The sequence below is a fragment of the Streptomyces sp. NPDC048338 genome, from assembly GCF_043201055.1.
Classification (GTDB): Bacteria; Actinomycetota; Actinomycetes; order Streptomycetales; family Streptomycetaceae; genus Streptomyces.
The window spans coordinates 171,297-228,967 of record NZ_JBICYQ010000007.1 but is presented as its reverse complement, the minus strand read 5'-3'; the positions used below and the strand labels follow the sequence as shown (position 1 = coordinate 228,967).

Annotated in this window: 45 protein-coding genes (2 of these 45 cut by a window edge); 34 read left to right on the top strand and 11 right to left on the bottom strand. The window is 71.5% G+C overall.

The annotated features are described in order from the left end of the window. Positions 1-99, bottom strand: partial view of a serine hydrolase gene (locus tag ACGFZF_RS18440; RefSeq protein ID WP_393555300.1) — the start only. It extends 2,163 nt beyond the left edge of the window; only the first 99 of its 2,262 coding nucleotides appear in the window; it begins with the start codon at positions 97-99; its stop codon lies beyond the left edge, outside the window. Positions 100-485: 386 nt separating this feature from the next. On the opposite strand from ACGFZF_RS18440, the gene ACGFZF_RS18435 reads away from it, so the two are divergent. From ACGFZF_RS18435 to ACGFZF_RS18425, 3 genes are all read left to right on the top strand, one after another. Then, positions 486-884 carry a hypothetical protein gene (locus ACGFZF_RS18435; protein ID WP_393555298.1) on the top strand — a complete coding sequence of 133 codons (399 nt, stop codon included), beginning with the start codon at positions 486-488 and terminating at the stop codon, positions 882-884. Between the two features lie 89 nt (positions 885-973). Further along, positions 974-1,849: a hypothetical protein gene (locus tag ACGFZF_RS18430; protein WP_393555296.1), complete on the top strand. Its 876-nt coding sequence runs from the start codon at positions 974-976 to the stop codon at positions 1,847-1,849. A 156-nt stretch (positions 1,850-2,005) separates the two neighbouring features. Then, a complete protein-coding gene (locus ACGFZF_RS18425) occupies positions 2,006-3,130 on the top strand; it encodes a phosphatidylserine/phosphatidylglycerophosphate/cardiolipin synthase family protein (RefSeq protein ID WP_393555294.1) in 1,125 nt (374 codons plus the stop codon). A 204-nt stretch (positions 3,131-3,334) separates the two neighbouring features. Here ACGFZF_RS18425 and ACGFZF_RS18420 read toward each other — a convergent pair whose 3' ends face one another. Continuing rightward, complete coding sequence (locus tag ACGFZF_RS18420; RefSeq protein WP_393555292.1) at positions 3,335-4,129, bottom strand: SDR family NAD(P)-dependent oxidoreductase; 795 nt, start codon at positions 4,127-4,129, stop codon at positions 3,335-3,337. An 867-nt stretch (positions 4,130-4,996) separates the two neighbouring features. On the opposite strand from ACGFZF_RS18420, the gene lanL reads away from it, so the two are divergent. The 5 genes from lanL to ACGFZF_RS18395 all read left to right on the top strand — a co-directional run bounded on the left by lanL (position 4,997) and on the right by ACGFZF_RS18395 (position 10,863). Further along, positions 4,997-7,735 carry a class IV lanthionine synthetase LanL gene (lanL, locus tag ACGFZF_RS18415; RefSeq protein ID WP_393555290.1) on the top strand — a complete coding sequence of 913 codons (2,739 nt, stop codon included), beginning with the start codon at positions 4,997-4,999 and terminating at the stop codon, positions 7,733-7,735. 44 nt (positions 7,736-7,779) lie between these two features. Beyond that, positions 7,780-7,935: a VenA family class IV lanthipeptide gene (locus tag ACGFZF_RS18410; RefSeq protein ID WP_187282522.1), complete on the top strand. Its 156-nt coding sequence runs from the start codon at positions 7,780-7,782 to the stop codon at positions 7,933-7,935. Positions 7,936-8,041: 106 nt separating this feature from the next. Then, on the top strand, positions 8,042-9,154 hold the full coding sequence (locus tag ACGFZF_RS18405; RefSeq protein WP_393555287.1) for an ATP-binding cassette domain-containing protein: 1,113 nt from the start codon (positions 8,042-8,044) through the stop codon (positions 9,152-9,154). Then, positions 9,151-10,038: an ABC transporter permease gene (locus ACGFZF_RS18400; protein ID WP_393555285.1), complete on the top strand. Its 888-nt coding sequence runs from the start codon at positions 9,151-9,153 to the stop codon at positions 10,036-10,038. Before ACGFZF_RS18405 ends, ACGFZF_RS18400 begins: the two co-directional genes overlap by 4 nt. A 414-nt stretch (positions 10,039-10,452) precedes the next feature. Further along, positions 10,453-10,863, top strand: a complete 411-nt coding sequence (locus ACGFZF_RS18395; RefSeq protein WP_393555283.1) for an STAS domain-containing protein — start codon at positions 10,453-10,455, stop codon at positions 10,861-10,863. Positions 10,864-10,995: 132 nt separating this feature from the next. Here the strand turns inward: ACGFZF_RS18395 and ACGFZF_RS18390 are convergent, their stop codons facing one another. Further along, positions 10,996-12,075, bottom strand: a complete 1,080-nt coding sequence (locus ACGFZF_RS18390; protein WP_393555281.1) for an endonuclease/exonuclease/phosphatase family protein — start codon at positions 12,073-12,075, stop codon at positions 10,996-10,998. 296 nt (positions 12,076-12,371) lie between these two features. Between ACGFZF_RS18390 and ACGFZF_RS18385 the strand changes: the two genes are divergently transcribed. Next, entirely contained in the window at positions 12,372-12,710 is a 339-nt protein-coding gene (locus ACGFZF_RS18385) for a thioredoxin family protein (protein WP_393555279.1), read from the top strand. Between the two features lie 202 nt (positions 12,711-12,912). After that, entirely contained in the window at positions 12,913-13,272 is a 360-nt protein-coding gene (locus ACGFZF_RS18380) for a hypothetical protein (RefSeq protein ID WP_393555277.1), read from the top strand. An 80-nt stretch (positions 13,273-13,352) separates the two neighbouring features. Here the strand turns inward: ACGFZF_RS18380 and ACGFZF_RS18375 are convergent, their stop codons facing one another. The 3 genes from ACGFZF_RS18375 to ACGFZF_RS18365 are packed head-to-tail and all read right to left on the bottom strand — an operon-like array spanning position 13,353 to position 15,710. Continuing rightward, positions 13,353-14,255, bottom strand: a complete 903-nt coding sequence (locus ACGFZF_RS18375; protein WP_393555275.1) for a sucrase ferredoxin — start codon at positions 14,253-14,255, stop codon at positions 13,353-13,355. A gap of 10 nt (positions 14,256-14,265) precedes the next feature. Continuing rightward, on the bottom strand, positions 14,266-15,471 hold the full coding sequence (locus tag ACGFZF_RS18370) for a cupin domain-containing protein (RefSeq protein WP_393555273.1): 1,206 nt from the start codon (positions 15,469-15,471) through the stop codon (positions 14,266-14,268). After that, on the bottom strand, positions 15,468-15,710 hold the full coding sequence (locus tag ACGFZF_RS18365) for a BatC protein (RefSeq protein ID WP_393555271.1): 243 nt from the start codon (positions 15,708-15,710) through the stop codon (positions 15,468-15,470). The genes ACGFZF_RS18370 and ACGFZF_RS18365 overlap by 4 nt, the downstream gene beginning before the upstream one ends. A gap of 474 nt (positions 15,711-16,184) precedes the next feature. On the opposite strand from ACGFZF_RS18365, the gene ACGFZF_RS18360 reads away from it, so the two are divergent. The 3 genes from ACGFZF_RS18360 to ACGFZF_RS18350 all read left to right on the top strand — a co-directional run bounded on the left by ACGFZF_RS18360 (position 16,185) and on the right by ACGFZF_RS18350 (position 18,882). Next, positions 16,185-16,721 carry a VOC family protein gene (locus ACGFZF_RS18360; RefSeq protein WP_393555269.1) on the top strand — a complete coding sequence of 179 codons (537 nt, stop codon included), beginning with the start codon at positions 16,185-16,187 and terminating at the stop codon, positions 16,719-16,721. Beyond that, positions 16,714-17,517 (top strand): MerR family transcriptional regulator, encoded by an 804-nt coding sequence (locus ACGFZF_RS18355; RefSeq protein ID WP_393555267.1) that lies wholly within the window; start codon positions 16,714-16,716, stop codon positions 17,515-17,517. Before ACGFZF_RS18360 ends, ACGFZF_RS18355 begins: the two co-directional genes overlap by 8 nt. Positions 17,518-17,649: 132 nt before the next feature. Continuing rightward, the gene (locus ACGFZF_RS18350) at positions 17,650-18,882 is read left to right on the top strand and encodes a PP2C family protein-serine/threonine phosphatase (RefSeq protein WP_393555265.1); all 1,233 of its coding nucleotides are present in this window, start codon (positions 17,650-17,652) and stop codon (positions 18,880-18,882) included. A 116-nt stretch (positions 18,883-18,998) separates the two neighbouring features. On the opposite strand, the gene ACGFZF_RS18345 is transcribed toward ACGFZF_RS18350, so the two are convergent. From ACGFZF_RS18345 to ACGFZF_RS18335, 3 genes are all read right to left on the bottom strand, one after another. Further along, complete coding sequence (locus ACGFZF_RS18345) at positions 18,999-20,255, bottom strand: acyltransferase (protein ID WP_393555263.1); 1,257 nt, start codon at positions 20,253-20,255, stop codon at positions 18,999-19,001. Further along, positions 20,252-22,402, bottom strand: a complete 2,151-nt coding sequence (locus tag ACGFZF_RS18340) for a bifunctional polysaccharide deacetylase/glycosyltransferase family 2 protein (protein ID WP_393555261.1) — start codon at positions 22,400-22,402, stop codon at positions 20,252-20,254. The genes ACGFZF_RS18345 and ACGFZF_RS18340 overlap by 4 nt, the downstream gene beginning before the upstream one ends. A gap of 183 nt (positions 22,403-22,585) precedes the next feature. Beyond that, positions 22,586-22,864: a hypothetical protein gene (locus ACGFZF_RS18335; RefSeq protein ID WP_393555259.1), complete on the bottom strand. Its 279-nt coding sequence runs from the start codon at positions 22,862-22,864 to the stop codon at positions 22,586-22,588. Between the two features lie 432 nt (positions 22,865-23,296). Between ACGFZF_RS18335 and ACGFZF_RS18330 the strand changes: the two genes are divergently transcribed. Then, positions 23,297-24,241 carry a glycoside hydrolase family 16 protein gene (locus ACGFZF_RS18330; protein WP_393555257.1) on the top strand — a complete coding sequence of 315 codons (945 nt, stop codon included), beginning with the start codon at positions 23,297-23,299 and terminating at the stop codon, positions 24,239-24,241. 291 nt (positions 24,242-24,532) lie between these two features. Continuing rightward, positions 24,533-25,255 (top strand): dienelactone hydrolase family protein, encoded by a 723-nt coding sequence (locus ACGFZF_RS18325; protein WP_393555255.1) that lies wholly within the window; start codon positions 24,533-24,535, stop codon positions 25,253-25,255. A 130-nt stretch (positions 25,256-25,385) separates the two neighbouring features. Here the strand turns inward: ACGFZF_RS18325 and ACGFZF_RS18320 are convergent, their stop codons facing one another. Then, a complete protein-coding gene (locus ACGFZF_RS18320) occupies positions 25,386-25,781 on the bottom strand; it encodes a hypothetical protein (protein WP_393555253.1) in 396 nt (131 codons plus the stop codon). A gap of 415 nt (positions 25,782-26,196) precedes the next feature. On the opposite strand from ACGFZF_RS18320, the gene ACGFZF_RS18315 reads away from it, so the two are divergent. After that, positions 26,197-26,352, top strand: coding sequence for a hypothetical protein (locus ACGFZF_RS18315; protein ID WP_393555251.1), 156 nt, complete (start codon positions 26,197-26,199; stop codon positions 26,350-26,352). Positions 26,353-26,670: 318 nt separating this feature from the next. Here ACGFZF_RS18315 and ACGFZF_RS18310 read toward each other — a convergent pair whose 3' ends face one another. Then, positions 26,671-26,838 carry a hypothetical protein gene (locus tag ACGFZF_RS18310; RefSeq protein WP_393555249.1) on the bottom strand — a complete coding sequence of 56 codons (168 nt, stop codon included), beginning with the start codon at positions 26,836-26,838 and terminating at the stop codon, positions 26,671-26,673. 467 nt (positions 26,839-27,305) lie between these two features. Here ACGFZF_RS18310 and ACGFZF_RS18305 point away from each other — a divergent pair, with 467 nt between their 5' ends. From ACGFZF_RS18305 to ACGFZF_RS18220, 18 genes are all read left to right on the top strand, one after another. Beyond that, positions 27,306-28,319, top strand: coding sequence for a hypothetical protein (locus ACGFZF_RS18305; protein ID WP_393555247.1), 1,014 nt, complete (start codon positions 27,306-27,308; stop codon positions 28,317-28,319). Positions 28,320-28,495: 176 nt separating this feature from the next. After that, a complete protein-coding gene (locus ACGFZF_RS18300) occupies positions 28,496-29,398 on the top strand; it encodes an aminoglycoside phosphotransferase family protein (protein WP_393555245.1) in 903 nt (300 codons plus the stop codon). 69 nt (positions 29,399-29,467) lie between these two features. After that, entirely contained in the window at positions 29,468-30,619 is a 1,152-nt protein-coding gene (locus ACGFZF_RS18295) for a 2-deoxy-scyllo-inosose synthase (protein WP_393555243.1), read from the top strand. Continuing rightward, positions 30,616-31,905 carry a DegT/DnrJ/EryC1/StrS family aminotransferase gene (locus ACGFZF_RS18290; protein ID WP_393555241.1) on the top strand — a complete coding sequence of 430 codons (1,290 nt, stop codon included), beginning with the start codon at positions 30,616-30,618 and terminating at the stop codon, positions 31,903-31,905. Before ACGFZF_RS18295 ends, ACGFZF_RS18290 begins: the two co-directional genes overlap by 4 nt. Next, positions 31,902-32,843 (top strand): phosphotransferase, encoded by a 942-nt coding sequence (locus ACGFZF_RS18285; RefSeq protein WP_393555239.1) that lies wholly within the window; start codon positions 31,902-31,904, stop codon positions 32,841-32,843. The genes ACGFZF_RS18290 and ACGFZF_RS18285 overlap by 4 nt, the downstream gene beginning before the upstream one ends. Continuing rightward, on the top strand, positions 32,840-33,634 hold the full coding sequence (locus ACGFZF_RS18280) for a hydroxypyruvate isomerase family protein (RefSeq protein ID WP_393555237.1): 795 nt from the start codon (positions 32,840-32,842) through the stop codon (positions 33,632-33,634). Before ACGFZF_RS18285 ends, ACGFZF_RS18280 begins: the two co-directional genes overlap by 4 nt. A 12-nt stretch (positions 33,635-33,646) precedes the next feature. Continuing rightward, complete coding sequence (locus ACGFZF_RS18275) at positions 33,647-35,191, top strand: GMC oxidoreductase (RefSeq protein ID WP_393555235.1); 1,545 nt, start codon at positions 33,647-33,649, stop codon at positions 35,189-35,191. Positions 35,192-35,228: 37 nt separating this feature from the next. Continuing rightward, positions 35,229-40,379 (top strand): amino acid adenylation domain-containing protein, encoded by a 5,151-nt coding sequence (locus ACGFZF_RS18270; protein WP_393555233.1) that lies wholly within the window; start codon positions 35,229-35,231, stop codon positions 40,377-40,379. A 25-nt stretch (positions 40,380-40,404) separates the two neighbouring features. Next, positions 40,405-45,867 (top strand): SDR family NAD(P)-dependent oxidoreductase, encoded by a 5,463-nt coding sequence (locus tag ACGFZF_RS18265; RefSeq protein WP_393555231.1) that lies wholly within the window; start codon positions 40,405-40,407, stop codon positions 45,865-45,867. After that, on the top strand, positions 45,867-46,676 hold the full coding sequence (locus tag ACGFZF_RS18260; protein WP_393555229.1) for an SDR family oxidoreductase: 810 nt from the start codon (positions 45,867-45,869) through the stop codon (positions 46,674-46,676). The genes ACGFZF_RS18265 and ACGFZF_RS18260 overlap by 1 nt, the downstream gene beginning before the upstream one ends. Positions 46,677-46,721: 45 nt before the next feature. Beyond that, positions 46,722-49,064: a lantibiotic dehydratase gene (locus ACGFZF_RS18255; RefSeq protein WP_393555227.1), complete on the top strand. Its 2,343-nt coding sequence runs from the start codon at positions 46,722-46,724 to the stop codon at positions 49,062-49,064. Then, a complete protein-coding gene (locus ACGFZF_RS18250; protein WP_393555225.1) occupies positions 49,061-49,882 on the top strand; it encodes an inositol monophosphatase family protein in 822 nt (273 codons plus the stop codon). Before ACGFZF_RS18255 ends, ACGFZF_RS18250 begins: the two co-directional genes overlap by 4 nt. A 100-nt stretch (positions 49,883-49,982) precedes the next feature. Then, positions 49,983-51,023, top strand: coding sequence for an inosamine-phosphate amidinotransferase 1 (locus ACGFZF_RS18245; RefSeq protein WP_393555223.1), 1,041 nt, complete (start codon positions 49,983-49,985; stop codon positions 51,021-51,023). A gap of 50 nt (positions 51,024-51,073) precedes the next feature. Continuing rightward, a complete protein-coding gene (locus ACGFZF_RS18240) occupies positions 51,074-52,945 on the top strand; it encodes an ABC transporter ATP-binding protein (protein WP_393555221.1) in 1,872 nt (623 codons plus the stop codon). Then, on the top strand, positions 52,942-54,732 hold the full coding sequence (locus tag ACGFZF_RS18235) for an ABC transporter ATP-binding protein (RefSeq protein WP_393555219.1): 1,791 nt from the start codon (positions 52,942-52,944) through the stop codon (positions 54,730-54,732). The genes ACGFZF_RS18240 and ACGFZF_RS18235 overlap by 4 nt, the downstream gene beginning before the upstream one ends. 64 nt (positions 54,733-54,796) lie before the next feature. Then, a complete protein-coding gene (locus ACGFZF_RS18230) occupies positions 54,797-56,083 on the top strand; it encodes a condensation domain-containing protein (protein ID WP_393555217.1) in 1,287 nt (428 codons plus the stop codon). A 102-nt stretch (positions 56,084-56,185) separates the two neighbouring features. After that, complete coding sequence (locus tag ACGFZF_RS18225; protein ID WP_393555215.1) at positions 56,186-57,625, top strand: 4-hydroxyphenylacetate 3-hydroxylase family protein; 1,440 nt, start codon at positions 56,186-56,188, stop codon at positions 57,623-57,625. Between the two features lie 42 nt (positions 57,626-57,667). Further along, positions 57,668-57,671: the beginning of a condensation domain-containing protein gene (locus ACGFZF_RS18220; protein ID WP_393555213.1), read on the top strand. 1,349 nt of this gene lie beyond the right edge of the window; the window shows 4 of its 1,353 coding nt (coding positions 1-4); the start codon lies at positions 57,668-57,670; the stop codon falls past the right edge of the window.

Here is a 57,671-nt window from a genome sequence, read left to right as displayed (position 1 = left end):
TGCGGGCGCCCCACCGCTGTCCGCGGCCGTCGCCGCTGCCGACTCCTTCTCGGGTTCCGGAGTCTCCGCGTCTCCACCCGTCACCGCTACCGTCGTCATCCCTGCCCAGCCTTGCTCGCCGATACATTCCGCCGGGGCCGGGGCCCCGCCACATCCCGAGACGGCTACCGAGTCGGTGATGTTCCATAGAACAGATCTTGTGACAGTCCGGTCATACAGCGCGTGCGACACGGCCGTCGCAGGTCGCGCCGACCTCCACCCCGGCCGTCTTCCACGCGTCTGCAGCAGCATCTCTCTGCGGCGGCTCGGCAACGCGGCCGGGACGGCGCCCCTGTGCGAGGCGGAATCACGAGGGGCGACGGCGAGGTCGGAGGAGCGGTCAGGATCGCGCATTTGTCCAATACGTAGGGGCGTCCACGGCAGGAGAGTGAGCGCTGCCGTCGCCCCCGTCGGGGCGGCGCTCGCTGCAAGGAAGGAATCTCCTCATGAAGAAGACGACGGCCGCGCTGGCCCTCGCCGGCGCCGTCGCGACCTCGTTGATGGCGCTCGCCCCGACCGCCTCCGCGGCGGACGGCTGCCAGCGCGACTGGCTCACCACGGGTCGTCAGGACACCTGGAGCACCGTCCAGAAGTCCGGCAGCGGCTGCCACGACGTGCAGGTGGTCGAGGCTTCCGCGCCCGGTGGTGCCGGCGGGGACTCCTACCGTGCCCGGTACGTGAACGCCTCCGGTGCCTGGACGTGGGCCTCCCGGCCGTACCAGTGGATCCCGAACGGCAGCTACCCGGTGAACAAGTACATCCTGGTCTCCGACCTCACCACCGGCCGCTGGTTCGGTGTGGCGGCGTACAACTACGTCGGCGGTGCCGTGCAGGTCGCCCACTGACACCCGGCCCCACCCTGTCGCCTGCCCGGCCGCCCGCGAGGACGGCCGGGCAGGCGCGACTCACCACGCACCATGGAGGTACGGGCACGATGCCCCGCCGCATCCCGTTCTCACGCGCGGCCGCCGGACCGGCGCCGCTCCTTCTCGCGGCCGGGGTCCTGACCGGCCTGACCGCGTGCTCGGGCGCGCCCGAGCAGCCGGCCGCCCCGGCGCCACCGCCGGTCCCCGCCGTCGCCGTCACGTCCGCGATGCCCGCGGACATCGCGGACATGGTGCTCCCGACCACCGGCGAGCAGACCCGCCTGACGCAGGGCCTCGACGCCTTCGGACGCCTGGCCGCGGACACGGCTCTCCGTGCCTGCCTGGGCGAGCGCCAGACGCCCGCCCCGCCGCACGAACCACCGGCCTTCGTCCGCTTCTCCGACATTCCCGACCTGCCGTTCATCGACCGCAACGGCTTCAACGGCGTCATCGTCCCGGGCGCGGCCGACGCCACAGGGGACCGTCCCGCCGAGGGCGCAGGGCGCGACATCCAGGACCGCTGCATGAAGGCCGGCGCCGCCGTGGACCAGAGCCTGCGCACTCTCTACGTGGGCGTGCAGGGCAGCTGGTTCCAGGAGGAGTCGTCGCTGCGCACCCACCCCCGGGTCCTGGCCGCGCTCGGGAGCTTCGGCCCGTGCCTGGCCGCTCTCGAGGTCGAAGCGCCGGACGAGAACGCCTTCTTCGCCCTCGTCGACCGGCGCATGCAAGCGGGCGACACCACCGGGGAGCGGGCCCTGGCCCGCGCGTACGCCGCCTGCATGAAGCCGGCCGAGGACGTCCGTTCCGAGCTGCGGAAGGCGCTCGGGAAACGCTTCCGCGCCGACCATCATCAGGAGATCGTCGCGCTGAACACCGCGCTGCCGGCCAGGATCCGCGCACTCGAGCGCCGCTATGCCATCCGGATCTCCTTCCCGGCCCTCTGACCGTGCGGCCACCGCCGCGTCAGGGTCGCCGGGACGGTCCCCGGCCCGCGTCCTGCGTCTTGGGGGACCCTCCGTTCCTGGTCACGGACGGCTCATGGCAGGCTCATGCCACCATTCAGCCGAGGAGGAGTCATACGCCAGCGTTTCTGGGCGACCGTGTCGGTCGCCCTCGCTCTCGTGTTCTCGGGCATCGCCCCCGCCGCCGCGGAGGACGTGCCACCCGTTGTCACCGGTGCCGTCTTCAACAACCCGAAGGGGACGGCGGCCGAGCAGAACGCCGTGAAGGACCACATCATCGCGGCGATCGACAACACCCAAGGGGGGCGCACCCTGCGGGCGGCCCTGTACGTCATGCAGGACCAGGACTTCACCGACGCCCTGGTCGCCGCGCACGGCCGCGGCGTCAACGTGCGCGTGGTCCTGGACCACAAGTCCGTCGAAGCGCCCACCCCGGCGCCCGCACAGAACCTGATCGCCGCCCTGGGGACCGACAAGTCCCAGGGCTCCTGGGTGCAGGTGTGCAGCGCGGGCGGCGCCTGCATCGCGGCGGGCGGCACCAACCCCATCAACCACAACAAGTTCTTCACATTCTCCCGCGTCGGCAGCGCGGGAGTCGCCGAGGACGTGGTCATCCAGAGCTCCGCCAACCAGACGGTGTCGGCCACCACCCGGCAGTGGAACAACGCGTACACCGTGGTCGGGAACACCGCCCTCTACACGGCGTACACCGACTACTTCAACGATCTCGCCGCCATGAGCAAGACGAGTGACTACTACCGGACCGGCGAAGCCGGTGACGCGAAGTACTACTTCTTCCCGCAGCAGAGCGGCGACGTCGTGCTCGGGTTCCTGAACAACGTCTCCTGCACCGGGAACACGACGGTCGGCACGACCTCCCACAAGACCATCGTGCGGATCTCGGCGTGGGCTCTGCACCGGAACGAGATCGCGACCAAGCTGCGCTCGCTGGCCGACCAGGACTGCTGGATCGAGATCGTCTACAAGGACTCCAACGACCTCGCGACCCTGCAGGGCCACGCACGTATCAAGCCCTACCACCTCGACGCCGGCGGCTACTTCGTCCACTCCAAGTATCTGCTCGTCGAGGGCAATTACGCGGGTCACCCGGACACGAAGTGGACGTTCACGGGCTCGCACAACCTGGACCTCTCCTCCCTCCGGGAGAACGACGAGGCGCTGATCCGTCTCGCCGGCGCGACGGCGCACGACGCCTACAAGGCGAACTTCCTCGCCATGCGTGCCGAGGCCGTCCTGCAGTGACCGGTCGCTCGGTGCCGTCCGGCGTACCGGACGGCACCGAGCCACCCCGGGCGCCCCGACGTCCCGGCCGCCGCCAGCCGGGATCGTGGGTTCGACCCCCGCCGTCGACGGGCGCCCGCTTCCGGCAGTCGGGGGGTCCGGTGCGGGCCGTGCGACCGGTATCCGCGGGGATCCGGCGCCGGCCGTACGACGCCGGCGCCTCCGCTACGGAAGGATCGAGTCGACGTAGCCGCCGTCCACCCTCAGCGCACCGCCGGTGGTGGCGGACGCCTGGTCGGAAGCGAGGTACACCACCATCGCGGCGATCTCCTCCGGCTCGATGAGCCGCTGAAGCAGCGACTGCGGACGGTGGTCGCGCATGAAGGCGCGCTGAGCCTCGTCCCAGGGCAGGGAGCGATCGACCAGCTCGTACACGAAATCCTCGACCCCGCCCGTGTGCGTGGGACCCGCGATGACCGAGTTGACTGTGACACCGGTACCCGCCGCCTGCTTGGCGAAGCCGCGCGTGACGGCCAGAAGGGCCGTCTTGGACATGCCGTAGTGGATCATCTCGGCCGGGATCACGATCGCCGAGTCGCTCGCGATGTTCTGCACACGCCCCCAGCCGCGTGCGCTCATACCGGGAAGATACTGACGGATGAGTCTCACCGCGGCCAGCACGTTCACCTCGAAGTAGCGCCGCCACTCGTCGTCGCTGATCTCCAGCGGGTCCGCCTCCCCGAAGACGCCCAGGTTGTTCACCAGGACGTCCACATGGGGCAGCACGTCGGCGGCACGCCGCGCACCCTCCTCGCCGGTGACATCGGCGACCACGGGAACCAGATCCGCGTCAGGGGCCTCGGCGCGGATGCTCGCGATGGCCCGTTCCACCCGTTCCCCGGTCCGCCCGTTGACGCCCACGCGGGCTCCCGCCCGTGCCAGGCCGGTGGCGATGGCGGCACCGATCCCCTGGGTGGAGCCGGTGACCAGTGCGGTCCGTCCTGTCAGATCGATGAGCATGGGGAGACGCCCTCCTTGCGGATCTTCTGTACGGCTGCCTCAGACCCCTGTACCCGGTCCGCGGCCGGCAGCATCAGAGAGGCCCCCTTTCGCGTAGCGGGGCGTCGGCTCCGCACGCCCGGAACGCTTCCGACGGGTCGACAAAAGGGCACCGCATGTCTCTGCCGCACCGGCCGCCTCAGAGGTTTTTGTATTCATGGGGGAACCCGTGAAGTGTAAATTCGCCACGTGACTTGAATTCGAGCGGCCGTGCGCCGTCCGTCGACTGCGAAATGCGTGCGTGGACGTGGTCGAGTGGCCGATATCGGCTCCTTTGATGTTTCCGGAAATGACTCTTCGCCGGCTGGAGTTATGGCGAAATCGAACTCTTTACCGGATGGCCGGGGGAGGGGGAGGCTGTGCGGCGGCGGTCCGCGCCGACGGTGTCCGTCGGGCCGAAGCCGTTGCTCGTGCTCGACATTCACCGACCGATCGACAACGGGGGGCCGCCTGATGGCGAAGGGGGGCGCTCGTCGTCGAGTGCAACGGGCCTGGTGGGTGAAGAGGGGGCTGTGGGGTCGGCGTGGCGCCCCGGCCGGCATCACGGCTCCTCCGGATCGCCATCACCGGGACCCGTGGGATGCGTGACGAATCAATTCGGGACGTCTGTCTTTCCCGAGTGAGGGGCGGCTATTCCATCGAACGGATGAAGTATTCGATGACCCGGCGACACAAGTGCGCCTCTCTTTGCGCCGGACTGCGCCATCCATTGCCGCAACAACACCGTGCGCTCGCTGGATCAAATGACTTCTGCCGGGCGCGCGTTGTACTTTTCTTCTCACCGAAGGCATTTCCAACCAGCGGTTCTCGCCGTTGAGAGGGACACGCATGACGAGTCACGTGACCGAAGTCGACCTCGAAAGTCTGCTCCGCCGGGCGCTACAGGGCACAGGTACGGGCACGCGTTGGACGACCGACGCGGACGAGATGTGGTGCCGCCTCACCCGCCAGTCCGGTGTACGACGCCGGCAGGGCTGGAAGCTGCACGTGTCCGCGACGGCCGCCTCCGCGCCGGCGGTCCTCGTGAAGGCTCTGGACGTGCTGCTGCGCGAGGAGTCGGCGTTCAAGTTCGTCCGGTCGCTCGAGCAGGTGGGCGCGCTCAACTCCCGTGCCACGCCACGGGGGAGTTCGGGCAAGTTCATCACCGTCTACCCGACCACCGACGACGACGCGGCCCGAATAGCGCTGGAGCTGCACAAGGGCACGGCGGGCCTCGCCGGTCCACGGATCCTGTCCGACCAGCCCTACGCTCCGCAGAGCCTGGTGCACTACCGCTACGGCGCGTTCGTCGGCCGGCGGCGGCTGTCGGACCAGGGTCTGCTGGTCTGGTTCATCGAGGACCCCGACGGCAATCCCGTGGAGGACAAGCGCACCGGTCAGTACTGTCCGCCTTCCTGGGCGGTGTGTCCCTTCCCTGCCTCGGTGCCGCTTCCGCCACGTCAGGAGAAAGCGGCGAGCAGCCCGGTGATGCTCGGCGGCCGGTTCTCGGTACGGGAGGCGATCCGGCACACGAACAAGGGCGGTGTGTACCGGGGCACGGACGTCACCACGGGCGCACCCGTGGTGATCAAGGAGGCCCGGCCGCATGTGGAGGGCGACGCGTCCGGTTCAGACGTCCGGGACTGGTTGCGGGCCGAGGCCAGGACCTTGGAGAGACTCAAGGGCACGGGCCTGGCACCGGAGCCGCTCGCGATGTTCGACATGGGCGGGCATCTGTTCCTCGCTCAGGAGGAAGTGCCGGGTGTGCCCTTGCGTACCTGGGTTGCCGAGCGTTTCCGCGACGTAGGAGGCGAACGCTACCGTGCGGACGCGCTCGCCCAGATCGGACGTCTGGTGGACCTGGTCGCGGCGGCGCACGCCCACGGCTGCGTGCTGAGGGACTTCACGCCCGGCAACGTCATGGTCCGCCCCGACGGCGAACTGCGCCTGATCGACCTGGAGCTCGCCGTCCTGGAGGACGACGCCCCCCTCCCGACGCGGGTGGGGACCCCTGGCTTCAGCGCCCCCGAGCGCCTGGTGGACGCCCCTGTCTCCCCGACGGCCGACTACTACAGCCTGGGCGCCACCGTGTGCTTCGTGCTCGGCGGGAAGGTACCGAACCTGCTGACCGAGGAACCGGACACCAGACCTGCGGAGCAGCGGTTCGCCGAGTGGCTGGGCGCCTGCGCCGGAACGCTGCGCCCGCCGGACGGCCTGCCGGAGACGATCCTCGGGCTGATGAAGGACGATCCCGCCGAGCGCTGGGACCCCGCCCGGGCGCGTGAGGCGCTGGGCGGGGCGGACCCGGCCCGGCCGGAGTGTCCCGCCGCGAGGTCGGCGGGGACGGGCGAAGCCCCTCCGGGGAGGGACGTGGCACGCCTGCCGTACCCCGCGGCCGGACCGGCGCGGACAGCCGAACCGTGCGACGCGACGCAGGCCGCGATCGACGGGATGGTGAACCATCTCGTCGACTCGATGACTCCGGCCGACGACCGGTGGTTGTGGCCGGTGTCCACCCTGGCGGGGGAGACCGACCCCTGCACCGTGCAACAGGGTGCGGCAGGTGTGCTGGCGGTCCTGACACGGTACTTCGAACTCACCGGGGACCCGCGCCTGCCGGAGCTGATCTCGACCGCGGGCCACTGGATCGCCGCGCGCACCGACACCCGTTCCATCCGTCCGGGGCTGCACTTCGGAGGCCGCGGAATCGCCTGGGCGCTGTACGACGCCGGGCGTGCCATCGCCGACCGGACACTGAAGGCGCACGCGTCGGCCCTCGCGCTGGCTCCTTCCGAGGCGACGCCGAGCCACGACATCACCCACGGCTCCGCGGGCAGTGGACTGGCCGCCGCCCATCTGTGGCACCGAACCGGTGATCCGCGCCTGGCGGAGCTGGTCGTCGACGCGGCCGACCGGCTGGCCGCCGCCGCGCGGCCGGAGCCGTCGGGCGTGAGCTGGCCCGTCCCGGCGGAAGCCGTGTCCGAGGAGGCCGGCAAACGCTATCTCGGCTTCGCGCACGGAACGTCGGGCATCGGCTGCTTCCTCCTGGCCGCGGCGGCCATCTCCGGGCAGCCGGAGCACATGGACCTGGCCGTGGCGGCGGGGGAGCAGCTGGTGGCAGGAGCCGTGATGGTCGGGCAGGCGGCCCAGTGGCCGGCCCAGGCCACGGACGTGCCGACGGCCCCGTACTGGTGCCACGGCTCGGCGGGCATCGGCTCCTTCCTGGTCCGCCTCTGGCAGCGGACGGGGGACGAGCGGTTCGGCGATCTCGCCCGCGGCGCCACGCACGCCGTCATGGAGCGAGCCTCCCGGGCCGCCCTGGCCCAGTGCCACGGACTGGCGGGCAACGGTGACTTCCTCCTCGACATGGCCGACGCCACCGGGGACCCCGCCTACCGCGCGATGGCCGAGGACCTGGCCCGCCTCATCGTCTCCGAACGCGCCCACCGCGACAGCCACGTCGTCTTCCCCAACGAGTACGGGGACGTCTCGACGAGCTGGAGCGACGGGTCCGCGGGAATCCTGGCGTTCCTCCTGCGGACCCGCCACACGGACTCCCGGCACTGGATGGTCCAGCAGCCGGGCTGAGCGACGGGGACCCCCGTCGCCACCTCTGAGAGAAGGAGAATGTCATGGAGAACCAGGCTCTCGAGCTGCTGGCCCACCTGCACGCCCTTCCGGAGACCGACCCGGTCGGCGTCGACGGAGCGCCGTTCGCGGCGACGTGTGAGTGCGTCGGCCTGCTGACGCTGCTCAACACCGTCTGTGTGGGCATCAGCTGCGCCTAGCCGAGATCCTCCGGCCGGTGGCCGCCTTCGGGCGGCCGCCGGCCGGAGCGAAGGCCCCTGCGGCCGGCAGGCATGCGTACGACACCCCGTGAAGGAGGACCCGACCATGCAGCCACATGCCGGTGACGGTGCTCGTACCCGCGTACCCCTCCTGACCGCCGCCCCCGCGGGCCCGGACACCACACAGCCCGCGGCCCCGCCGGTGCACGCGATCAGCACGCGTGGTCTGGTCAAGAGCTACCCGGGCCCGGACGGGACCACCACCCACGCCGTACGCGGCCTGGACCTGGACGTGCTCCAAGGCGAGACGTACGCCTTCCTCGGCCCCAACGGCGCGGGGAAGTCCACCACCCTCGCCCTGCTGTGCGCCCTGGCCCGCCCCACCGCCGGACAGGCCACGGTGGCCGGCGCCGACGTGCTCGCCCGGCCGGACCAGGTCCGACGACGGGTCGGGATGCTGTTCCAGCACAGCGCCCTGGACCCGGACCTGACAGCCGAACAGAACCTGCACATCCACGCACGCCTCTACGGACTCCGCCGCCGCCACGCCCGCCTGCGCACCACCGAGATGCTCGACATGGTCGGACTGACCGACCGGCGGCGTTCCCTGGTACGCACCCTGTCCGGAGGCATGCGCCGCCGCCTGGAACTCGCCCGCGGCCTGCTGCACGCGCCCCGGGTGCTGTTCCTCGACGAGCCGACCACCGGACTCGACCCGCACGCCCGCGCCCAGGTCTGGGAGCACCTGCGCGCCCTGCGCGACCAGCACGGCAGCACGCTCTTCGTCACCACCCACTACCTGGAGGAGGCGGAGAACTGCGACCGCCTCGGCATCATCGACCACGGCCGGCTCGTGGCCCAGGGCACGCCCCTCGCGCTGAAGGCCGCGATCGGGGACGACCGGGTGGCCCTGCGCACCAGCGACGACGCGGCAGCACGACAGGTCGTGGGCCGCACCGCGCCGCCGGGCCTCGCCGTCACCCTGGACACCGAAGGAGTGTCCCTGCGGGTGCCCGACGGCAGCGCCTGGATTCCCCGCCTGTGCGCGGCACTGGAAGCCCACGGCATCGCGGTGCATTCCGCGTCCGCGACCCCGCCGACACTCGACGACGTCTTCTTCCACCACACCGGCCGCAGCATCCACACCCCACGGCCCCACCCGGCACCGCCCGCCCCGGCTCCGGACGGCACCACGACGGCGACCGAGGAGTCCGCATGAGCGCACCCGCACTCCGTGCCTCAGGCGCCACCGCCCCTGACGACTTCGGCGCCTCCGGCGGCACCGGCCGTGGGCCGGCAACCCGCCTGCGCCGCGAACTGCGCGCGGTCCACGCCCTGGTCCACCGCGACCTGCTGCGCCTGTGGGCCCAGCCCACCCACACCGCCCTGATGCTGCTCCAACCGGTGCTGTACCTCTTCGTCCTCGGAGGCGGCCTGGCCGCCCTCATCCCCGACTCCTCCCTCGGAGTCGGCTACCAGACCTACCTCTTCCCCGGCATGCTGATGATGACGGTCCAGACACCGGCCGTCATGGTCGGCATCCGCCTGATCACCGACCGGCAGAGCGGCTACCTGCGCGAACTCCTGATGGCCCCGGTCAGCCGGGCCACCCTTCTCCTCGGCAGCTGCGCCGGCGGCACCATCGTCTCCACGGTCCAGGGCGCCGTCCTGCTCGGCCTCGCCGGCGTCGTCGGCCTGCCCTACGACCCGCTGCTCCTGGCCCTGCTCCTCGCCGGCATGATCCTGACCTCGTTCACCCTCACGTCCCTGTCCCTCGCCCTGGCCGTGAGCCTCAACCGGCCCGAGATCTTCCACATGCTGCTCGGTCTGGTGATGATGCCCCTGCTGTTCCTCTCCGGCGGCTTCTTCCCCCTGGAGGACCTGCCGGGCTGGGCCCACACGCTGACCGCCGTCAACCCGCTCGCCTACGGAGTGGACCTGTTGCGCCGCTGCATCGCCCTACGGGTCCCCGACCAGGCGGCCACCGCGGGCATCGAATGGTCCGGCCGGCAACCTCCCCTGCTCCTGGAAGGCACCCTCCTGCTGGCCGCCGGAACCATGGCCCTGCTCTGGGCGGCCCACCGCTTCAGCCGCCCCGAATGACCCCCGGACGCCCGCCCGGGTGCCACCCGTCACGGGTGCGACAGGACCCGGGGACGGCCGGGTTTCGCCGAGCGCGCCCCCGCGCGACGACCGACCCGCACGGTCGCGGCCGTGCGCGGGAACGGTGCACGGAGCGTCGTATCGGTGAACAGGTCGAGACGCGAGGGTCGTTCCCCGTGGCGCGCTCGGCGTGCACCCGACCGGACAGGCTGACCTGCAGATGTGACTTTGCTCCGCGAGAGGAGGAGGGTGGGGGGAGCGACCGGACCACATCCGGGTCGCTGCCGGCGACCTTCCTTCCCGCCGGCGGCGATGTCGCCCTGAAACCAGGCCACGACGCCTGACACTCGCGGAGGACAGCGAGAGCGCACTGCGGAGGGTTCTCCCATCAGTGCAGCAGCGAGGTGCATCACCGTGTCCGACTCAACGCCCCCGGCAAACGTCCCCCGCCCGCAACTCCTCCTCGTCGACGGCGCACCGGCATGGCGACCCAGCCGCGGGCGTGCCCTCGTCCGCTACGCCCCGACCGGCTGCGCCGCCACGGCCGTCCTGTGCATGAGCGGCGAGTTCGACTTCGGGACCGTCGGCTGCCTTCACGAAGCGCTCGACTCCGTGCGCTCCTCGCGGACCGAACGCATGGTCCTCGACCTGGCCGGAGTCGAGTTCGCCGACGCGGCGCTCGTCCACGAACTCACCACCGCCCACCACCTGCCGGGCCGGCTCATCCTCGTCGGCCCGCTGGCCAGGCCCGTGCGCCACGTCCTGGACCTGACCCGCACCCGGGACCTGTTCCACATCGAACTGGATCAGACCCTCGCTGCCTGACGGCGCGGGCCTCCGGGGCGGGCGGGCTGGGCAGGGCGCCGGTGAAGGGTGACCGGAGATCGGCGACCGGTCGCGACCGAGTCTGTTCCCGCAGCTGTCCCCACTCACGCAGGTCCGGCCCGGCGACGTTGGTCACCAGCTGATGCCGGCCGCGACCGGCAGATGGTCGCTGCTCGTGGCCGGCAGCACCCACGACTTCTTCGGCTCCACGCCCCTGACCAGGATCTGATCGATCCGTGCCATCGGGAAGGCCGCCGGCCAGCTGAAGCCGAAGCCGGCTCCGGCCGCCTCCTGGGCCGAGTGGAGCTGGGAGGTGAGGCGGTCGAACGCGCGGTCGTCGATGGTGCCGTTCAGGTCGCCGAGCACCACCACCCGCGTGTTCCGCTCGGCGGCCACGGCATCGGCGAGCGCGACCGCACCCACGTCGCGCGAGTCCGTCCAGAAGCCGTGCCTGGGCATCAGCCGCACCGACCCCAGGTGCGCCACGTACACCGCCAGCGGCCCGTGGTCCGTGGCCACCGTGGTGCGCAGTGCCCGGGGCGGGTCCACGGGGAGGTCCTCGGCACGCCGAGTCTCCGCCAGAGGTCCGACATTGCCTCGCAGGACGTCGACCGGCCGGGAGTCCGACAGCGGCAGCTTGCTCCACAGCCCGACCGTGCCCTGCACCGTGTGGTGCGGGTATGCCCCAGCGAGCTCCTTTCCGTACGCGACCGTGGCCTGTGGCGTCATCTCCTCGAGCGCCAGCAGGTCCGCCCCGGAGGCGGCCAGGTCTCGGGCGGTGCGGGCCGGGTCGGGGTTCTCGGCGTTGACGTTGTGGCTGACCACGATGAGGTCGCCGCCCGGCCGGGACTTGTCGAGGAGCAGTCCGCCGAAGAGGTGCAGCCACGCCACGACCGGCAGCAGGAGTGCGACCCCCGCGGCGGCGGAGCGGCGCCGCAGCGCCCCGGCGAGGAGCACCGGGACGAACAGGCCGAACCAGGGCAGGGACGTCTCCACCAGGCTGCCGAGACCGCCCCTGTCCGTGATCTCCGCGTGCATCAGCATGAGCAGGCCGAGCACCAGCGCCAGTGCCGCGACCGGCAGGCCGCGCTGCCACGGGTCCGGCTCGGCGAGGCTGCGGATCGCCCGCCGGACACGCGCCCGCCGGACAAGCGTGCGCCGGACACCCGAGTCGGTGCCCCCGCGAGCGGCGGCGCACCGCCCGGCTCGCATGCTCCGAGGGTACGAGTCGCCGTCGCCCCATGTCGTCGGCGTGGCGTCGACCCTCTCGGAGTTCGCCTGACGGTTCAGCACGATCCTGCGCGCAGGGGCCGGCGCCGGCGGTGACGGGTCGTGGTCCATGCGCTCACTGAACACGGAAGCCCGTTGCGGGGACGTATGCGATTTTCGATATGCCCGCGACACACGGAATCACGGACAGCACGCTCCGGACCAGGGGAGGCCGGTCCGCCGCACCCGTCCCGGGAGATGATGGGACGGTGAGACGGAACACGAGGTCAGGAGCTTCCATGGCGCAACGGGTCCATCAACCCCGTGAGGACGCGGAGTTCGATTTCATCCTCAGGATGAGCGGATCCCCGGTCCTGGCGTACTTCATCGGGACGTGGCCCAAGGCGATCGACCCCTGCCGGGCGATGGACCTCGTCATGGGTGGCATCGCCGACGAGTACGCGGGCCGCGTGGCGGTCGTCCGCACGGACATCACGCGCTGTCCGGCCGTGACCGAGCGATACGGGATCACCGGAGCCCTGTCCTACGTGCTGCTGACGAAGGAGGAGGCGGTGGCGCACGGCGCCGGGCCTGCGACCGACGTCGAGGTCCGGGGATTCCTGGACGGTCACCTCTGACGGGGGGGAGGCACCGAACCCGCCCGTAGGTCCTCCGGGACCACGATGCGGCAGGCGGCCTCGACGGGTGTCCCCCCGGCCGACCGGTCCCCGAGCCCGGGCGGCGATGCGCCGCCGGTGGCGGGAGCAGCGGCGACGACCGCCCTTCTCGCTCGATGGCGCGCCGCCTGAGGAGACGGGACAGCCCGTAGAATCGGCTTTCATGTCGAAGCCTGACGAGCTGCTCGTTGATGTCGCTACGCTGGTGGAGTCCGAGCAGAGCAATCAAATGTCCCTGACCGTGGTGGTCGGCGGCGCCCTCATCACCGGTCGGCTGGCCCCCGAAGCGGTGTGGAGGCAACGGGTCTCGGAGGTCCTGGCGGACTCGGTCCGACTGCGCGAGTTCTCCGCCGTCTTCACCACCCCGGCACGCGAGGACGGGCCGCCCACGCATCTGCACTTCCACATGGCCCGGATCCTCCAGGGAACGGTGGGAATCCCGGAGACGGGCGGGATGTACCGCGTCTCGATCGCCGATGTCAGCGCCTGGACCATGGGTGACTTCAGCTACTCCGATCACTGACTCCACACCCGTCGACGATGCGCCGTGACGCGGGAGGGCCCGGCCGGCCGCTCCGGCACTCCGCGGACCGGCTGCGAGCGTCACGTCGATCCGACGTGCAGCGACGCGATCTCGTAGTACGCCGCCGAGGCGGGGGAGAGCCCGCGGCAGGTCAGCCGATGGGGAGGCGTCCGGTGGCCGTGGACCTCCACCTCGAAGGTCGACAGCCCGGCGAGGCGGCCGGCGACACGGATCCGCCAGCGTCGGTCCACACGGACCGTCTCCTCGATGACGTAGTCGTGCCGGCCGGACGGACCCGCATGCCGCAGCACAGCGGACAGAGCGGCCTGCTGGGGCGGTGTGAGGTCGGTGTATCCGCGCAGGTGATCCGCGTGAATGCGGTCCGCCAGGTGCTCCTCGACCATCGTCGTCGCCGAGGGGGCGTCGAGGTTGCCGTAGTAGACGCCGTCGGGTGCGACGACGATGCTGGCGGCGAACCGGTCGCCTCCCACATGGGTGCATTCCCACACGAGGTCGGGCCAACGATCGCTCAGCGCACGTCCCACCGGACGGCCGCGGACGGCGCAGCAGGTGTCGTGCAGGCCGTGGGCGCAGACGAGGACGACGGGTGGGCGATCCCGTTCGCCGGGCGCGTCCAGGGCGTCGACGATCTGTGCCAGGTCCTTGTCGCTCTGCCAGGTGCCCCACGCCTGACGGTGGGTGCCGTCCCTCTCGTACCGCAGGACGGCCCAGCGCGGCGGACCGTCCGGCCGGCGCCGTCCTTGACGTCTGACGAGCAGGATGCGGGCCCGCACCGCCTGGGCGGCGGAGTACACCCGCGCCTTGACGCCGGGCTCCAGATCGAGGCCGTCGTACCCATTGGTCGGCCAGCCGGCCCGGTACTCGACGAGGATCCAGACCAAGCCGTACGGCGCTGTGCCCGCGAGCGGGTCGCCGCGGAGGCGAGCAGCCTCGGCGCAGAAGAAGCGCTCGTGAGCCGTCATGTCGCCCGCTTCATGTCGCGGCAGCCACCAGTACACCCGCGCGCAGGAGTCGTTCGACGAAGGGAAGGCCGAGGTCGCCGGCCCTGTGGACATTCCCGTCGAGGATTCTGCGCGCCGACGGGAGGTCGGTCTCCGGGATGTCCAGCCATCCGACGCGGGTGGTCAGGCGTACGTCGTCGAGCCGTGCTTCCAGCGCCTCGCGAAGCCGCACGGACGCATCACGGGTGAGGTCGTCCACGGCCGCGAGCTGTGCCAGCGGTCCCAAGGGCGCGGGGCGTGACTGGCTGCGGCGGGTGCGATGGAACAGGCGCGTCGGATCGGCCTCGGCCAGCGCGGCGACGAGGCGCTCGCGCACGACGGCGAGTTCGTCGTCCGGTCCGTGCACGCCCAAGGGAAGGGAGCCGCGCATCTCGGCGTCGTCACGCAGCAGGGCGAGGGCGGCCTGCGTGAGCTGTTCGGCCAGCGCGTGTCGCGTCCAGGTGTGGACGCCGAGCGTCAGATGGATCGACACGGAGCCCTGCGCTTCGGCGGCGTGCAGCCATCCCCGCGGCAGGTAGAGGACGTCGCCGGGCTCGAGCACGGTGTCCAGGCAGGGCTCTCCCCGGGCGGCCTCGGCGACCGCGGCCCGGTGATCGGTCCAGGGCTGGTCGCGCAACGGATCCGGGTGCACGGGCTCGTGGACGGTCCAGCGTTTGGTGCCGTGGATCTGCACGACGAACACGTCGTGGACGTCGTAGTGATCGTCGAACCCGCGGTTCTGCGGCGGGGTGACGTAGGCGTTGGCCTGCACGGGGTGGCCCAGTTCCGTGCCGAGTCGCGACACGAAGTCCGTGATCGGTTCCCAGGTACGCTGCAGCGCCTGCAGGACCAGGGTGTTGCCGCCGGCGAAGGCCCGCCACACAGCGGTGTCGTCGAGCTGATCCGCGACCGTCGCGCCCACTCCTGCGGCACAGGTGAACGACGACTCCGGCAGGGTGGAACCGTCCTTGGCGACGCGGAGGAACGGCGTGCGCAGCCCGCGCCGGGAGATCAGTTCGTCCACCGCGGCGGCCGAGAACAGGTCCGAGAAGTCACCGGCTCCGCGCGAGTGCAGCGGAGCCCGCCCCCAGACGTCCCGGGCGAACTCCTCGCGACCGAGGTGGATCAGACACGCTTCGAGGACACCGCCCCCGGTCTCGGACGCGGTGTCCCGGAGCGTCGTGGACGTGGTGCTCAAACGCCGCCGTCCGCACCGCCGTCGTGCTGTCCGGGGGTGCCGGCCGCGCCGCCGTCCGCGGGTCCTTCGGCTCCGCCGTCGGCAACGCCGTCGTGTTCTCCGGGGGTGCCGGCCGCGCCGCCGTCCGCGGGCCCTTCGGCTCCGCCGTCGGCACCGCCGTCGTGCTCTCCAGGTGTGCCGGCCGCGCCGCCGTCCGCCGGACCTTCCTGCTCGGTCGGGTCCTGCTCGGGGTGAGTCATGCGTTCCTCCTGGGGTCGGACGAGGGGAGATCGTCCTGCTCGGAGACCTCCAGTCCTCCTTACACGCTTGCTCACGCAGGTACGGGCGGCAACCTGAGCGCGACGCGAAGGGGGTTGGGGCGACACCCTCGCGTCGGTCGGAAGACGATCTCCCGTCCCGGCACTCACGCCGCCGGAAGCGGGTTCTCGGCTGGGCGACGGCGCTTCCGGTACGCCGCGGTCAGTACGGCCGGCAACGGGCCCCACAAGGCCGGCGGCGCATGGCAGAAGTAGTACCGGGCGGCCTCCCGGCCGGTGGCCAGGGACGGGGAGCCGGGCCGAGCCCGGTCGGACACGTGCCGCGGATCACCCCGCGGGCGGGACTCGCTCCGCCTCACGGGCGATGGACGGTGCGACCCGAGGTCGAGGACAAGGCCAAGGGCGCTGCTCCCCGGACTTGACCCTCACGTTGCGTGAGGCCGGAAGGTAGGGCGCATGAGCGACTACTACGACGCGTTCGAGATGAGTCCCGTGCCCACTCCCGGTCCGGACGCGGTTCCGCCGGAGCCGTTCGCCGGCATCTACGGAATGCCCGCGTTCGTCTCCATCCCCACGAGAGATCTGGACGTGTCGGTGGACTTCTGGATCCGCGGGCTAGGGTTCTTCGAGCTGTTCAGGATCCCCGGCACCCTCGTTCATCTGCGCCGGTGGGCCTTCCAGGACGTACTCCTCGTCTCGGCGGAGAACGTTCCGGAGCAGCCGCCGGCGATGAGCTTCAGTTTCGCGGGGGTGCTCAGCCAGGTCGATGCCCTCGTCGAAGCCTGCCGGGCGTTGGATCCGAACGCGACCGACGGTCCACGGGACACGCCCTGGAACACCCGCGATGTGGAGGTGATCACCCCCGAGAACGCACGGATCGTCTTCACGGCGGCGAAGCCATTCGACCCGGCCGGTCAGGAGGCGAGGAACCTGGAAGCCATCGGGATCACCCCTCCGGCCGGCGGTCGCGGCGACAATGAGCGGCATGCCTGAAGCCACTGACGCCCAGGGCCTGACCGTCGGGCAGGTGGCGGCGCGTCTGGACGTGACCGTCCGTGCGCTGCACCACTGGGACGAGACAGGTCTGGCGCGCCCCTCGATGCGCACGGCTGCGGGATACCGGCTCTACACCGCGAGCGACGTGGAACGCCTGCACCGCATCGTCGTCTACCGCGAACTCGGTCTCGGTCTGGACCGGATCGGCGCCGTCCTCGACGATGCGGCCGCGGATGTGCTCGGCGCCTTGCGCGCACAGCGCACTCAGGTGGCGGAACGGATCGACCGCCTCCAGCGGCTCAGCGCCGGACTGGACCGGATGATCGACGCGCACGAACGCGGCCTGCTGCTCACCGGCGAGCAGCAGGCCGCGATCTTCGGGCCCCAGTGGGATCCGAGCGGGCCCGCCGAGGCACGCCGGCGCTACGGAGACACGGCGCAATGGCGGCAGTACGCCGAACTCTCGGCCGGTCGCGGCCCGGAGGAATGGCAGGCCGTCGCGGACGCCGTCGCCGACGTCGACCGCGCACTCGGGGAGGCGATGGACGCCGGTGTCACACCCGGCAGCCCGGAGGCGAATCGACTCGTCGAGCGACACCGCGCCGTCTTCGGCTCGTACTTTCCCCTCACCCGGCAGATGCAGATCTGTCTCGGCCGCAGGTACGAAGCCGACCCCGGATTCGCCGCCCACTACGACGGCATCCGCGTCGGCCTCGCCACCTGGTTCCGTCGCGCCATCGACGCGAACGCTCACGCCCACGGCATCGATCCCGACACCGCGACCTGGCAGTAGAGGGCGGCGTCGCCTCGCACGCATGCCCGTCGACCGCCGCTCGTCATCCCGTGCCATCGGGTCGGATCGGGCCGTCCTGCCTATGGTGGGAGGAGTACAAGATCGCAGCGGTCCCGTGCAGGCAGGTGAAGCGTGCGTCCCACCGACATCGACTTCGAGGCGGTCTTTCACGCCTTGCCGGGCGCCGTCGCCCTGCTGACCGCGGACCTCGTCTTCGCCGACACCAACGAGGCCTACCTGACGCTGTCCGGCCGCACGCGTGAGCAGGTGGTGGGTCGCTATCTGTTCGACGTGTTCCCCGACAACCCCGGCGACCCGGCCGCGAGCGGCATGCGCAACCTGCACGCGTCGTTGCGGAGGGTCGTGGCCGGCGGGGAGAGCGACAGCATGGCGCTGCAGCGCTACGACGTGGAGGACCCTGACCGGCCGGGGGTGTGGGAGGAGCGGTACTGGAGTCCCATCAACGTCCCCGTGCTCGGTCCGGACGGCACGCTGGTGCTGGTGCTGCATCGGGTGGAGGAGGTGACCGAGCTCATCCGTGCCCGTGGCACCCGCGGCGGCGGTGACCGTGCCCGGGTCCTGGAAGCCGAGCTGTACACGCGCGCACGCGAACTCCAGGAGCTCAACCAGCGCCTTCGCGACGCCCACGCCCGCGAACGCGAGGTCGCGCTGCACCTCCAGCAGGCGATGCTGCCCGCGCCCGTCCCGCTCGACCACCACCGTGCCGCCGTGCGCTACCGGCCCGCCACCGGCTCCCTCAACGTGTGCGGTGACTGGTACGACGTGATCGACATGCCCGACCGCGGCCTCACCGCCGTCGCCGTCGGTGACGTCGTCGGGCACGGGCTGCACGCCGCGGGCGTCATGGGTCAGCTCCGCAGCGCCCTGTCCGCCGCCAGCAGGGTCGCGGCCGGCCCCGCGCAGGCCCTGGAAGCGCTGGACCTGTACGCCCGCTCCGTCGACGGCGCGGAGTCCACCACCGCTGTGTCCGTCTTCATCGACTGGGCCGGGCGCGCACTCACCTACAGCAGCGCCGGTCACCCGCCGCCCGCGCTCTTCCACCCGGACCGCACCGTGACGTTTCTGGACCGGGCGACCGACCCCCCGCTGGGCGCCCGCCCCGACCACCGATCGCGCCCCCAGGTCAAGACCGGATTCACCGAGGGCTCCACTCTCGTCCTCTACACCGACGGCCTCGTCGAACGCCGCGGCGAGGACATCGACAGAGGTCTCCAGCGGCTCGCCGACTCTCTCACCCGCCACCGCACCGCCGACCCCGACAACCTGGCCGACGCCCTTCTGAGAGACCTGATTCCGCCCGCCGGCATCACCGACGACACCGCCCTGGTCGTCCTCCGCCTCTGAGAGCCTGTGCCCGACGCCGAGCATGGCCACGCCGACGGCGTTCCGCACCGAGCGCCTCGGCGCTGCCCTTGCAGGGCGCGGCCGTCACCCATGCCGGGCGCGGCGCAGGAGTCCCGTCAGCCGGCGGCCCGCCGCCTGCCCCGTTGGCGGCGCGGGTACGGGAAGAGCCGTGGCGAGCGCTTGGCGGCCACGTCCTCGACCCAGCCGAAGGCCAGCACCAGCAGTCCGAGCAGCGGGATCGCCACCAGCAGCGTGAACCATGGGCTGGGCAGCAGCCACGGGAGGTTCTCGTAGAAGAAGGGGACGCGCCAGAGGGGGTCGATCAGCGGGACGGCGATCACCAGCGCGGCCTCGTGCCAGAGGTAGACGCTGACAGCGCGTGCGTTGAGCAGGCTGACCAGGCCGTTCCAGCGTTTCAGCGGCCTGGGCCACTGTTCCCAGGACGGACTGATGTGGAGCAGGATCGCGACGAAGCCGAAGGACCACAGGGCCTGGGCGATCGGCCAGGCATCGATGTCGGTCGGCTGGGTCGGATCGACCGGCCGGGTCTGCAGGTACCAGAGACCGGCCACCATGATCAGCGGCGCGACGGACGGCAGCACGTACTGCGGGATCTTCTTGAGCAGCCCCTCCTGGTGGGCCATGCCCAGGATCCAACAGGAGCCGAACATGGTGAAGTCGCCGGCGGTCTCCCAGACCCGGCCGTAGACGAACTCCTCGTCGGCGAAGAACGTGTTCAGGGCGATCGACAGCGCGAGGGGGGTGAACAGCGTCACCACCGGAAACCGTCGCAGGGCCCAGAGCATCAGCGGTGAGAGCAGGACGTACCACAGGTAGGCCCGGAGGTACCAGAGAGGGACGACGATCTGCACCGCCCAGGTGGGCCCCACCTCGTGGAAACCGGGCAGGTCGTCCGCGTACGGGGGACTGCTCAGGGGCAGGATCCAGAACGCCAGCTTGGCCCACCACCAGGTGGGGTGGCCGTCGGAGTCGGGGCCCCAGCCGTCGAGGACCTGAAGCGTGATGATGACGGCGCCGAACAGCCACAACGGCGGCAGCAGCCGGCGCAGCCGGCCGCGGATCACGCCGGGAGCGGGACGGCTGAGCGAGCGGGTCATCAGCGAGCCCGCCAGCGCGAACATCACGCCCATCGACGGGAAGACGAGGGGCAGCCAGAACCAGCCGAAGTTGTGGTACAGCACCACGCGAACCAGCGCCAGCGCACGCAGCAGGTCGAGATAGCGGTCTCGGCCGCCCTTGCGCGTGGCCGGACCCTCCCCCTCGGGCCGAGGCTCCGGCCGCAGATCGGCGGGGACCCTCAACCGGAGGGTGTCGTGGGTGCGCGGGAACTCGACGGACGCGGTCACGGTCATGCCTCCACCGGCGCTGCGACCTCGCCGGTGCGCCGGAGCTTCTGCCAGCGCAGTCGGCCACCGGTCATCGCCGTGATCGCGGACTGCAGCAGGACGATGTACATCAGCTGCCGGTAGACCAGCTGCTGGATCGGCAGGCTGATCAGGTGCCAGGGCTTCTCGCCGTCGAGCCGGAAGGCGTACCAGGACAGTGCGCCCTGGAGCAGGATGAAGCCACCCCAGCTGGTGAGGGTGATCGGGGCGTCCCCGAAGAACACGCCGTACAGCAGGAACAGGTCGACCAGCGGCGCCAGCAGCGGGGCGACCACGCCGAACAGCACGACGAGCGGCAGCCCGATCCGGCCGAAGCGCCCGGCCGGGCCGCGGGAGGTCACCGCGCCGCGGTGCTTCCACATCGCCTGCATGCTGCCGTAGCTCCAGCGGTACCGCTGGGACCAGAGCTGCTGGAGGCTGGCGGGAGCCTCGGTCCAGGCGCGGGCGCGCTCGGCGTAGACGATCCGCCAGCCGTCGCCGAGCACCGCGATGGTGATGTCGGTGTCCTCGGCGAGGGTGTCGTCGCTCATCCCGCCGACCCGCTGCAGGGCCTCCTTGCGGAAGGCGCCGACCGCGCCGGGGATGGTCGGGATGACGTTGAGCATGTCGTACATCCGGCGGTCCAGGTTGTGGCCGAGGACGTATTCGATGTGCTGCCAGGCGCCGATCAGGCTCTCGCGGTTGCCGACCTTGGCGTTGCCCGCGACCGCGCCGATGGCCGGGTCCCCGAAGGGCTGGACCAGCTCGCGCACGGTGGACGGCTCGAAGACGGTGTCGCCGTCCATCATCACGATGATGTCGTGCGAGGCGGCCGCGATGCCGGCGTTGAGGGCGCTGGACTTGCCGCCGTTGACCTTGCGGATCAGTCGGACGAACGGCAGGTCCATCTCCTCGACGATGTCCGCGGTGCCGTCCGTGGAGCCGTCGTCGATGACGATCACCTCGATCGGATGGTCGCTCGCGGTCAGGGAGTGGAGGGTGTTGGCGATGCACTCGCGCTCGTTGTAGGCGGGGACCAGTACGGTGACCCGCTCGGTGACGGGCGGCCCCCAGGCGTCCGTCCGCTTGGAGCGGCGGGCGTGGAGCGGTGCGAGCACGAGCATCAGCGCGAACCGGCCGAAGTTGAGGAAGCCGACGAGGGCCAGCAGCCCGACCAGCACCGGCAGGGTGTGCACGGCGGCCTGGGTGGCCCAGATGAATCCCTTGCCCGCCCACAGCTGGAAGCCGTGCACCGGCACGTTGGCGCCGGAGGCGCCGAGCGCCTCGGAGATGGTGGTGAAGCGGTAGCCCTGGGCCTGCAGCCTGTCGATGATCTGTACCAGCGCGGCGATGGTCTGGGTGCGGTCGCCTCCCGCGTCGTGCAGCAGGATCAGCTCGCCCGCACCGGGCCTGGACGGCATCGCCGCCTCGACGATCTCCTCGACGCCGGGACGCTTCCAGTCGTCGGTGTCGCGGTCGATGAACGCGGTGAGGTAGCCGCGCGCGCCCAGGTACTTGATGACCGGGTAGTTCCAGTCGTCCAGCGCCGAGGTGTCGGAGGAGTACGGCGGGCGGAACAACGCGCTGTGGATCCCCGCGACCCCGGCCAGCGCGAGCTGCGTCTGTGCCATCTCCCAGCTGATCCGGGCGTGGGACTGGTACACCAGATCGGGGTGGGTGAAGGTGTGCACGCCGAGTTCGTGGCCGCCCGCGACGATCTGCCGGATCAGCTCCGGGTTGCGCGTGGTCATCGCGCCGGTCACGAAGAAGTCCGCACGGATGCCGCGGGCCGCGAGCACCTCCAGGATCTTCGGGGTCCACTCCGGCGAAGGACCGTCGTCGAAGCTCAGGACCGCGGTGCGGTCCGGGATGCGGTAGCTCACGGGGTGCGCGTTGTGGGCGCCGCGCGCGTCGATGATCGGACCACCCCGGAGCAGGTTCTGCGGCACGGTCGTCTTGTCGACCGAGACGGCGATCCGGTCGTCGTGGAACGCCTCGTTCGTGGCGAGGCCACGCAGGACGAGGAGCGCGAGCAGGCAGGCCAGCAGGGACAGCGGCATGAAGAAGCGCAGCGGCGGCGCGGCCAGTCGGCGCGGCCTGAGCAGGGACTGCCGGCGGCGCTGGTGGCGGGACAATGGCGCTCCTGGAGATGGGTGGTGCGGTCGATCAGGGGTGCTTGGTCGGTCGGCCCGAAGGCGTGGCCCCGTGCGGCGCGGCGGTGGTGGGTCTCGATGCGGTGGCCGAGGTCTTCGGCCGGGGTGTCGCGGACCGCCCGGCGCCCGAGGTGAGGACGGGGGCCGGGGCGAGGGCGACGAGCGTTACGGGGTGGGTGACAGCGACTGCACGGGCGACAGCGACGGCACGGGTGGGGACGACGGGGCGGACGACCCCGAGAGTTGCGCGGGTATGCCCATCGCCGGGGCGTCCGCCTGCACACCGATCAGGCTGCTGCCCATGGCGACGGCCAGGATCGCGCCGACCACGGAGACCGGCCAGCCGAGGCCCCGCAGGAGACGGCCACGCAGCCCCGACTGGTCGACGAACACCGGTGCGGGAGCGGGCTCGGGCTCGGGCTCCTCAAAGTACGACCCGTACATGTCAGGAGATGTCTGGCGCGTCGATCCGCGGTCGACGGAGGTGATGACTGGGCGCACCGTGCGAGGCCTTTCAGTGCAGGGTACGTAGACCGCTGGATGGCAGGGCGAACGCTAGTGCACCGCCCCTTCACGAATTGAGCTCGATGTGAGGATTTGGTGCGATCCATGAAGGCGCTGTAACCGGATTGCAATGCTCCGCTACGTTTCCTGGCCCACCACGGGCAGACCTCTCCCGGGAGCTCCTCACGCCGCACCACGGTCGGGCACGGCATCGTCCACCGAGAGCCGGTGCGGCCTTTCCCGGCACCTCGACCACCTGCGCGACACCGTTCGGGCCGTCGTTAGGATGACCCCCTCGCGACCGCTCGTCGCCATCGACCCTCTTGCGAAAGAGCGTGTCCAGGTACCGCCTCTACCTCCCCAGGAGCCCGTGTGAGCCAGCCTCGCCGCACCTCTCGTCGCCGCGCGTGGACCGTGCTCACGCTGCCTGCCCTGCTGTGCGTACTCGCCGCGTGTTCCGGCGGCCCCGTGTCCGGCAAGGGGGGCGCCGGCGCCGCCCCCCGCGCCGCGGAGACCCCGTCCGGACCGCCGGGAACCCTGTTCGACAACTTCCACTACAGCGGCCCCGACGACCCCGCGCTCGCCGCCCACGGCTGGCAGGTCCGTAGCGGCGGGGGCGGCCCGGGGATCAAGGACACCTGGTCCACCGCAGGTGTCGGCTTTCCCTCCGACGCGACCGCCCAGGGGGGCAGGATCCTGCACCTGCAGTCCTCCACCGACGGCACCGTCCAGGGCACCAGGCAGGTCGAGGTGCAGAGCACCGGCACGAGCCTCTTCACCGGGACCTTCGCCGCCCGGGTCCACTTCAGCGACAAGCCCACCAGCGGTCGCGACGGCGACCACGTCGTCGAGACCTTCTTTCCGATCTCCGCCTCGGATTCCTCGACGCAGTACAGCGAACTGGACTACGAGTACCTGCCGAACGGCGGCTGGGGTTCGGTGGGCCCCCAACTCGACACCACGAGCTGGTACAAGGCCGATCCGCCGGACCGGGTGACCCACGCGCTCAAGCGGAACCTGGAGGGCTGGCACACCCTGATGGTCACCGCCATGAACGGCAAGGTCACCTACTCCCTCGACGGCGAGAAGCTGTTCACCAGCTCCGGCAAGTACGTCCCGCGCGAGGAGATGGACATCCACTTCAGCAACTGGTTCATCGACCTTCCCTTCACCGGTGGCACGCGCACCTGGGACATGAAGGTCAACTGGTTCTACTACAAGGCCGACGAGGCCGTTTCCCAGGCGGATGTCCAGCAGGCGGTGGACGGCTTCTACGGCGCCGGCACCGACTACGTCAACACCGTGCCGAAGTCCTGACCCCGGTCCGGGCTCAGCCCCCGCCGTCGCAGGGCCTCACCCCGGGAAGCCGCGACGAGGCCCCGATCGGCTTCGCGTGGTCCGGCTCCATGGCGTCCGGCCACGGAGTCCGCGCAGGAATCCGATTGTCGGGGCACGACGGCCCCTGCTACGTTTCCGGAGGCCGTGCGAGACATGAGGAGGTGGTACCCGTGAACGCAGTATCGACATGGGTGCTCCCCTCCGGGGTCACGGTCGGGCGATAGGTCGTCCGGGAGCGCCGTTCACGAGTGCTCCCGAAAGGCACGACCCATGCAGTTCACTTCCGAACAGCGCCTCGACGACGGCGTCGTCGCACGCGAATTCACCCTCGGCGAGATCCCCGGCACCCTGTGGACGCCGGAAACCGCCGCACCGGCCCCGCTGATCCTGATGGCCCACAACAACGGCCTGCCCAAGGGGGCCGCCCGGCTGGTGGCCCGGGCCCGGCACTCCGCGGCGCACGGCTACGCGGTGGCCACCATCGACGCCCGCGGGTGCGGTGACCGGCCCCGTTCCGCCGCCGAGGAGCAGGCCCGCGCCGACTTCCGGCGGGCGATGCGGGCCGGCGAGCCGGTCGACGAGATCTTCGAGTCCTTCGTCGGCCCGCTGGTCGAGAACGCGGTACCGGACTGGCGGACCACGCTGGACGCCCTCCTCTCCCTGCCCGGGATCGGCGGCCCGGTCGGATACTCGGGGTGGACGGCCCTCGGCATCCGCCTCGCCGTGGTCGAGCCGCGCATCGCGGCCGCCGGCTTCTTCGCCGGGGGTTACGTGCCCCACGCACAGCGCGAGGAGGCCCGGGAGGTCACCATTCCGCTGCTCTTCCTGCTGCAATGGGACGACGAAGGGAACCCGCGGCAGCGGGCCCTGGACCTGTTCGACGCCTTCGGCACCAAGGAGAAGACGCTGCACGCCAACCTGGGCGGGCACACCGGCACCCCGTGGTTCGAAGTGGAGGACGGGAGCCGGTTCTTCGGCCGGCACCTGAGGTGAGACCGGGCCGGGCCGACCGCAGACGCCAGGGGTGTCCTGTCGATCGGGCCGGCATCGCACCGGTAAGACGCCCCCTGGGTCCTGTCCGGGTCGCGGACGCCTCGGTGGGGAGGCTTCCGCGCGGGGCCGTTCAGCAGGGGGTGAAGAGGGTCGCGTCCGCGTCGTCGAGGATGAATCCGTTGTCGAGGCGGACGCGGAGCCTCACGCGCGGCTCGGCTTTCCGGTGAGCGTTCCAGTCGGCCTCCAGGGCGCCCACCTGCTCTTCCAGCTGCTGCCGGCTCCCGGGAGGCATGTGGGAGCCGAAGTCGTCGAGAAGGGACTTGAGCCGCAGGTATTCGCGGACCTGCCGGCTCGGTTCCAGCGCGAGTGCGTCCGCCCGTTCCACGGTGCCTTCGGAGCCCGCCGCCAGGGAGAAGGACCCGACGACGGCATCCGTCGAGGTGAACGTGCCCTCGGCAGGCTCCACCTGTCCGGCCAGCCGGAGGTCCGCCGCAAGCTTCACCCGGGAGCCCTCTTCGAGCGCCATCGATCCCTCGTCTCCTCGGTGGTTCGGGGCCAGGCCCGCGTGCTGCGCGCCCTGGTCGGGGTCGCCGACAGATGCAGGGCGGGCAGCCGGTCGATGGCTTGACCGGTCGCTACTGCCGTTTCGTCAGGTGTGACCCAGTGAACCAGCTTCTCACGCGTCGTAGAGCTGCGAAGAAGTGCCTCACGGTACCCGTCGGCCCTCGTGATCGCCGTCACAGCCGGGCGGGCAGGTTCGTCCGATACCGCATAGTTGATCTTCATTCGTGCAAGGCTCCTCTTCTGCCCATGCCTATTCATGATCCATGAATGGCCTGGCCTTCCTTCGTCCGCGTGGCAAGAATCGATGTGGGCCGAACGGCGGGGCGCTCCCGCCGGACGGACTGAACGTCAACATGCACAGACCACGGGGCAAGAACATGATCAAGATCAAGAAATGGATCCTGGCGGTGACTGCGGCCGTCGCCGCGGTCACCGCACTCAGCCTTCAGGCAGATGTGTCCGACGGGCACGGCGGCCGCACGGTGACCCACAGAACGCAGGCCGGGGCGACTTCGGACACCGGCTGGGGGTGACGGGCCCGGTCCCCGCCGCCGGGGACGGCGGGACCGGCCCGCTCCCCGGGGTGGCACCCACCCCATGAAAATGGACCTGGGGTGAAGAGCGAACACGCCAGGGGTGGGGAAGTCCGTCCGGGGCGGATGCTCGGCGGTCCGACCGGCGACGTGTTGCCGTCGACCGGCTCCGTTTCCCGTCGATCCTCCAGCCCGCCGACTCTCCAGTGGGACGCGGTATTCGGCCCGTCGTGGTCGGACGCTCGACGCGGGCCAGGAGTGCGGGGGCTGGCGCGTCCAACCGGCTCTCCTCGCTGCCGAGGATGATCTGATGGACAATCAGATCGGTTCGGGTGCGGTCTCCTTGGCCCGCCGCGCCTCGGTGACGACCGCGACGGAGAAGCCGAACACGCGCCGCGACGCCTTCGCCGAGTTCGGACACGTGGTGCCGATCGAGCTCCCGGGTGTCCCGGCGTCGAGGCCCGGCCTCGACCCCTGCATGGCCACGCCGAACTCATCCTCGCCGGAAACGGGTCGAAGGTCGCAGCGATCGTTCCGCGACCCGTGGGCGACTGCGTCGACGGAGCGGGCACGCCTGTCCAGTGGGACGGACCCCTGCTGTCTCCGGAGCATGGCACGGTCCCCGGTCGCACCGTCGGCGAAGCGGACGGGCGAGAACCGGTCCGCGAGGACCGCCGAAGTCGCCGTGCAGGCAGGGAAGTCCTGTCATCCATCAGACCGAACGCTTCCGGACTGCGCACGCCGGAAGACCTCACCCGCCAACTCCTCGACCGGGGAGCCTTCGTGATCGTCCGTCCGCGGCGCGGGCGATGTCATCAGAGGGCCACGTCTCGACCGCGCAGAGGCCGACTCGTGCGACGACAAGCCCTGCGCCGACGGCGTGTTCCGAACGGTGGGTGCCCCTGAGTCGCTGTCAGACAGAAAGGTTCCGCACGCCCATGGAGCCCCAGAAAGTGATCCATTCCGATGTACCGACCCCACCGAGCGAAACCTCGGAAGAGCAGCTCGGCAAGGCGACAGCGGCTCTCACCCGCGCCCCCGTCGTGCAGGTCGCTCTTGATTCCCTGGTCCTGGGGCACTCCCCGCGCCAGGTCGCGCAGGACATCAGTCACGTACAGGTCCTCGCGGACGTCCCGGAACAGCTACCGCCCGTGATCGTCCACCGCGCGACCATGAGGGTGATCGACGGTGTCCACCGTGTGCACGCCACCCGCCTGCTCGGCCGCGGCGACATCGCGGTCAAGTTCTTCGAGGGAGACGCGGACGACGCCTTCCTCCTGGCGGTGCGCCTCAACGTCCGGCACGGTATGCCGCTCTCGCTGGCGGAGCGACGTGCCGCCGCGGAACGGATCATCACGACCCATCCGTCGTGGTCGGACCGATCCGTGGCGAGCGTGGCCGGGCTGAGTGCGAAGACTGTCGCCGCGATGCGCCGGCGTTCGACAGAGGAGACTCCGCAGTCGAACATCCGGGTCGGTCGGGACGGCCGTGTCCGGCCGCTCAGTGCGGCCTCGGGACGGCTGAAGGCCAGCCAGATCCTGACCTCGCGTCCGGACGTCACCTTGCGCGAGGTGGCCGCGGAGGCGGGCATCTCCATCGGAACCGCCCACGACGTGCGCGTCCGGATGGAGAAGGGACTCGACCCGGTGCCGGCCGGCCGCGCCCGCGAGATCCGGCGTCCGGGTGAGGACCGGACGGCATCCCCACCGCCCCCGGGCGGAATCGGGGCGATCCGCTCCCGTCACCGGCTGCTCAGCCGGGACCCCGCTCTCAAGTACTCGACGCACGGCAGGCGCCTCCTCCAGGTCATCGGCGTGACCCTTCTCGACGAAGGCGACTGGTCCCGCGCGCTGGAAGCGGTTCCGGCGCACTGGCTGACCACCATCGCAGAGCTGGCCAACCACTGCGCCGAGCAGTGGAGCCGCCTCGCCGCCGAGGCTGAGAACCGCAGCCGCCGCAGCGCCTGACCTGGTGACCCGACCCGGTGCCGCAGACGCGGCCGGGACGGACCGGCCCAGGTTGAACGCGCGCATCCGCCCCTGGGCGGACCTACAGTTCCTGTATTCACATCCCGTATCCCCCTGTTGCAAGGGGCAGTTCGCGATGCCCGGATGCATCCGAGCGACGTACCAAGGAGACTCCCGTGCTGCTGCCACCCGACCACGTCGATTCCGAAGAGCTTCGGATCGCGGTCGAGGCCGGCTACGGGCGGTCAGTCGGCTCGCTGGAGTTCCAGCCGCTCGGCGAGGACAGCTGGGCGTTCGTCGCCGACGACCTGTGGATCAGCGTGCGTCGCGACCTGCGCGGTCATGTGCCCGGGGCGTACGAGGCGGCGGCGCTTCTGCGTGACGCGGGGCTCGACCGGGTACTCGCCCCGCTGACCGGGACGGACGGTTCCGTCGTCCGGACGGTGAACGGCAGTCCGGTGGTGGTGTTCCCTCGGGTGGACGCGGCCCAGACCGACCCCGGCACGGTGAGCGAGGAGGAGTTCGACGCCATTGTGGGCATGATCGGACGCCTGCACACCGTACGCGTCCCCGCCGATCTCCCCGCCGAGGACTTCTCCCTCAGCTTCGCGGCCGACCTCGAGGCCGCCCTGGACTTCGCCGACGGTCCAGGGCCGAGTGGAGGGCTGCCCGCACGTCTCCACCGTCTGCTGGCGGACCACCGTGCCGACCTGGAAGAGCTGTGTGCCGAGCGCGGAGAGCTGGCTGCGCGTCACGGATCCGACCGCGGCCTGGCCGAGGGGTTCGGACTCACGCACGGCGAACCCAGCGCCCCCAACGTCCTTCGTGCCGCGGACGGCTTCCTCCTCGCCGACTGGGGCGGCGCGATGTGGGGGCCGCCAGAGCGCGACTGGTTCCACGTGAGGCGCACGTTCGGCCGTGCGCCTCACTGCCGCCCCGAGGTGCTGCGCTTCTACGAGGTCCGCTGGATCCTCAGCGAGATCTCCGAGTACGCGACGATCCTCCGCGACGCCCCGGCGGAGAACCTGGAGACGTCAGCGATGTGGCGGCGGCTCACGCGCTACCTCCCCGAGGCCTGAGCCGCACCCGCCCGGCTGAACTCCGCCCGCAGCGACCCTTCTTTCTCGTGTTAGGTGAGTAATCGCGTCATGGCTGAAACCGACTGGAACACGCGCCCTGTCGACCTCGGGGGCGTCGTCTATCCGTACCACTACGGCGTCGACTGTCTGGACCGGATCGTCGACGAGCTCGGCGCCATGGGGGCCGACCGATTCTTCGTCGTCACCGACGACCACGTTCTGGCACTGCACGGCGAACGCCTGCTGAGCGGACTCGGTGCGCATGCCCCCGTCGACGTCCTCAGCCTGCCCCCCGGGGACGGCATGAAGGCCCTCCCCAACCTCGCCGCGCACGTGGAGCATGTCATCGCAGCCGGCGCCTCGCGCCGCTCCGTCGTGGTCGCCTTCGGAGGGGGGGTTCCCGGAAATCTCGCCGGCGTCGTGGCGTCGTTGCTGTTCCGCGGAGTCCGTCTGGTCCACGTCCCCACCACCACCGTGGCCGCCATGGACTCGGTGATCTCGCTCAAGCAGGCGATCAACAGCAGCCGTGGCAAGAACCACATCGGTACGTACCGTGCGCCTGAAGCCGTCTACCTCGACGTCCGCCTCCTCGCGACCCTCCCCGACAAGCAGCTGCGCTCCGGACTGTGCGAGGCGACCAAGAACTGTCTCGCCATCCGCCCGGACTCGATACCCGAGATGCGCCGACGCCTGGCTGCCGGGAACCTCGCCGCCCCCGAAACGCTGGTGTGGCTGCTCGAGGAGAGCCTGACGGCGAAGACGGCGGTGACCCGCCGGGACCCCTACGAGCAGGGCTCGGGCCTCGTCCTGGAGTACGGCCACACCGTGGGCCACGCGGTGGAGATGTGCGACCAGCGACTGCGCGGCGCCGAGGGACTCTCCCACGGTGAGGCAGTGATGCTGGGCATGCTCGCCGCGGCGCGCATCTCCCGGACCCGAGGGGGACTCGACGACGCCTCCGTCACCGTCCACGAAGAACTCGCGCAAGCCCTGGGCGCGCCCACCCGGGTGCCGGAGCGGATCTCCGTCGAACAGGTCATGGACGTCGTCAGGGTCGACAACAAGCGCGGCTACCTGCCCGTCTCGGGCGAGGAGGCGGCGATGGTCCTGCTGCGGGAGCACGGTGTCCCCTACGGCACCGCCGACCTTCCCCTGACCGCCGTCCCGCTGGAGGTCGTGAAGGAAGCCGTCACCGACCTGATGCCCGGCGGCGCCCGATGAGCGTCACCCGCCTCGCCCGCGACGGCGGCAACCCCGTCTGGACCGATGGTTGGCCTGTCTGGCCCCAGCCGGGTCCCGGTGCCGAGCGCCGACTCCTCGACACCCTCCACAGCGGCCGTTGGGCGGTCAGCGGTCACTGGACGGGACGCCCCGCCCTCGAATCGGAACTTGCCACCACATTCGCCGAGTTCACCGGTGCCCGCTGGTGCCTGCCCGTCGATCACGGATCCAGCGCCCTGCTCACCGCCCTCCACGCCGTCGGTGTGCGCCCGGGCGACGAGGTGATCGTTCCCGGACTCACCTGGGTGGCCAGCGCTTCCGTCGTCGCCCGCGCGGGTGCCATCCCGGTGCTCGTCGACATCGATCCACGCACCCTGTGCATCGACCCCGCGGCGGTGGCGGCCGCCGTCACCCCCGCCACCACCGCGATCATCGCCGTACATCTCTATTCGGCGATGGCCGACATGGACGCGCTGCGCGAGCTGGCCGACCGGCACGGCCTCGCACTGATCGAGGACGCCGCCCAGTCCTACGGCGCGAGCTGGCGCGGACGCGGCGCGGGAAGCCTGGGCATCGCCGGAGCGTTCAGCGCCCAACAGGGCAAGACCCTGACCTCGGGGGAGGGCGGCCTGTTCGTCACCTCCGACGCACAGGTCAGGGACCGTGCGGAAATGCTGCGCGGCGACGGACGCCGCTATGCCCGAGGTCCGCACACCGTGGGCAGGCCGGACCTTGAGGAGGTCCCCGCCGTGCAGGGATGGAACATGCACCTCAGCGAGTTCCAGTCCGCGCTGCTGCTCGACGGACTTGAGCGTCTCGACGAACAGAACAGGCAGCGTGCCGCCGCCGCCGAGCTCCTGGACAAGCTGCTCACGCAGTACGGAGACCTCGAACCCGTCGATCCGTACCCGGGAAACGACCGGCGCTCCTACTACCACTACGTGATCAGGCTGCGGGACGGCGCCTTCGGCGGACACGACGCCGCCACGGTCGCCGACGCCCTCGGGGCCGAGCTCGGCTACTGGATCCATCCGCCGTACCAGCCGCTCAACGCACACCCGCTGTACGACCCCAGACGCCTGCCGGGAGTCGCCGAGCAGGGACGAGCGGCCGGCTTCGACCCCGCCCGCTTCCACCTGCCCGCAGCCCATCGCGAGGCGCGGCGTGCCGTGGTCCTGCATCACCCCATGCTGCTCGGCTCCGAGGACCATCTGCATGCCGTGGTCGAGGCCTTCGACAAGGTCCGGCGGCACGCTGCCGACCTCGTACCCGGGAGCAGCCGGTGAACCGTGCGATCTGGGAACACGCCGGGGCCACGGGACCCGTGGTCGATCTGGTGGACACGGAGCTCGCCCAGCAGGGCCGGGTGCGCACCGGCCCTCCCGAGTTGGTGCGCCGCTGGAGCATCTCGACGGTGCTGCTCGTTCCCACCGACCAGGGACCCGTGTGGTTCAAGGCCGTCCCTCCGGTGTTCGCGCACGAAGGCGCTCTCGCCCGCTGGGTGGCCTCAGTGCAGCCCCGGCACGCCGCCCCCGTGCTGGGCTCCGGTCCCGGCTGGCTGCTCACGGAGGGACTCCCCGAGGGTGACCGCGACGGCACCGGACTCCAGGAGGGCCCCCTGGCGGCGGCCGTCCGCGTGCAGCGTGCCTCCATCGGCCGCTCGGCCGAACTGATCGCACTCGGCTGCCCCGAGAGGAGCACCGCCCGCATCACCGCCGACCTCGAACTGCTGGTGGACCGGACCGACCTGCTCGGCGGCCCGGACGCCCAGCGTCTCGCGGTCGCGTTGCCCGAGCTGACACGGCTGCTGGAGGAAGCGGACGGCGACGGCACGCCGACGGTGCTTGTTCACGGCGACATCCAGGAAGAGAACGCCCTCTGGACCGGCCGATCCTGGGCGCTCATCGACTGGACCGACGCTGCCCTCACGCACCCCTTCGCCGAACTGGCCCGGCCGCTGATGCAGGCCACGGCAAGTCAACGAGCGCGCGCCGAAGCCGAGTTCGCGCAGGCATGGGCAGACGTTCTGTCCCCCCGAACGGTGTCCCGCGCTCTGCGTCTGGCCCCCGTACTGGGAGCCGCCCACCAAGTGGGCAACTACTTCCGCATCGTCGAAGCGGTCGGCGCCACCGACGGCCTCGACGCCCTCCTCAAGGAATGGGTGCGGCGGCTGCTCGCAGCCGCCGCGCGCACCGCCCCCCGACCAGCCAGAGGACTGATGTGAGCTACCGACAGAGCTTCGCCTGGTGGTCCTTCGCCGAAGCCCCCGTTCGCGTTCCCGACCTGCTCGCCGAGGCCGCCGCGATCGGCTACCAGGGTGTGGACTTCCTGCCCGAAGAGCTATGGTCGCGCGCCAAGGACCTCGGTCTCGAACTGGTCGTCGTGGACGGTCACGCGTCCATCGACATCGGATTCAACGACCCCTCCCAGCACGCCGACCTCACCGAGCAGGTGCGCCGTGCCCTGGACACCGCCCACCGCGAGGGCGTGCACCACCTGTCCGTGATGTCGGGCGTGACCGCCGCCGCCGGCGACGAGGAGGCCGTGGAGATCTGCGCCGAAGCGCTTGCTCCGCTCGCCGCGGAGGCCGAACAGGCAGGCGTGGGACTCCTCCTGGAGCCGCTGAACACCAAGATCGACCACCCCGGCCACCAGTGCCGGACCACCGCTTGGGGCGCGGCGGTCGTCGACCGCGTCGGGTCGCCGGCCCTCCGGATCCTCTACGACGCCTACCACATGCAGATCATGGAGGGTGACCTGCTCCGCACCATCGCAGCTCACCTCGACCGCATCGGCCACTTCCACACCGCCGGCGTTCCTGGTCGCCAGGAACTCGACCATCGGCAGGAGATCAACTGGGCAGCCCTCGCCCTCAGTCTCCGGGAGCAGGGCTATTCCGGCTTCATCGGCCACGAGTTCATCCCACGAGCCGATCCGGTGGCAGCGCTCCGACAGGCCTACGACCTGTTCGATCCTGCGGTCGCACCCGCCCCCGCGTCCCCGTCCGCACCCTGAGGAGGTCCTGCCATGCCCAGTGCAGCTCACCGCGGACCCCTGCCCGCCTTCGCCCGCACCATCGTGGTGGGTGCCGGACTCGCCGGTCTCGAACTCGTCGACGAGCTCGCTCGTCAGGGTGGCGACGACATCCTCCTGATCGAGGCGGGCGGGGCCGACGACCTCAGGCACGTCAACGTGGCCCATGACGCCCGGACAGCGCTGCGCCTGTGGCTCGACTCTCGTACGGATCCGGCGTTCACGCGCCCGTGGACGTCCCTCACGCCACCTCACTACGGCGGCAGCTCAGGCATGCGCCGACGGCTGGGCGGCCGCGGTCTGTACTGGTACGGAGTCACCCTGCCGATCGAGCCGTGGGCGTTGGCGGAACCGTGGTGGCCGCGCGCCGTCGTCCGCGACCTGACGGAGTCGTGGCGCGGCGGACCGTCGCTGTACGAGCGGGTCGGCGAGCGACTCCACACGTGGACGCACCGCCACGCCCCGGGCAGCGCGCCCGCCCCGCGCCCACCGGAGACTCACGTCGGCGCACTGCACCTGCGGCCCACCCCCATGGCCCGCCGTCTCGCCTCCGACGGAGGCTGGTACGCCTACTCCGCGCTCGACGACTGGCGCGATCCGCTCACCGGCACGTGGCGCGCCGCTCCGCGCGGCGTCCGCCTGCTCACCGCAACCGAGGCGACCCATGTCCTGGTGCGCGACGGCAGAGCGTGCGGCGTGTCGGTCGAACGGCGGGACGGGGCACCGCAGGAGATCGCCGCGGAGCAGGTGGTGCTCTGCGCGGGCACCCTGCAGAGCAGCGGTCTCGCACTGCAGGCGCTCCACGACGCCGGCGCAGACGGCCCCGTCGAATTGCACGGCCTCGCGGACCACATCGTGCAGGGCGTGTTCCTGAGGCTCGCCGATGAGCAGGCGCAGCGCCTGAACCAGGTCCTGCCCACAGGTTCGTACTACGCGCCCTGCGCCCCCGGTGCACGCTCCAACCTCTTCGTCGACGTTCACGGCGAGGAACCCGACGGCAGCGTCGTGGTGGAGATCCGGGCGATGGGGGAGCAGCTCGACCAGGACTCCAGCCGGGTCTCCTGCACGCCCGGTGAGCGGCGGCCCTGGCCGCTCGCCGTCCGCTCCCGTCCGTCGGACGCCGACCGTGTCCTGCTCCGCTCCCAGCGCGAGGCCATCACCGAGTGCTACCGGCAGTTGTGCGGCGCGGTGGGACTCAAGGAGCGCGCCCTCGACTTCTCCGACTACGAGGACCCCGGACGCGGCAATGACTTCGCCCTTCCGGAGAACCTCGCCACCGCGCGTCCCGGCGAGCCCGTGACCTGGTGCAACCAGTTGGGCACGGAAGATCACGAGGGGGGCACGCTGCCTCTCGGCGGGGTGCTGGACGACCGACACGAGTTCCGGGCAGTGCCAGGCCTGTACGCAGCGGGCCCGGCCACGTTCCCGCGGCTCGGTGCCGCCAACCCCACACTCACGACCCTCGCCCTCGCGCACCGCCTCGCAGCGCTGCTCGCCGAGCGGACCGGCTCCACGACCCGCCAGAACCGGTCACGCTGACCGGCGCCACGACCCTTCAGACCAAGGAGCCGAAACCATGAGTGGCCCTTTCACACGTGAGGACGCCACCTTCCACGTGCTCGTCAACGAGGAGGGCCGGCACTCGTTGTGGCCGGAGCCTTCCGCGGTACCGGACGGCTGGCGGCCGGTCTTTCGAGGGAGCCGCGACGACGCCGTCGCGTACGTCGAGAGCCATTGGACCGACCTGGATCCGCGGCCGACGGCGGACGAGCCCGGACGGCCCCTCCCGCATCGGGGCGACGTGGTGGCGGCGGTCCGACACGGGGCCGCCCGGACACCGGACGCGCCGGCCGTGCTCGGCGAGGACGAACGGCTGACCTACGCCGATCTCGACGGCTGGTCCGACCGCGTCGCGCACAGGCTCATCGCCCACGGCGTAGGACCCGGTGACCGGGTCGCCGTCGCGGTGCCCCGCTCGGCCCGGCTGGTCGTCGCGCTCCTGGGGGTGCTCAAGGCGGGCGCCGGCTACGTGCCCGTCGACGTCACCCACCCCGCCGACCGTGTGGCCATGATCCTCGGCGATGCCCGCCCCCGCCTGGTGCTGTCCACCCCCGACGCGGCACCCACCCTGCCTGCGGGGGATGCCGACGTGTGGCACCTCGACCCGAAACCCGATGCGTCCGAGCCGCGGGGGATACCCGACTCCCCGAAGCCGCGGATCGAGGTCCTGCCGCGCCACCCCGCGTACACGATCTTCACCTCCGGCTCGACCGGCCGCCCCAAAGGCGTCGTGGTGTCCCGCGGCGCGCTCGGCAACTTCCTGGCGGGCATGGCCGATCTCTTCGCGCTCACCCCTGGGGACCTGCTGCTGTCCGTCACGACCGTCGGCTTCGACATCGCAGCTCTGGAGATCTACCTCCCGCTCGTGTCGAATGCCACGGTCGTCATGGCGGACCAACGCACGGTGGCCGATCCGGACCGGCTCGCGGACCTCGTCGTCAAGACCGGTGCCGGCCTCATGCAGGCGACTCCGTCGTTGTGGCGCATGCTGCTGGCGACCCGACCCGAGGCCGTCCAGGGGATGCGCGTCCTCACCGGCGGCGAGGCGCTGCCCCCGGAACTCGCCGACCGGCTCACCGAACGCGCCGCGTCGGTCACCAACCTCTACGGCCCCACCGAGACCACGGTCTGGTCCACCTACGAGCACGTCGTACCCGGCATCGCCCCGGGGATCGGCGGACCGATCCGCCGCACGGGCCTGCACGTCCTCGACGCTGGGCTGCGCCCTGTCGCGTCCGGGCAGGAAGGCGACCTCTACATCGACGGGGAGGGCCTCGCACACGGCTACTTCGGCCGCACCGGCCTCACCGCCCAGAGCTTTGTCGCGAACCCCTTCGGGGCGCCGGGCTCACGCATGTACCGCACCGGCGACCTCGTACGCCGCAAGCCCGACGGCACGCTCGACTACCTCGGCCGCAGCGACCACCAGGTCAAGATCCGGGGCAACCGCATCGAGCCCTCGGAGGTCGAATGGGCCTTGGAACGACACCCGTCCGTGGGGCAGGCCGTGGTGTGCCCTGTCCAGCGCCCCGGACGATGGGATCCCGAACTGGCCGCGCTCCTCGTCCCGGCCGACGCCACCGGACCGCAACCCGCCGACGTCGCCCTCCGGGCCCACGTCGCCGAACAGCTTCCCGCCGCGTACATCCCCTCCCTCTACGTGTGGAGTGGGCGTGTGCCTCTGGGGGGCACCGGCAAGACCGACCGCGCCGCGGCTCGCAAGCTGATCCTCGACGCCCTCGCCGCGCGTGAGGCCGAACCCCCGCACGCCGACGACTCGACCGCCCCGGGTAGCGATCCGATGGCGGAGTTGTGGGCACAGGCAGTCGGATCGAGCGCCGACGAGCACACCGGCTTTCTCGCCGCGGGAGGACACAGCCTGGCCGCGGCACTGCTCGTCGGCGCGGTCCACGAGCGCTTCGGGGTGCGGCTGCCGCTGACGTTGTTCCTGCGCGACGACGCGTCCCTCGCGCGACTGCGCGAGACGGTCGCCAACCGGACCCCTGAGGCCCGGACGGAGGCGGACGACACCACCCAGGCCGATCATCCGCTGCCCGACCGCATGCCTCTGCCGCCCTCGCTCCGCCGGCTGTGGTACATCGGTCGGCTCAATTCCGGAGCACCCACGGCCCATCACGTGGTGGTCGCCGCCGAACTGCCCGGCCGGCTCGACACGTCCCGGCTCGAGCGGGCGCTCCGCGCCCTGGCCGTCCGGCACGACGTGCTGCGGGCCCGCATCGACGAGGACCGCGACGGCGTGCCCGAACTGCGGTTCGTCCCGGCCGGTGAGGTCCTGTGCCGCGCCGAGGTGACCGACGCCGCCCACGACCCGCGTACGCCCGAGGATTTCGCCGCCGGGTGCGCGGCTCTGCCACTGGACGAGGCGGCACCGATGATGCGGGCCTTCGCGCGCACCGGGGCCGAAGGGTCCTGCGTCGTCCTGGTTCTGGACCATCTGATCGCCGACCAGCGGGCCGCCGACCTCCTGCTCGCGGATCTCGTCGCCGCCTACGAGGCTCCGGAGACCGTCCTCGCGCAGCCCGCCCCGCTCTCCTTCCGGCGCTGGGTGCGAGCACAGCTCGATCATTCCGACGCGGAGCGGTCTCAGGCCGACCTGGCCTACTGGCGCAGCGAGCTGGTCGACGCTCCGGGCGAGCTGAGCATGCCGATGGCGGCCACCCGCCCCGCGGTGGCGGACTTCGTACCGCACACCGTCACCCGCGCGCTGCCCGCGGAGCTCGGTGCCGCGGTCGAATCCGCGGCCGCCTCCCTCGGCACCACACCCACCGCCTTCCTCCTCGGGTCCTTCGCGGCGCTGTTGCACAGTTGGAGCGGGCAGGACGACCTGAACATCGGAGTCCCGTCCGACGCCCGGCGCACGCCGGCCGAGTTCTCGCTGGCCGCCATGCTGGTGGACACACTCGTCGTCCGCAGCAGGACCGCAGCCACGACGACGCTCGCCGATGTCGTACTCCACTGCCGGGACGCCTCCGTGACGGCGGCGGACCACGCCTCGGTGCCGTTCGACGAGATCGTCGCGGACCTCGCGCCGGTGCCCGTGCCGGGCCGCAACCCGCTCTTCCAGGCGTGGTTCAACGATCTGAGCAACCTCACCCCGCCTTGCCGCGCGGGCGGCGTACCGGTGCGGCAGGTGCCGGTTCCGGTGATCTCCGCTCTGTTCGACATCGCCGTGTACGTCCGACGCGGCGACTCGGGGTACGAGGTGAGCGTCGTCGGCGCGGCGGCGCTCTTCGACGCCTCCGTGGTGCGGGAGTTCGCGGCACAGTACCTGCGCCTGCTCGCCCGTGCGGCCGAGAACCCCCGCGCGCCCCTCTCCGGGCTGCGGCTCGGCGAGGAACCCGCCGACCTGCCCCGGTCGCTGCCCGAGCCCGCTGATCCCGCGGACCTGTGGGCCCGCATCGACCACTTCGTCCGCACGACACCCGACGCGATCGCCGTCCGAGGCGGCCACGGCGACGTCAGCTACGCCGAACTGGGCGCATCCGTCGCCGGGTTGGCCTCCGGCCTGGCCGACCAGGGGGCCGGGGCGGGCCGCACCGCGGCGCTGTGGGCACGCACCGACGACCGGCTACCCGAGACCCTTCTCGCCCTCTGGCGCACCGGCACCACGGTGGCCCTGGTGCCCGCCGAGGCCCCGGTCCGCCACCAGCGCGCCTGCGCGGACGCCGTGACGGCGCACCTGAGGGTCGACCTCGTCGACGCCGCCGATCCCGAGGTGCTGCCGGTCGGCCGGGTCGCCCGGGCGGCGCCGAGGCCCGCTGCCTGGCCGCGGCGCGGCGACACGAGCCATGTCCTGTTCACCTCGGGCACCACCGGCACACCCGCCGCGGTCCGCGCTCCGGCCGAAGCCCTGGCCGATGCGGTCTGCTGGTACCGCGAGCGGTTCGCGGTCCGCGCCGACGACAGGTTCGCGATGCTCTCGGGCGCGGCCCACGACCCGGTGCTGCGCGACATCCTCGTGCCGCTCACCGCGGGGGCCTCGGTCTGCGTGCCGCCGGAGCGGCTCAGCCGGCGCCCCGAACAGCTCTTCACCTGGCTGGAGAGCACGCGGGTCACCGTGCTGCACGCCACCCCCGGGCTCCTGGAGCTCATCGCGTCGGTGGCGCACGGCAGACTGGACGCGCTGCGCCTGGTGGTCGTCGGAGGCGACGTGTTCCCGGCCGGGCTGCTGAGCCGCGTCCGGGCGTTCACCGATGCGGCCGTGGTCAACGGCTACGGCACGACGGAGACGCCGCAACTCGCCGCCTGTGCCGAAGTGCTGGCCCACGGAGTCCCGGCACCCGCGGAGGGTGGGGAAGCGCGACCTCTTCCCGTCGGCCGGGGCGTCGCCGGCCGGCACGTCTACGTGGCCGACTCGGCCGGGCTGCCCCTCGGACCGGGGCAGAGCGGCGAGGCCGTCGTGCGTGGACGCGCCCTCGCTCTGGGGTACGCGGGGGACTCGACCCGCACCGACCGCTTCACCTCCGATCCGTTCGGCGTGCCGGGGGTCCGGCTCTACCGCACGGGAGATCGCGGGTACACGACCCCGGACGGCTCGGTGGTCGTCACGGGTCGTCTCGACCGGCAGGTGTCGATCGACGGGCACCGGATCGAACTCGCCGCGATCGAAGCGGTCGCCCGGAGCTTCCCCGGAGTCGCACTGGCGCGCGCCGGACTGCGGTCCGACGCCGCGAGCCCGGTTCTCGCCCTGCACGTCGGAGCGCACACCGGTCGGGAGATCGACGTCGCAGCCCTGCGCACCCATCTGCGTGGGCGCCTCCCGCGCCATGCCGTACCCGCCGAGGTCTCCTCCCACGAGGACGAGTTGACCCTTGACGCCAGTCGCAAGGTGCGCGCGACCGGCGCGGGACGGCCGAGTGGGCGCGCGGACGGTCCGCGAGCGACCCCTCGCCCGCCGCGGCGGCTGCCCGCGGGCACCACGCCGAACGAGCGTGTGCTCCAGGAACTCGTCGTCGAACTCGTCGGCACCCCGGTGGCGGCCGACCGCAACTTCTTCGACGCGGGACTCACCTCGCTCACCCTGCTGCACCTGCAACGCCGGATCGCCACGCGGCTGGACGCCGACGTGCCGGTGACGGCCCTCTTCTCGCATCCGAGCGTCCGCGCTCTCGCCGCGTACCTCGACCGGTCCATGACCCACCGGTGACAAGCCCATGAACAAAGGAACGGCCATGGCCACAGAAACCACCGAACCGCACCGGGAACCGATCGCCGTCGTGGGCTACGCGGGCAGGTTCCCCGGTGCGGCGGACACCGCGGAGTTCTGGCGGAAGCTGCGAGCCGGCGCGGACTGCGTCGACCGGCCGGCCGACGATGTACTCCTCGCCCGGGGCGCCACCGAGGCCGAGATCTCGCATCCCGACTACGTCAGAGCCGTGCCGCTCATGCCGGACGCGGACCGCTTCGACGCCGCCCTGTTCGGCATGACCCCGCGCGACGCGGCCCTCCAGGACCCGCAGCACCGGGTCTTCCTGGAGACCGTGCACGCCGCTCTGGAGAACGCCGGGTACGACCCGTTCGCCGAAGCCGAGCCGACCGGCGTCTTCGGTGGCAGCGCGGGCAGCGGATACCTGCTGCATCACCTCTCGGGCAACGCCGCCGCCGGCCGGGTCGATCCCACGACCCTCGGTATCGCGGGCAACGCCTCGTACCTGGCGACGCTCACCTCGTACCGGCTCTCCCTCACGGGGCCCAGCATCTCGGTGGGCACCGCCTGCTCCACCTCTCTGGTGGCCCTGCACCTCGCCGTCGCCGCGCTGCGTGCCGGGACCTGCGGCATCGCCGTCGCGGGCGGCGTCGAGATCGAGTTCCCGTTCGGCCAGGGCTACCAGTGGGGGCCCGCGAGCATCTACTCGCGGGAGGGAGTCTGCCGCCCCTTCGACGCGGCCGCCGACGGAACCGTCTTCGGCAGCGGTGCGGGGGTCGTCGTCCTCAAGCCGCTGCCGGCCGCGCTGAGGGACGGGGACACCATCCGCGCGGTGATCCGTGGCACCGCGGTGAACAACGACGGCTCCGACAAGGTCAGCTTCGGCGCTCCCAGCGTCTCGGGCCAGGTACGCGTCATCAAGGAGGCCATGCGGGAAGCGGGTCTCGACCCAGCTGACATCGACTACGTGGAGGCGCACGGCACGGGCACCAAGATCGGCGACCCGCTGGAGGTCGCCGCACTCGACGAGGCGTACCGCGAGCTCGCCGCCGGACCGCTGGCCCCGGGCTCCATCCCGATCGGGTCGGTCAAGTCGAACGTGGGGCACCTCGGCCCCGCCGCGGGGATCTGCGGCCTCATCAAGACGATCATGGCGATGGAGCACGGGGAGATCCCGCCGAGCATCAACTACCGGACGCCCAACCCCGCCATCGATTTCGCCGCCACGCCGTTCGCCGTCAACGACGATGTCAGGCCGTGGCCGCGTGCCCCGCACCGCACCCGCACCGCCGCGGTGAGCTCATTCGGCGTCGGGGGCACCAATGCGCACGTCATCGTGTCCGAGCCGCCCGCACCGAGCGTCCCCGGGCCGTCGGGTACCCCGCGCCTGCTGGTCTGGTCCGCGCGCGACGCCCATGCCCTGGACCAGACCCGGCAGCGACTGGCGGAGGCGTTCGCGGACGAGGTCACCGACTTCGACGCCGCGGCACACACCCTGTTCAGCGGCCGGACCCACCACCGCGTGCGTGCCGCGGCCGTGGCAGCGACCCCCGCCGAGGCGGCCGAGCTGCTGACCGGTGACGCCCGTGGTGTCCACCGCGGCCCCAAGACGGGAGGCGCCTCCCGCGAGCTGTGCTTCCTCTACCCGGGTCAGGGTTCGCAGCGGGTACGCATGGCGGAGGGCCTCTACCGCGAACTGCCGGCTTTCGCCTCCGCGTTCGACGAGTGCCTCGACCTGTTCGCCGAAGAGGGCGTCGAACTCAGGGATGCCTGGCAGCACGGCGAGCAGGACGCCCTGGAGGGGACCGCACTCGCGCAGCCCGCACTGTTCGCGGTCGAGTACGCGCTGACACGCGCCCTGAGCGAGGCGGGCGTGCGGCCCACCGTCGTTCTCGGCCACAGCCTCGGCGAGCTCGTCGCGGCCACGACAGCCGGCGTGTTCGACCTGGCGGACGCCGTCCGGGTCGTCGCGGCCCGGGGTCGCCTCATGGCGCAGATGGCGCCGGGCACCATGCTCGCCGTCTCCCTGCCCGCGACCGACCTCGGCGACCTGGCGGCGGCCGGTGTCGCGCTCGCCGCCGTCAACGGGGCGGCCCAGACCACCGTCTCCGGGCCTGCCGACGCCATTGAGGCGCTGCGCTCCCGCCTCACCGACGAGGGAGTCCGCAGCCAGATGCTGCACACCTCCCACGCCTTCCACAGCCCCTCCATGACCGAGGCGGCCGAGCGTTTCGCAGCCGTGCTGGCCCGAGTCGAGCTCCGCGAACCCCGGCTCCGTCTGGTCTCCGCCGCGACCGGCCGCGAGATCACGGCCGAACAGGCCGTGTCCCCCGGCTTCTGGGCCGGCCAGCTCGTCGAGCCTGTTCGATTCCACCCGGCGGTCGAGCACCTTCTGTCCGCCGGCGACCACCTGATCATCGAGGTCGGTCCCGGACAGGCGCTCAGCGGACTGGTGCGGCAGCACCCCGCCGTGGTGCGCGGCGCGAGCGGCATCGTCCCGACGTCCCCCCGCACGCCTGACGTCGAAGCGGATCTGCGCGCCTGGCTGGCTGCCCTGGCCGTGGTGTTCGTCGAAGGACACGAGCTGGATCGTCCCGCGCCCTCCGCGGGCCGCCGCGTCCCGCTGCCCGGCTATCCGTACCAGCGCGAGCGCCATTGGATCGACCCCGCGCCGCGTGCCTCCGGCTCCGCACCCGCCGCCGAGACCCCCGAACTCCCCGCACACTCCGAGACCACCCTGGAGGAGAAGCCCGCCGTGTCCCCCTTCTCAGCACTGAGCTGGTACGAGACCCCGTTGCCGACGGCGTCGCCTCGTACCCCGGGCCGCGTCCTCGCTCTCCTGCCCGCGGACCACGCGCAGGCGCGCCCCGTCCTCGGCGCCCTGCACCAGGCGGGACACCAGGTCTTCCGCGTTCGGCCCGGCGACCGCCTGGCCCTGGGGGAGGAGGAGTTCACGGTGCGACCCGGGCGGACCGACGACCTGGCGGCAGTCCTCGACGAGCTGAGCCGCCGCTCCGCCGAACCGCACGGCTACGTCCACGCCTGGGCGGCCGCCTCCTGGGAGGCTCCCACCACGAAGAACTGCGACGACCAGCTGGCTGCAGGCTGCCTCAGCCTGTTCGACCTGTTCAAGATCGGTGCCAGGCGGCCCGTCGACGGCGCGCTGCCCGAGATCACCGTCGTCACCTCAGGGGCCGTCGACGTGTCGGGCGGAGAGTCCCCGCACCCGATGAAGGCCATGCTCACAGGTCTGGTCGCCACCTACCTCGAGGAAGCCCCGGGAGCGCGATGCCGCCTCGTCGACATCGGCGCACGGTCTGACGAGCGCCTCCTCGCCGACGAGTTCCTTTGCGAGAACCCTGAGCCGTTCGCCGCCTGGCGTGGCGCACGCCGCTGGCAGCGCACCGAGACCCCCCTCGACATCGTCCCGGCATCCGGTACCGCCTTGCGCGAGGAAGGCGTCTACCTGGTGACCGGCGGTCTCGGCGGCCTCGGCCTGGAGACAGCCAAGGGACTCGTCCACACCGGACTGCGTCCACGGATCGCCCTGCTGGGCCGACGCGTGCCCGGCGGCGCTCCCGCACTGGCCCCCGAAGCCGCCACGCGGGTGCGTACGGCCGTGGCGGAGATGGAGGCGCTCGGTGCGGAGGTCGCCGTCATCGCCTGCGACGTGTCGGACCCGGAGTCGACCGCCGCGGCGGTCGCGGCCGCCGTCGAGCGGTTCGGACCGGTCAACGGCATCGTGCACTGTGCCGGCGTCGCCGGGGGCGGTGTCATCCAGCTCCGTGACCACGCCGATGTGCTGAAGGTGGTGCGGCCCAAGGTTCTCGGCACGTTGCTGCTGAACGAGGCGGTGGAGGCCGGCCAGCGGCCCGCCCTCGACTTCTTCGTCGCCTTCTCCAGCCGCTCGGGCACGCACGGCCTCGTGGGCAGTGGCGACTACGCCGCCGCCAACGCCTTCCTCGACGCCTACGTGACCGCCGGCCGGGGGCGCACGCGCAGCGTGAGCATCGGCTGGCCCAGCTGGCGTCGGGTGGGCATGGCAGCGCAGGAGGTTCCCGCCGCTCCGCGGCCGGAACGGACAGCGGACGACGGAACGATCGTGGCCGAGGAGGTGGTCGACGCCTCGACCCACTGGGTTCTCGACGAGCACCGCATCGACGGCGTACCCGTCATGCCGGGCACGGGCCAGATCGACTTCGTCCTGCGCGCATGGCAGGGGCGCGGCGGTGAGCCGGTGGCCACGCGTCTGGAGGACGTGACGTTCCTGCGCCCGCTGGCGGTCGCGTCCACCCGTCAGCTCCAAGTGATCGCCCGCCCCGGCCGTGACGTGGAGCGGTTCACCCTCCGGTCCCGGGACGTGACAGGCGGGGAGTGGACCGAGCACACCACCGGCGCGGTGCGCCTGGTGGAATCCCTGTCCCGCCGGATCGACCTGCCCCTGCTGGAGGCGCGGATCGAGAACGACGCCGTTCCGCCGGCCCCGGCCCAGGGCGATACAGGCCTCGTCACCTTCGGACCGCGGTGGGACAACATCGGGCGCGCCGTGCGCGGCGCCGACGAAGACCTCGTCGAACTCGTTCTCCCCGCCGCGTTCGCCGACGAGCTCCCGGCCCATGAGCTGCACCCCGCGCTCCTCGACGGGGCGACGGCCACGGCACAGCGCCCCGCCGACTTCAGCAGGCTTCCCTTCCACTACCGTTCGGTCACCGCCTTCGGCCGGCTCCCCGTCCGCTTCTGGGCCCATCTGCGGTACCGCCCCGCGGACCAGCACGCGGTGACGGTCGACATCGACCTGATCGATCCGGACGGACGGCTGGTTGTGGCCATCGACGGATTCACCATGCGCAAGGCGGCCCGCGAAGCCGTCACCGGTGCCTTCTCCGAGCAGCCCGCCCCCCGAGGCGGCACGCCCGTCGGCGGTCGGGCGCTGCCGGGAGCCGTCGACGAGCACAGCGGCCTCGAACCGCACCAGGGCGTCCGCCTCTTCCTGCGACTCCTCGACGCGCCGACCCCCGCGCACGTCCTGGTCCGCAGCTACGAGAACGGTGCGCCGCTCCCGCTCGCCGACGCACGGCCGCAGCGGTGGGCTGAACGGCCGGATTCCGTCGCGCGTACGGCGGCGGCGACCGCGGCCGTCGTTCCGGCCGGCGCGGCGCCTCACCCGGCCACGGCTCCCGTCCCGGCCCCGCCGGCCACGGCGCCCCTGCCTGCGGCCGACGACGCGGCGACGGCGGGTGGCCCCGGGGACGGTGAGAGCGACGAGGTCGCCAGGGAGATCCGCACCTTCTGGTCCCAGGCCCTCGGCATCCCGGACATCGACGAGGACGCCGACTTCTTCGAGCTCGGCGGGAACTCCCTCACCGCGATCGAACTCATGGGCCGGATCCATGACCGGTTCGGTGTCGAACTGAGCGTGGCACTCCTGTTCGAGTGTCCGACGGTGGCGCTCCTCGCCGGTGCCGTCCGCGAACAGCAGGGTCGCTGATGGCCCCCGAGCGGGCCGTCGCCGAGCGCGGCGGCCCCTTCGTCCCGGACCTCATGCGCGACCGGGTGGTCGTGGTGACCGGCGGTTCCGCCGGGATCGGCCGGGACATCGCCGCCCAGTTCCTGCGACACGGCGCACGCGTGGCGATCGCCTCCCGGCAGCCCGAACGGCTCGACGAGGCAGCCGCCGCGCTGCACCGGGAGACGGGGCGGGCGCCGATGACCGTGGTGTGCGACGTGCGGGACGCCACCGCCGTGGGGGCTCTGGCGGACCGGGTCGCCTCCGAACTCGGTCCCGCCGACACCGTGATCAACAACGCGGCGGCGAACTTCCGTATGCCTGCGGAGCGGATGACGGCCAGGGCCTTCGGAACCGTCGTCGACATCGACCTGATCGGCACGTTCAACGTCACCACCGCCTTCGTGGGGCCCATGCTGGAGCGCGGCTTCGGCCAGGTGGTCTCCGTCGTGGTGCCGGACGCCGACCGTGGTTTCCCCAACTGCTCGCACGCCGGGGCGGCCAAGGCCGGCATCGTCTCGCTGACCTCGAGCTGGGCCCGCGAGTGGGGACCGCGCGGCATCCGCGTCAACGCCGTCGCGCCGGGCCCCGTGCCCACCGAGGCCGTCATGTCACAGGTGTTCTCCGCGGACGGCGTCGCCCAGGGGCTGGTGGGGGGTGTGCCCCTCGGCAGGCTCGGCACGGGCACCGACGTCGCGCACGCCGTTCTCTTCCTCGCGTCGGATGCCGCCGCGTGGATCACCGGCACCACGCTCGTCGTCGACGGCGGCCAGTCCACCAACAGCCTCTGAGCGGGCAGCCAGTGACCATCCATCGCCTTCAGGAGAGTTGACCCCATGACGCCGACGAACGCGCCTCACCTGGTCCCGCTCGGCGGGTCCGGGTGGAGCGTCTGGCGCGACGCCGCGCTCCGCAGCGCCGGTTTTCCCGCCCGCCTTGCGGCCGACCTCGCCGACCACTGCCTGGCCCGTGCCGCCGATGCGCACGGCGCGGGCACCGCCGACGCCGCCGAGTACACCGCCGCCTTCACCGAGGCCGAGGCCCGGCTCAGCGCGACGGTCCGCCGCATGGCCGCGGACCCGCTCTTCCGGGAGGCCGTCACCTGGCAGAACCGCGCTCTGGTGGCCAACTGTCTCGACAAGGCGGCGGCGGGCGAACCGCGCAATGTACGGGGGCGCAACCACGAGATGGCGATCGTGGGACACCTGCAGAGGTACGCGTTGAAGAACGACACGATCGGATTCTTCGGCCCCGTGGGCTGGGCCGCCTTCACGGACGACCCCAACCCCTTGCGTGTCACCGCCGGCGACCGCCTTCTCGCCCGACGCACCGTGTACTTCGAGAACTGGGCGATCGACGCGGTCGCGAGGAGACTGTCCGCGGATCCGACGCTCCAACCGTGGATTGCGCCCCGTCGCGACCCCGGCGTCCGGGTCGACGGCCTCCTGGCCCACCGGCCCGAGAGGCTTCCGCTGCCCCTCACCGCCGCCGAGGCCGCCCTGCTCACCGCATGCGACGGGGACCGCACGGTCCGAGAGCTGGCCCGCGAGCTGGTCGGCGCACCGGGGGACTTCGCGACGGACGGCGACCTCCTCACCACGGTGCACCGGCTCACCGAGCACGGCGTCCTGGCCTTCGACCTCGAAGGGCCCATCGAAGCCTGGCCGGAGACCACGCTCCGCAGGAAGCTGGGCCGCATCGGCGATCCGACCCTGCGCGACAAGGCGCTGGCCGTCCTGGACCGTCTCACGGTCGCCCGGGACGGCGTCGCGGCCGCCGCCGGTGACGCCGAGCGGCTCACCGCCGCCATGGACCGTCTCAACGCCGTCTTCCAGGAGATCACCGGCGAGGCGGCGGTACGCCATCACGGCCGCATCTACGCAGGCCGCACAGTCGTCTACGAGGACACCGTGCGCGCCGTCCACGCCGAACTCGGCGCCCCGCTGAGAGACGACCTGTCCGGCCCCCTCGGACTCGTCCTCGATAGCGCCCGCTGGCTCGTCAACCGCATCGGTGCCGAGTACACGGAGGTTCTCACCGGCATCCACCAGCGCTGGGTGCGGCGCACCGGCACCCCGGAAATGCCGCTGACCAGGCTTCTCGGCGCGGCGACACCGCACATGTACTTCTCGCCGCGGTCGCTCTCCGCTCCCGTCCGCCGGGCCGTCGCCGACTTCCAGGAGCGCTGGCAGCGCGTGCTGGACGGCGCCGACGAACAGGGAACGAGCGCCGCGCGGCGCTCCTTCGACTCCCGACGGCTGGCCGACCGCGTGCGGGCGCAGTTCCCGGCGGCACCGCCCGCCTGGGCCACCGCGATTCACCACGCACCCGACCTGATGATCGCCGCGGCCTCGCCCGAAGCGATCGCCGCAGGCGACTACCAGGTGGTGCTCGGCGAACTCCACGCCTCCTTCAACTCCCTGGAAAGCAGGCTCTTCGTCGAGCAGCACCCTCTGCCCGACTCTGTCCGCGCAGCGGACGCGGCCGACCACGCCGGCCGACGCATCTACCTCGTTCCGCCGAAGGACTGGCTGCCGGTGACCTCCCGGCTGGCCCCGCCGTCCGCGACCCTGGCACCCGACACCACCTGCTGGACACTTCGCACCCCGAGCGTCCACCCCACCGGCACCCCGCTCGCCCTCGCCGACCTCTTCGTCCACGAGGAACAGGGTTCTCTGGTCGTACGCGACGGATCGGGCTCCTTCGAAGCGCCGCTCCTGGAGATGCTCAGCGAGTCCCTCAGCACGCTGAGTGTCAACAGTTTCAAACCGTTCGCCTCCCGCCCGCATCGGCCCCGGATCACGGTCGACCGGCTCGTGGTGGCCCGCGAAGCCTGGTCCTTCCGAGCCGCCGACCTCGCCTGGGCGGCCTTGAAGAAGGAGCCCGCGCGCTACCTTGGCGCTCGCGCCTGGCGTGCCGGACGCGGCCTTCCCGAGCGGGCCTTCTACAAGTCGCCCCTGGAGGACAAGCCCGTCTTCGTGGACTTCACGAGCCTGGCCCTGGTCAACATGTTCGCCAAAGTGGTTCGGCAGGCGGCCGAAGCCGACCAGGACGCGGCGATCGGCCTCACGGAGATGCTTCCGGACACGGACGGCACGTGGCTCGCCGACCACCAAGGCGAGCACTACACCGCGGAACTGCGCGTCATCGCCCTCGACCCGCTCGGGCAGGTCCGGTGAGCACTGCCGAGACGTCGCGCGCCGTCCGGGCGGCCGCACACCCCGACGTGCTGCTCGCCCACCGCATGGCCGACCTTGCCGATCGCATCGCGTTGTCCTGGTTCGGCCGCTCCCCGGTCACGGAGGCCAAGGCCGACGGGTCCCCGGTCAGTGAGGCCGACCTGGCGGTCGAAGCGGCTCTCCTGGACCTGCTGGCGAAGGAGCGACCTGGGGACGGCGTCCTGGCCGAGGAGAGCGGATCCAGCGGCGCACCGACGTCGCGCCGCTGGATCCTGGACCCCATCGACGGCACCCGGTCGTACCTGGCGGGTACCCGGGCGTGGGGCACCCACATCGCGCTGGAGGTCGAAGGGCATCTCACCGTCGCTGTGTTCACGCGCCCCGTCGAAGGTCTCCGCTGGTGGGCGCTGAGCGGTGCCGGCGCCTACCGCAGCACCACGAACGATCCGCTGGACACCACCCGGCCACTGACCCTCTCCCGTACCGCGCGGCTCTCCGACGCCCGCGTGGGAGGGCTCGTCGACCCCGGCTCGCCCTGCGCTGCCGCACTGGCCCCGCACGTCCGGTGGACCGAGGACGAGGTGTCGGTGATCGCAGCCTTGCTGGAAGGCAGGCTCGACGCCGTGCTCGACGACGGCGGAAACGCCTGGGACCAGGCGCCCGCAGTGCTCCTGGTCCAGGAGGCGGGCGGCCTTTTCCGCGACCCCGAGGGTGGCACACGCCCGGACCTGGGCTGGGGGCTGTACGCCAACGCCCGGCTCATGGCGGAGTTGATGAACATCGTCCGACCTCCGAAGATGCATTCCACCCCGGCGTGACCGCGACGATGCCGCTCACCGCAGAGCCGCACCGCTCCGCCCTCGTCCCTTCCCCCTTTCGCGCCCGAGCGAAGATTTCGATCGAACTGAGGAGTTCCGCATGAGCCTGGTCGACGTCCACAACGAGTGGGACCCGCTGGAAGAAGTCGTCATCGGATCCATCGAGGGCGCCCGCGTTCCGCTGCCCGGTACCGACCTCTTCACCGTGGACTACGCCGAGTTCGGCTCTCCCGAGCGCATCCCCTCCGGGCCGGTGCCGCAGCACGTCGTCGAGCAGACCAGGGAGGACCTCGAGGAGCTGTGCCAGGCGCTCACGCGCCTCGGCGTCAAGGTGCGCCGCCCCGAGGACACCGACCACGCCGCCACCGTGGCCACCCCCGACTGGCAGACCGACGGGCACTACAACTACTGCCCCCGCGACGTCCTGCTGACCGTCGGCGACACCGTGATCGAGACCCCGATGGTCCTCCGCTCCCGATTCCTGGAACCCTTCGCCTACAAGAAGCTGCTCCTGGAGTACTTCGACTCCGGGACGCGATGGCTCTCCGCGCCCAAGCCCCGCCTCGGCGACGACATGTACGACGTGTCGCGGGAGCCGGGCCGGCGGCTGCTCGACATCGAACCCGCCTTCGATGCGGCCAATGTGCTGCGCTTCGGCACCGACATCCTCTACCTGGTCTCGGACAGCGGGAACGACCGCGGCTGGAAGTGGCTCCAGTCCACCCTCGGCGACGCCTACACCGTCCACCCCTGCCGGGACCTGTACGCGTCCACGCATGTCGACTCGACCATCGTCCCGCTGAGGCCCGGTCTGGTCCTGCTCAACCCCGAGCGGGTCAACGACAAGAACATGCCCGACTTCCTGCGCGGTTGGGACAAGGTCTGGTGCCCCGAACTGGAGGACATCGGCTACGTCGGGGAGCGGCCGTACTGCTCCACCTGGATCGGCATGAACCTCCTCGTCCTCAAGCCCGGCCTGGTCGTCGCCGACGACCGCCAGCCCGAACTCATCCGCACGCTGGAGAAGCACGGGGTGGACGTTCTGCCGCAGCGACTGACGCACGCGCGCTCGCTGGGCGGGTCCTTCCACTGCGTCTCGCTCGACATCCGCAGGACCGGATCGCTCGAGACCTACCGCTGATCCCGGGCCGGCCCCGAGTCCCGTCCCGCACCGTTCCCGCTGGAGCCCCCATGGATGCCCTCGCCCAACGCATCAGACTGCTGCGGATCCTCACGTCCGCGCGCGCCACCGTCGTCACCCCGCTCATCGTCCTGCTTCTCGTGGAGAGCCTGGCCCCGGCGGCGACGGCCGCCGCGCTCGCTCTGCTCGTCGGGCAGCTGGGGGAGTCCACCGGCGACGGGCTGTTCTCCGCAGCCCTGGGGCCCCTCGCGGTGTTCGCCGCGACCTTGGTGGCGGGTCACGTCGCCGAAGCCCTCATCGCCCCGCTCAAGTTCCTCGCCGCCGCGCGCATCGACGGAAACCACCGCGAACGCGTCGCCCGGACCGTGGCCGGCACGCCGCGCATCGACGCGCTCGAACGCCCCGAGGTGCAGGTGCTGGTCAGGGAGGCCATGGCCGACCGCAGCAGGGGCTACGACTGCACGCCGGCCGACGGCGCGGTCGGACAGCTCCGGTGGGGCGCGGCGATGCTCGGTGCCGTCGCGGCCTGCGCCGTCCTCGCCTCGTACACCTGGTGGCTGGTGCCCATGGTGCTGCTGCCCGCCGCCCTCAACCGGGTGATGCGTACGCGGGACGAGTTCGCGCTGTCCGCGCTGTGGAAGGGCGCCACCAAGGGCGAACTCCACGCCGATGTGTGGCGGCACGCGGCCGCTTCGCCCGGCGAGGGCAAGGACGTGCGGACCTTCGGCTTCGCGGACTGGATGGTCGAGCGGATGCAGGAGCACATCCGCACCGCCAACGCGCCGCTGTGGGACCGCATCGCGGGTATGGTGCGGGACTCCTGGAAGCAGCTGCTGCTCGTGCTCGCGGGTCTGGTCCCCGCCTACGTCCTGGTGGCCCGCAGCGCCGCCGAAGGACACCACTCGGTGGGTATCGCGGCGGCCGTGTTCGCCGCGGGCTGGTCGTTGTTCCAGGTCCTCGGCCCGGATTCCGAGATGTACAACATCATCGGTGCGGGCCGGGTGCTGAAGGCCTACGACGCGCTCCGCGGGACAGTGGCGAGCGGCCGCTCCGAGGAGGACGTCGAGCAGGTGGCCGACGCGCGCTGCCGCGACCGCGCCACCCCTCCTCTCGTCAGCTTCGAGGGTGTCTCCTTCCGCTACGAGGGCGGCGAGCACGACGTACTCGACCGCCTCGACCTGCAGATCGAGCCGGGTGAACTGCTCGCCGTCGTCGGCCTGAACGGCGCAGGAAAGTCCACCCTCATCAAACTGCTGTCCGGCCTGTACGAACCCACCGGCGGCCGGATCACCGCCGACGGAGACGACCTGGCGCACATCGCCCCCGCCACGTGGCGTGCCAGGATCTCGGTCGTCTTCCAGGACTTCGTCAAGTACCAACTCTCCGCCGCAGACAACGTGGCGCTCGGCCACGGTGGCGTCCCTCGCGACCAGCGTCTGGTCGAGGAAGCAGCCCGGGACGCCGGCTTCCAGGACGTCCTCGAACGGCTCCCCGACGGCTGGGACACCCCGCTCGCCCGCGCGCGCACCGGCGGCGTCGACCTGTCCGGCGGACAGTGGCAGCAAGTGGTCCTCGCTCGCTCCCTGTACGCCGTGCGTCAAGGAGCCCGGCTCCTGGTGCTCGACGAGCCGACCGCCCACCTGGACGTACGGACCGAGTTCGACGTCTTCGAGCGCATCGCCAAGAACCGCGGGGACACGAGCGTCGTGCTCATCTCGCACCGGCTGTCGACCGTCCGCCAAGCCGACCGCATCGTCCTGCTGGACGGTGGACGGATCACCGAGTCCGGCACCCACGAGGAGCTCATGGCCCAGCGGGGCCAGTACGCGGAGATGTTCGAGATCCAGGCCGAGCGGTTTCGCGGCGGCGACGACGAGCGGATCGGCGACGACGATCCGGCAGGAAAGGGAATCTCGCTGTGACCACGTACCCGAAGCTCTGGCGTGAACTGCTCGGCCTGTCGCTGCGCAGACAGCGCGCCTACACCGTGGCCACCCTGGCTGCCGTCGTGTGTTCCGTGCTGGTCGTCGCCCTGTGTGCCCTCGCCCTGCGCGAGGCTGTGGACGCCATCGTCCGGGGTGACACCGGCAGGGCGATCGCGGCCGCGGCTGTCGCCGGCATCGTCTACGCCCTCAACCTGGTGCTCCAGGACACCGCCGGCATCCTGCGCGTGACCACCAACGACCGCCTCGGACGCCTGGAACTCCATCCCCAGGTCCACCGGGACCTGGCCAAGACCGAGGGCCTGGACCACCTCGAGCGGACCGACTTCCTCGACCGGGTCTCCATCGTCCGCTCCAGCACCGGCCACATCACCATGAGCATGTGGAACGCGGTGATGGCCCTGTCCAACGCCCTCAAACTGCTGATCACGGTGCTGCTCCTCGGGTCGGTCAGCCCCTGGCTCGCCCTGCTGCTGCTCTTCGCGGCGATTCCCGTGTGGTGCGACCACCGCGGCCAGGGGGTCGTCCGGCGCGTCGAGGTCGAGACCGCGGAGGCGTACCGGCTCCACCAGCACCTGTCCGAACTCGCTGTCGGCGCGTCGGGGGGCAAGGAGCTGCGCGTGTCCGGCTCCGCGGGACAGATCGTGGATCGCCAGGCGCAGGCCTGGCGTGACGCCATGGGCCCCCGCACCCGGGCCCAGTTCGTGGCGGCGGCCTGGAAGCTGACCGGCTGGCTGGTGTTCACCGCCGGCTTCGTCGGCGCCCTCGCCCTCATCACCTATCGGGCCGCCCACGGGCACGGCACCGTCGGCGACCTCGTCCTGACCGTCACCATCGCTGCGAGCCTGCGTCAGACCGTCGCCGGAACCGTGCAGAGCACCACCGCGACGGCCGGCTCGCGCCGGGTCCTCGAGCCCTACCTGTGGCTGCGCCGCCATCTGCGGGGCGAAGCCGATCGGTCCACCGGCTCCGAGCGGCCGCCGGCCCGCCTCACGGACGGCATCGTCCTGAGCGATGTCAGCTACACGTACCCGGGTACCGACCGGCGCGCCCTGGACGGCGTCACCGCCACGCTGCCTGCGGGGGCCGTCATCGCCGTCGTCGGCGAGTACGGATCGGGCAAGTCCACCCTGGTCAAGCTGCTCGGCAAGTTCTACCGGGCCGACAGCGGCACGATCACCGTCGACGGCCGCGGATTGGCCGAGCTCGACACGGAGGCGTGGCGTGCTCGGTCCACCGCCGCCTTCCAGGACTTCGGTCGGTTCCGTACCACCTTCGCCCGCACCGTCGGGCTGGGCGACCTGCCGCACGTCGACGACCGCGAGCGCATCATGCGGGCGCTGGAGGAGACCGATGCGACGCGCCTGCTCGCAAGCCTCCCCGACGGCCTGGACACCCAACTGGGACGCGAGCTCGGCGGCGTGGACCTCTCCGAGGGCCAGTGGCAGCGCACCGCGCTCGCCCGCGCGGCCATGCGCACCGACCCGCTGCTCTTCGTCCTCGACGAGCCCACCGCGTCCCTGGACGCGCCCAGCGAACAGGCCATCTTCGAACAGCAGATGGCTCGGGCAAGGACGCTCGGCCGCACCACCGGCGCCGTCACCGTCATCGTCTCCCACCGGTTCTCCACCGTCACCGGGGCCGACAAGATCCTCGTCCTGGACAAGGGCAGGCTCGTGGAATCCGGGAGCCATGACGAGCTGATGCGGCTGGGCGGCCGCTACGCCGAGCTGTACGGCCTCCAGGCCACCGCGTACGCCGACTGAACCGACCGCATCAGCGCCGGGGCGGCCGGCCGCCCCGGACACCGGCACAGAAACGGAGACCGAGATGACGGGCCCCACGCCCGATGCCACGGCGCCGCTGTCCTTCCAGCAGGCGGAGTCCCTCCGCAACATGCGGAGCCATCCCGACTGCATCCACCGCTACGACATGGTCTGCCTGTTCCGTCTCGACGGACCCGTGGACCGCTCCGCCCTGGCCGCCGCGACACACGACCTGGCCGACAGGCACGCCGTACTGCGCACCACGATCTCCAGCGACGGTGTCACCGACCTCCAGCGGGTCCACCCGGAGCCGCTCGTCCCACTGCGGACGCGTGACTGGTCCGGCCACACCGAAGACACCCTGGTGTCCACCCTCCTCGACGAACGCCACGGCACTGCCGACGTGCTCGCGGGGAAGCCGCTGTTCCGCCCCGCCCTGCACCAGCTCGACGGTGAGCTCCTGCTCTCCTTCACCGTGCACCACCTGGTGTACGACGGCTGGTCCGTACCCGTGCTGTGGCGCGACCTTTCCGCCGCATACCGGGCACGCACCGAGGGACGGACCGCGGACCTCCCCGAGCTCCCCCTGAGCTACAGCGACTTCGCGCGCACCCAGCGCGAGGCCTGGCCGCAGATCGAACGCGACACCCTCGACTTCTGGAGCCGGACCCTCCATGACGCGCCCCGGTCGGTGAAGTGGCCCGCTCCGACCGAGCCGCCCGCCCTCTCCTCGCCCAAGGAGATCGCCCAGATCCCCTTCGGCCTCGGGACGGAGGTGTCGGACGCGGTCCGCCGGGCCGCCCGATCCGCCCGCGTCTCCCCGTTCGTGGTGCTGCTGTGCGCCACCGCGGTCGGCATCGCACGGGTGACGGGCCAGTACGACCTGGTGTTCGCCACGGACACCGCCAACCGCGAGGACCGGGACAAGCGCGACGCCGTCGGCTTCTACGTCAATTCCAAACCCGCTCGCATCCAGGTGGTGCCGGGCCGGCCGTTCGCCGACCTCGTCCGAACGGTGTGGGAGTCCTGGCTCGCCGCGGAGGCGCACCGGGACGCCTACTCCGACCTGATCCTCCAGTCCTTCGGCTCGCCGCCGACCATCAAGGTCAACATGTTCAACTTCTCGTACGGCGGATACGAGACGCCGCTCTTCCCCGGCGTGAAGGTGCACGTGCTGCCCGTCAGGCCCCAAGGGTTCGACTGGCGTGACTTCAGCCTCTTCTGGGGCGGCGAGGACAAGGAGTACGGCGGCACGGTGCTCTACCGGCCGGCCCACGTGGGCCGGCCGGCAGCGGAGCGGGTCCTCGCCCACCTCCGGGAGCTGCTTGCGGCCCCCGGAGCCATCGTCTGATCACCCGGTCCGCCGGCCGACCGGCCACCGGTTCAACCGAGGAGTTCTCCGCTCGAACAGCGGACTTCCTCATCCAGCACAACAGGCACCTGAAGGAGCGGCATGACCAGGTCCGGCGCCCAGTACAAGGAATCCCTGCGGGACGGCCGGGAGGTGTGGATCGACGGTGAAAGGGTCAAGGACATCACCGTGCACCCGGCGTTCCGGCGCACGGCAGGCTCCCTGGCCCACCTCTTCGACCTCGCGAACGACTCGCCGCACTCGGCCGCCCTCACCGACGGCGCCGTCCACCGGGCGCACCTGACACCCCGCAGCTACGACGACCTCGTCGCCCGCCGCGTCGCTCACAAGACCTGGGCGGAGGCGAGCTTCGGCTACCTGGGACGCACCCCCGACTACATGGCCTCCGGCATCGCAGGCATGGCCGCCGTGGCCGACCGCTTCACCACCCCGGACTATGACGGCGCACCCCAGGTCAGGGCCCTGCACCGGCGGATGTCCGAAGGCGACCTCTACCCGACGTTCACCATCACCAACCCGCGCTTCGACCGGACCCGGGCCGCCTCGCAGCAGGAGGAGAACGACCTGGTGGCCCGTGTGGTGGAAGAGCGCGACGGCGGCATCGTGGTCCGCGGTGCCAAGACCATCGGCACCGCCGCCGTGTTCGGGGACGAGATCCTGGTCGGCACCATCGAACCGCTCGCGCCGCAGGACGTCGACCACGCGGTGTGCTTCAGCGTCCCGATCGCCACCCCCGGGCTGAAGTTCATCTCCCGTACCTCCTACGAGGCGCAGGCCCGCAGCGTCTTCGACAACCCGCTGTCCTCCCGTTTCGACGAGAACGACGCCCTGCTCATCTGCGACGACGTCTTCGTTCCCTGGGAGAACGTGCTCGTCTACCGCAACGTCGACCTGGCCTTCCAGCAGTGGTGGCAGACGCCCGCCTACACCAACTTCGTGCACCAGTCCGCGACGCGCTTCTGGACCAAGCTGGAATTCCTGGCCGGTATCGCGATCCTGCTCGCCAAGGCCAACAACTCCTACCGGATGCCGCCCGTCCAGGCCCAGATCGGAAAGCTCATGGGCTGGGTCGCACAGGCCAAGTCGATGGTTCTCGCGGCGGAGGCGGCCTTCGAACCCGTGCAGGGCGGCGACGGTGCCGTGGCGATCAACAAGGAGCTCGCCTGCGCCCACCGCATCATGGCCGGCGAGATGTACCCCCGCTTCGTCGCCGAGATCAAGCTGCTCGCCGGCAGCTCCGTGTTCCAGCTGCCGACCTCGGGCCACGACCTGCTGCACCCCGAGATCGGCGACCTGCTCGCCAAGTACGTCCGCTCTCCCGGCCACGACGCCGAGAGCCGTACCAAGCTCCTCAAGCTGGCCTGGGACGCCCTCGGCTCGGAATTCGCCGGACGTCACGAGCAGTACGAGCGCTTCTACCACGGTGCTCCGCACGTCTACCTGATGCAGCAGGCGTGGGAGGGCGACACCCAGCGCTGCGAACGGCTCACCCAGACCTGTCTCGACGGTTACGCCCTCTGAACCCACGACTTCACACCCCACAGCCCCTTGGAGGCGCTTCGGATGC

Bases quoted from the DNA above. Each gene is read 5' to 3' on its own strand.
- ACGFZF_RS18435 (WP_393555298.1), top strand. From the start codon at position 486: ATGAAGAAGACGACGGCCGCGCTGGCCCTCGCCGGCGCCGTCGCGACC.
- ACGFZF_RS18430 (WP_393555296.1), top strand. From the start codon at position 974: ATGCCCCGCCGCATCCCGTTCTCACGCGCGGCCGCCGGACCGGCGCCG.
- ACGFZF_RS18420 (WP_393555292.1), bottom strand. From the start codon at position 4,129: ATGCTCATCGATCTGACAGGACGGACCGCACTGGTCACCGGCTCCACC.
- lanL (WP_393555290.1), top strand. From the start codon at position 4,997: ATGACGAGTCACGTGACCGAAGTCGACCTCGAAAGTCTGCTCCGCCGG.
- ACGFZF_RS18410 (WP_187282522.1), top strand. From the start codon at position 7,780: ATGGAGAACCAGGCTCTCGAGCTGCTGGCCCACCTGCACGCCCTTCCG.
- ACGFZF_RS18405 (WP_393555287.1), top strand. From the start codon at position 8,042: ATGCAGCCACATGCCGGTGACGGTGCTCGTACCCGCGTACCCCTCCTG.
- ACGFZF_RS18400 (WP_393555285.1), top strand. From the start codon at position 9,151: ATGAGCGCACCCGCACTCCGTGCCTCAGGCGCCACCGCCCCTGACGAC.
- ACGFZF_RS18390 (WP_393555281.1), bottom strand. From the start codon at position 12,075: ATGCGAGCCGGGCGGTGCGCCGCCGCTCGCGGGGGCACCGACTCGGGT.
- ACGFZF_RS18385 (WP_393555279.1), top strand. From the start codon at position 12,372: ATGGCGCAACGGGTCCATCAACCCCGTGAGGACGCGGAGTTCGATTTC.
- ACGFZF_RS18380 (WP_393555277.1), top strand. From the start codon at position 12,913: ATGTCGAAGCCTGACGAGCTGCTCGTTGATGTCGCTACGCTGGTGGAG.
- ACGFZF_RS18375 (WP_393555275.1), bottom strand. From the start codon at position 14,255: ATGACGGCTCACGAGCGCTTCTTCTGCGCCGAGGCTGCTCGCCTCCGC.
- ACGFZF_RS18365 (WP_393555271.1), bottom strand. From the start codon at position 15,710: ATGACTCACCCCGAGCAGGACCCGACCGAGCAGGAAGGTCCGGCGGAC.
- ACGFZF_RS18360 (WP_393555269.1), top strand. From the start codon at position 16,185: ATGAGCGACTACTACGACGCGTTCGAGATGAGTCCCGTGCCCACTCCC.
- ACGFZF_RS18355 (WP_393555267.1), top strand. From the start codon at position 16,714: ATGCCTGAAGCCACTGACGCCCAGGGCCTGACCGTCGGGCAGGTGGCG.
- ACGFZF_RS18345 (WP_393555263.1), bottom strand. From the start codon at position 20,255: ATGACCGTGACCGCGTCCGTCGAGTTCCCGCGCACCCACGACACCCTC.
- ACGFZF_RS18335 (WP_393555259.1), bottom strand. From the start codon at position 22,864: ATGTACGGGTCGTACTTTGAGGAGCCCGAGCCCGAGCCCGCTCCCGCA.
- ACGFZF_RS18325 (WP_393555255.1), top strand. From the start codon at position 24,533: ATGCAGTTCACTTCCGAACAGCGCCTCGACGACGGCGTCGTCGCACGC.
- ACGFZF_RS18320 (WP_393555253.1), bottom strand. From the start codon at position 25,781: ATGGCGCTCGAAGAGGGCTCCCGGGTGAAGCTTGCGGCGGACCTCCGG.
- ACGFZF_RS18315 (WP_393555251.1), top strand. From the start codon at position 26,197: ATGATCAAGATCAAGAAATGGATCCTGGCGGTGACTGCGGCCGTCGCC.
- ACGFZF_RS18295 (WP_393555243.1), top strand. From the start codon at position 29,468: ATGGCTGAAACCGACTGGAACACGCGCCCTGTCGACCTCGGGGGCGTC.
- ACGFZF_RS18290 (WP_393555241.1), top strand. From the start codon at position 30,616: ATGAGCGTCACCCGCCTCGCCCGCGACGGCGGCAACCCCGTCTGGACC.
- ACGFZF_RS18275 (WP_393555235.1), top strand. From the start codon at position 33,647: ATGCCCAGTGCAGCTCACCGCGGACCCCTGCCCGCCTTCGCCCGCACC.
- ACGFZF_RS18270 (WP_393555233.1), top strand. From the start codon at position 35,229: ATGAGTGGCCCTTTCACACGTGAGGACGCCACCTTCCACGTGCTCGTC.
- ACGFZF_RS18265 (WP_393555231.1), top strand. From the start codon at position 40,405: ATGGCCACAGAAACCACCGAACCGCACCGGGAACCGATCGCCGTCGTG.
- ACGFZF_RS18260 (WP_393555229.1), top strand. From the start codon at position 45,867: ATGGCCCCCGAGCGGGCCGTCGCCGAGCGCGGCGGCCCCTTCGTCCCG.
- ACGFZF_RS18255 (WP_393555227.1), top strand. From the start codon at position 46,722: ATGACGCCGACGAACGCGCCTCACCTGGTCCCGCTCGGCGGGTCCGGG.
- ACGFZF_RS18245 (WP_393555223.1), top strand. From the start codon at position 49,983: ATGAGCCTGGTCGACGTCCACAACGAGTGGGACCCGCTGGAAGAAGTC.
- ACGFZF_RS18240 (WP_393555221.1), top strand. From the start codon at position 51,074: ATGGATGCCCTCGCCCAACGCATCAGACTGCTGCGGATCCTCACGTCC.
- ACGFZF_RS18230 (WP_393555217.1), top strand. From the start codon at position 54,797: ATGACGGGCCCCACGCCCGATGCCACGGCGCCGCTGTCCTTCCAGCAG.
- ACGFZF_RS18225 (WP_393555215.1), top strand. From the start codon at position 56,186: ATGACCAGGTCCGGCGCCCAGTACAAGGAATCCCTGCGGGACGGCCGG.